Here is a 57,671-nt window from a genome sequence, read left to right on the forward strand (position 1 = left end):
TTGTTTGAAATGATTAAATTGGGTGGATTTACCCATATAACCATTTTTCTGAAATGGTATATTAGGTCCATGGTTCTTATTTTTATTACAACCTTCCACAATGACACCAATATTTAACCCCATTTGAAAGGAAGTTTTCATGACAGATAAATCCAAAGACCGTGTAAGTGAAGGAAAAAACTACCGCCAGAGTATGATGGATAAACTATCCGTTGAATCCAGCCAGGTGGAAAACTGCCGGCCGGAAGAGGGAAAAAAGATGTATGTTGATAAACTCGAAGCCCGTATCGAATCCTTGAAATCCATGCTGGACGATATGACGGAAAAAAGCCGACATATAGAAGGGGATCTCAGGACAAAATTTGACCGCGATAAAGAGGAAGTAAATTCCCGGATCCAGAGTCTGAAGGCCGGTCTTTCAGAAATCCGTGAGGCCGGCGGCACAGCCTGGAAAGAGATGAGTACCGGCATATCAAATGGGAGGCGGTTCCCTTTATGGAATTCATCTAAACGCGGACCCTGCCAAATTAAAGGCCGGGACCGCAAGCGTCCCTTTCCAACCATTTAGGGCCATGGGCCGAACCAACCTTAAAATCTTTACCGATATAAAATAGGCTGCCGGAATCCGGTGGCCTTCGGTATCTTCAACTTCAAAATTGCCCGCTCGTGCTTTTTATCCTAATCTTTTTGAACATACACAAAAACACCCCTTGATCATTGTTTCGGTCACGTATTGGCTAGGCGGATTCCAGTTCTGTCCTGTTCGAGAACGGATATGGAATCCGCCCCTGCAGTTTGGATCAAATAATGATTAAGGGCAAGGGCAAGGGCAAGGGCAAGAAAAAAGCAAGCAGGAAATTTTATTGGCTTCATATATAAATCGGAATTGCTATCGGCATCGGAATCGGGATCGAAAAAAGAGGGATTCGATGCCGATGCCGATTCCAAGAGGCCATCTTGGCCAAATTTAGAATTGCTGTAAAATAGTTGACAATAGAATAAAATACGCCTACTACACCGATAATGCGAATGTTAATATAACAATAACACCGTCCCGGTTTAATCTGCATGAAGCAACAGCAAGAAACAACATATTTTGAGGATTAAAAATTTTTTCCAACGCCGAAGTTGGGCAAATTAACAAAACATTAATCATCGAGTGAAAGGTTTCAACTCATGACCGTTATAATTACAGCTGCCGTATTTATCATAGCGCTAGTTTTATTCAACCTGATCATCAGGCGGATGAAAGCGCCAAAAGTTTCATCGTCTTTTTATAAAGAACAGTCCTCCCCGCCCCCTGAAAAAAAAGATCCGGGTGCTGATTTCAAGGAAATTCTTGATACCCTGATCAAGCTGAATCTTTTGATCCGGACCGATCGTGATTTTTCCATGGATCTGATTTTAAAAATAGAATCCATTATTGACGATCTTAAAGCACTTATTCCGGATATGATTACCCGTTATCCGGGGGAGACCTTGACCTATGAACTTAAAAAAATCGGGGCGACCCACCTGTTTAAAACCGTTAAAGAGTATCTCGACCTCTCCTCTAACAGCCGGCAGACCCAAAGGCCGGCGTTTGAGAAAACCATTGAAAGTCTTCATGACGTATGCAAAAGATCCCGACAGATTGTGGACAATAACGAAATTGCAGAATTTAAAACCATGGCCCATTTTCTTGAGGGTAAATTTTCATAAAGGAGAAAACCTATGTCCAATTTGGCTCAGGAACTTGCCAATGTGGCCGGCCAGGCCAAAGCACCTGTATTAGCAGAAGTTACACAAGCATCAGGGCAGGGTGCGCTTACTCCTGTCCAGGCCCCCACTCAGCTGGTGCCGGTTCAGCCCGGGCACCTTGCTGTTGAAGATATCAAGGCCCTTGAAGATAAGGCCGAGGCCTTTGTGGCAAAGGTTAAAACAGACCCGTCGGACTGGCAGCTCGGCAACTTTGTATTTTCCCTGGGCCGGGAAATCATGGAAAAAACCCAGACTCAGGTCTCCCTTTACGATCGGAAGATGGGCTCGGTACTGAAAAATGTGGCTGTTGAGGATAGTTCGCCTGTGGCAAAAAATATCCTGGCCATTAAAACCGAGCTGGACAAGGTCAACCCCACTGTGGTGGCAAGAACGGAAATACCTCTGCCTAAAAAGGTGATGGGGCTTTTCACCCGCACCGTAAACCGCCTGCCTAAAGGAGATGAGATCCTGCGCATCATTGCCGAACGTAAGGAAACCGTGAACTCCACCATTGACGGCATCCGGGACCACCTGCGCAACGAGGCGGACCAGGTGGCTTTTGACGCGGCGGAACTGTCCCAGATCTGTGACGCTTTAAAAGAGATCCAGCCGGCCCTTCAGGAACACATTTACCTGGGGCAGTTGATCTGGCAAAAACTCACGACCCACCTTGATACAGTGGACGATCCCCGGGTCAAAGAAGCCCTGACCACCCTGACATCGGATTTGGCCATGGCTGTTGTGGACCTGCAGACCATTGACAACTCCAATCTTCAGACCCGGTTCGGCGGAGAGATGATGGTAAGAAATTCACATCTGGTCCAGCGCCTGGTTCAACGCACGGACATGATCCTGGCCACGGCCGTGAAAAACGCCCTGGCCGTGCGGGTGGCGGCGGAACAGCAGATGGATGCCTTGAAACACCTGGATATGGTCCAGCAGGCAGCGGCCGAGACCATGACGGATACGGCCAAGGTTATTGGCGATGCTGCGGTCAAGGGCGCAAAGATGAGCCAGAGCATGACCGTGAATATTGAAGCCCTGGAAGAGGCATGTAACACCTATGAGCAGGCATTTGAGGCCTATACGGCCATTTCAAAGGAGACCATCAGCATTGCGTCCCAAAGCGCCAATGCCCTGGGCGTTATGAACGACCGCTTCAGAGCCAGAACAGATGCATTAACGTCAAGGCGTCAGGAGAATTAAATTATGATATCCGTTTCCGAACAAAAATCCTTTGATCAGCGCTTTTCCCTGATCCGCACCCTGGCTCCGGACAAGGTGTTGTCCCGGGAGGAACAGACCCGTCTGACGATCATGGATGCCGGGGTGGGTGACTTTTTTAGCTGTTTTGGCAGCACCTATTTCATCCAGGAGATCAACACATACCAGGAGGCCAGCGAGGATTATTCAAAGCTGATGGACTACTTTGTTACCGAATTGACCTGCCTGTGCCTGGAGACCGGCGCGGTGGGCCATTTTGAATGGGAAATTGATGATGAATTAGAGGTAAGTATCACCCTGGACCAGACCAAATTCAAACGGCTGACCGATGATCAAGGCGAGCCCATTGATGAAGATGATCTGGATCAGATCGTGGCGGATGAGGACCGTATTGTCTATGCCGGGGAAACCTTTGAATATGACGATGACTGGGCTGCTGTGTACCGGCGTGACGGTAAGGAAGAGCAGGTTTACATGTATGAATTTGTCAATGATCGCGCGTCTATGTTTCTCACCATTGAGGAGTGGCAGGACGGGGATAAAGAGGAATATCGGATTTATATTTCCAAACCTGTGACCCCGGCGGAAGTAACTTTGATTTCCAGAGGGGAAGGCGAACCATGAATGGCCTTATCCTGTGTGTTAAAACAGAACCAATATTCACACGCGTGGTTCTTGTTTTGTTGGCGTTGATTTTTCTGACCGGTTGCGGCCAGGGACTTTCCGATGCAACCAAAACCCAGGCCAAAGCAGTAAAGCAGAACCTGAAAGTCACCCGGGATTTCATCGAATCCCAGAAAAAAAAATATGACCATCTGTCGGCGTCCCCTGAGTTTTCTGCCATGGCTGAGTATGCGTCCAAGGAAAAATGGGACACGGCATTTGCCAATGCCGGCGCCACCCTGGCCCGGGCCCGCCAGGTGTATGATAAGGGGTTAGACGTCACCCTCAAACAGGACAACCCCGAAGGCGAAGCCCAGGCACTGGTCCAGATCAAGCAGGTCAATGCGGTAATCCGGGAAGCTAAAAATCAGGCAACCGCGCCCTTTAAACGTGTCCGCAGGATCAAGGCCGCCATGACCGGGGTCCAGGCCATGCAGAATTCGGCCCTGGCCGCGGCAGATACCATCCTGTCAACGGTGCAAGGTCTGGAACAGGGGCCTGTGGCCAAGGCAAAGGAAAAATTTCCCGGCTCAGAAGACAAAATCACGGCCCGGTTTGCCCCGTTTTCCAAAATGGCGGATGAGACAAAGACCAATGCGGATATTGTAAAAGCCCAGTATACTGCCCATACCGCAGGGAATGCCGACTATGCCGCCTTTGTCACGGCAGCAGATGCCATTGAGCAGGCAAAAAAGACCCTTGCCAAGGAGGGATCAATGTTTGAAAAGGATATCGACCAGTTATACCGAAGTTATACCAAGATCCTTGAAGACATGAAGGTCGAGTCTCTTGGAAGTACCCAATTCAAGTATTTTCATAAATACCTGAAGGAAGAGAACGGGGAAACCTCGGAAACCGGCTGGGAAGTGGTGAATGCCTCTTTTTATGAACAAAACCTGGAAAATTTGGGCATGGCGATTTTGTCCAAACCCTATGGTGAGTTTGAACCCGATTTCCAGGCCGCCCCGCCCGGCATGGCCTATGTCGGCAATCCTGAATACGGGGAATGGAAACAGGATGAAAGCGGTAACCGTTTCTGGTCCTGGTATGGCAAGTATGCCTTTTTTTCTCACCTGTTCTTTTTTCCACCCCATTATTATTCCTATGGATCATGGAACCGGTGGAACAGGGATTACAGATATAAAAAACCCTATTATGGTCAGACCCAGACAGGACGCACTTTTGGCTCCCGGGGGACCCGCATGAAACAGTCGCCGCGGTACCAGAACAGCACCTTTTCAAAAACCGGCGGATTTAAAACCGCGTCAGCCTCGGTAAGGGGGCGTGCTTCAGGGCTTCGGGGGGGCGGTCCCAAATCAAGAGGGAAATAAGGAGAACAAGTTATGGACTATACAGAAACCTTAATCAGTATGGGGCAGGGGGTGTGCTATGCCCTGGTGAGCATTTTATTTATTTTTATAGCCAAAAAGCTGGATGACTGGCGGACCCGGGACTTTGATGACGATCGCCATATTGATGACGGCAATCTGGCCGTGGGGTTAAGACGGGCAGGGCTTTATCTTGGCATTGCCATCGGCATGACCGGCGCGCTGTCAGGGGAATCTGCAGGGTTCCGGACCGATATGCGCTATCTTTTGATTGATGGTGTCCTTGTTACAGGCTGTCTTTTCATTTCCCGGTTCATCAACGATTTTGTCATGATGGGCCATATCAACAACGACCGGGAGTGCATAAAAGTATTTACCCTTGGAGACGGGCGCACCACGACAGGCAATACCGCCCTTGGTATCGTGGAGGCCGGTATGTATATTGCCACCGGCTTTATTCTCAACGGCAGCATGTCCGGCGGCGGGGGCGGTTTTTACCAGTCCCTGGGATCCGCCCTGGTCTTTTTTGTTCTGGGGCAGATGGTACTCCTGGTTTTTGGCCTGGTTTATGAAATGATCTCCTCTTTTCACGTCCGGGATGAAATCAAGCAGAACAATCCGGCGGCAGGCATTGGTCTGGCCGGTATTCTGGTGGCCCTGGGCATTATTCTTAAAAGCAGTCTTTCGGGTCCTTTTACCGGGTGGATAAATGATATTGTCGGATTTTTTGTTTATACGTTATTGGGTATGATTCTGCTGCTTGGATTCAGTGTTCTTGTGGACCGGTTTCTTTTGCCTACCACAAATATTGCAACGGAGATCAAAGCGGATAAAAATGTTGCCGCCCTGGTGGTGGTCCAGGCGACCATCATTGCCGTGGCGCTGATCATTGCCCATGCCGTCTGATTTATCGGGAAGCGCGCGGGCATCCGGGCGCTCCCGGCTCAACACGGCCTCGGCCCTGCTGTGCCTGTGCATGTTTGCATCCGGGGCCTGCGGCATCATCCTTGAATATATCCAGGCAAGCCTGGCCGCCATGATCCTGGGCAATGCCTTTGAACAGTGGGCCATGGTGATCGGCCTGATGATGTTCTGGATGGGATTCGGCAGCCTGATCCAGGCCGGAATTTCCAAGGAACGCCTGGTACATGCCTTTATCGGCATTGAAATTGCCCTTGCCCTTGCAGGGGGGTATTCACCCACACTGACCTATCTGTCCTACGGATATACCAGCCACTACAGCCTGGTACTCTATTTCTTCGTATCCGTGATCGGCATTCTCATCGGCCTTGAAATTCCGGTGATCATACGGATCAACAACGATTTTTCAAAGGAGTTGTCCACCAACCTGGGCAATATCCTGTCCGCCGATTATATCGGCTCTTTGGCCGGGGCGCTGGTCTATGTATTCATCCTGCTGCGCTTTTTCCCGATTACGGAAGCGGCTTTTTTAACCGCCGGCATGAATTTTTTTCTTGCCCTGATTACCTTTATCTATTTTACCCGCAAACAAATCATCCGGCGCAATATCCCATTGCTTGTGATCATGACAACCACCTGTGCCGCCGTGATTGTCGGGTTTATGAACAATCGCAACTGGCAGATCACCAACGAACAATCCCTGTATGACGATCCCATCGTATATTCTAAAACCAGCCGGTACCAGCATATCGTTATTACCCATTTTAAACCCCTGGACGAAGTCCGGCTTTTTCTAAACGGGAATCTGCAATTATGCAGTACGGACGAGGCCCGGTACCATGAGTCCCTGGTGCATCCGGCCATGGCCCTTGCGCCGAGCCGCAGCCGGGTATTGATCCTGGGCGGCGGTGACGGCTGCGCATTAAGGGAAGTGTTAAAATACCCGGATGTTGACCGGGTCACCCTGGTGGACCTGGACCCGGCCATGACAACGCTTGCCGCCACCCATCCGCTGTTGTCCCGGCTCAATAAGCATGCCTTTGATAACGCCCGGGTAAACATCCTGACAGGCTCTGGAATTTTTCCGGGGATGTTTCGTCAAATCTATCAAGCCTCGCCGGACAGAAAAAGAAAATCGGCCGATTCATCGCATATGGCCGACCCACGGCATGTGGCCGAGGTCCGGGTTATGAACCTGGATGCAGACAAGTTTCTGGAACAGGCAAAGGGATTTTGGGATGTCATTATCGTGGACCTGCCGGATCCGTCCACACCGGAACTGACCAAACTCTACGCAAGGGAATTTTATCTCAAACTCCGACACAGGCTGGCAAAAAACGGCATTGCCGCGGTCCAGTCCACGTCGCCATACCTTGCCCGGGAAAGTTATCTTTGCATTGGCCGGACATTGGCCGCCGCCGGTTTTTCCATCCTGCCATACCATGAAAACGTGCCTTCATTCGGGGACTGGGGCTGGTTTTTATGCACCGGTTACGATTGGGGCAAAGGTGTTTTGCAACAGCGGATTGCAGCGCTTGAATTTACCGTACCCACCCGGTTTATAACCCCTGAGGTGTTCAGGCGCGCGCTTGTATTTGGTAAAGGCATGAACCAAAGCCGTTACACCGAAATCAACACCCTTCTTTTTCCTGTGCTGTTATCCTACTACAATCACGAATCCTGGCTTTTGGAATAGTGTTTGGACAAACGTTGGCCGCTGTCAATTTTACATGCGATTCCCATGACCCGGCTGTGTCGAAGACTTGCCAAATATTTGGAAATCCATTACATTTAACTCAATTTAAGGAGATGTACCACAGCGTTTTTGAAAACACCGGCACCGGCACCATTATCATTGATTCGGATATGTTAATTCTTTATGTGAATGCCAAATTCATGGATCTGGTGGGACTTGAGCGTAACGAAATGGAGAACCGAAGGAGAGATTTTGACTCTTGAACAAATCGTTCAAGCGTTTTTTCTCTTTTACTGAAGATTGAGACCTTAGGGCCATGGAATGTTTAAAATTCCATGGCCCTTATATCTTTGATGATTGCTGAAAATGTTTTTATAATTGTAAATTTTTTCAGCATGATAACCGGTTTTATGAAAGAGAAACTTGTCCCGGCCGAACTTTTTGTATAGAATGCCACACGAATATTCAAACATGAAAGGCGAAAAACGGCTTGTGGCCGTTATAAGGATAACTGATTGATGAAAATGTGGCCCTTGCTGTTCAAGTCGCCTAAGCACCTTGGTTTCTGGATGCTGACGGACACGGTATATGTTTTTTTTCTGTCTTTCTTTTTAAATACAAGTATCCCCTTAAGCTTTACTAAATTTATTTTTATCCATTTTCTGGCCATTGGTGTTGGTGCCATGGTAATGTTCACCGGCTTAGGTGCCGGTATTCTCTGGATACCGGTTTTGACCTTTCTGGAAATCAGGCCCTCCGAAGCTGTTGCCATTTCAATATTTACCCAGATCGCCGGCAAAGGTACCGGCTCACTGACTTATCTTTTTAATGGCATGGTAGACTTAAAAACAGCTGTCGCCTTTATTCCCATGGCATTGACTGGTGTGAGCCTGGGCTTTTTATCCAGTTTTTACATGAGGGGATACGAACAACTTCTGCTATATATTTTTGTTCTTATTGCCGCCTATCTTCTAATTCGAACCATTCTGTCTCTCAGGAGCCCGATTCCTATTATTACGGCGTCATCTGTTATTCCCCCGCCCATTATCTCTGCCGGAAGCTATCCCGTGGTAATTTTGTCTTCTTTTTTCACAGGACTGTTAAGCATCGGCAACTCTGACTGGCTTATTCCACATATGGCACTTAAACTCAAAATGCCGATTTCACGGGCTGTGGCCACCGGTCTGCTCATCATGTTTGTGACCATCCTGTTTTACCTTGTTCTGACCTGCATCAGTGTCTGGCAAGGCTCTGCATCCTGGCCGCATGGTACTTATCTGTTATTTGCAACCTGCAGCGGGGTGATCGTGGGCGGGCAGATCGGCACCCGCCTGATTTGCATCCCATGGTTTGAACGATACCAAAAACATACCTTTATTGTGTTGCTGGGTGCTTCCATTATTCATTTACTGTGTTAAAAAATTATTATAAGTTAACAGCTAACCTATCGTTTTTATATCGTTTTGAACATATTATAAGGAGGCACGTTATGGCATACGAAACCATCATTGCGGAATCCCTTGACAGCCATGTGGCCGGTATTACCCTGAACCGCGCCGAGGCGATGAATACCTTTTCCAGTCAAATGGCAGAAGAACTGTATGATGCGCTTAAGAGCTTTGATACAGACCCTGATGTCAGGGTCGTTCTTATTAAAGGCGCGGGCAGGGCATTTTGCGCCGGTATTGATGTGAATGAGCTCAAAGGCAAAACAACGAATCAATATCGTGAATGGATTGAGAAAATGGAAGCCCCGCTGGTGCTGATGTCTAAAATGCAAACACCGGTGATCGCCCAGGTCCATGGCGCTGCGGCAGCCAACGGCATGGGGCTTGTGGCGGCATCGGATCTGGCCATTGCCGCCGATAACGTAAAAATGGGGCTGACCGCCATTAATGTGGGCTTAAACTGCGTGGGGCCGGTGATTCCGGTGGCGCGCTGTGTTGGACAAAAAAAAGCACTGGAACTGCTGCTTTACGGGGATCTGATCAAGGCAGACCAGGCATTGGATCTAGGGCTTATCAACCGGGTGGTATCCAGAGATGACTTGGATGAGGCCGCCCTTGCCTGGGCCCGGGATTTAGCAAAAAAGAGTCCAATGGCTGTAAAAATCGCCAAGTCAGCGTTTTATGCGTCCCGAGATATGCCCTATGACGCCCAGTTCACCTACATGAACGAAGCCTTTGCCAGATTATGCGATACCTGTGATGCCAAGGAAGGGGTGGCGGCTTTTTTTGAAAAGCGTCCACCGGTATGGCAGGAAAAATAAATCGAGACACAAAGATAAGAATATTTAATGATTCACTGGATTAAAGCCCTGCTTCGTGCCGGCTTCCAGAGCCGGGGGATGACCCTTGTTTTTGCATATATGGGGCTTTTGGCTGCCTCTACCGGGCTCATCTGCATTGCCGAACCATCCAACAGCGCCCTGAATCATCCGGGACAGGCCCTGTGGTGGAGCATCGTCACCTCAACCACGGTGGGGTACGGGGACATCTACCCCACCTCATCGTGGGGGAAAGTCATTGCTGCGATTCTTCCCATGTTTATGGGGATTGGTCTTGGGGCGGCCTTTATTACCCATATTGCGTCGGTTTTGATTGAAAGGAGAGACAAAAATATGCATGGGGAAACGCCATATAAAGGTTCAGGCCATATTTTGATTGTGGGTCACACCCAGGACACTGAATATCTTGTGGAACAGATCCGGGCAGACGAAACATACCAGGATAAGGATATTGTGATCCTGGCCAACCAGTCCCGACACCCGTTTCCGGAACAGCCCCATACCTATTTTGTCAAAGGGCGGCTGGATACTATTCCGGCCATGACCCGCGCAGGGGCAGTGAATGCAGAGCGAATTATCATTCATACGGGCAGTGATGAACTCTCTTTGTTTGCCTTGGTCAATGCCCTGAATATGAAAAATAAAATTTGTGAAATTACGGTAAGGTGCTTATCCACCCAAAGCCTTGAAACCTTTTCATCAGTGCCCGGGCAGTTTGAAACCGTCATGCAGATGACCGTGGAGATGATGGTCCAGGCCATGCAGGACAAGGTTCACCTGCCCCTTCAGATTTTGCTGAAAAATGACGAAGGCGAAGAGATCTATTATGTAAGAACCGCCCGGATAAAACAGGGTATGACCTGGTGGGCGCTTCATCTTTTTTTAATGGAAAAATACCGGTTTTTAAGTTTTGCGCTTCAGTTGCCGGACGGCAGCATAAAAATCAATCCCGCCCAGGATGAACCGGTGACTGAAGACTGCGGGATCTGGCTCATTGCCGCAACCCGCCCCCTGCATATCCAATGGCCGGTATAAGGTCCGAGATAATATAACCACGGAAGACACTGAAAACTAGAGCGCAAAGCGCTCAATATTTCCGTGTCCTTCCGTGTATTCCGTGGTTTAACGACTGCGGCGATACAGGAAAGGAAACAGAAGAACACCTGACGCCATGACGATGCTCCCGCAGGGAAACGCATAGGAAAGGTTGAAAAAGTCCATGGCCAGGCCGGCCATGACCGAACCGGTGAACATGCCAAGGGAATGGGCGGAAGTCAAAATGGCCATCACGGAGCCATGGGCCTGCCGCTGCTCACCTTTGATCACGGCAAGGGCTGTCAGCGCCGGCATGGAAATGCCCCCACCCAACCCAAAGATACAGACGCCTGTAAACAGATCTATAAATGAAGTGGCCCAGAACGGGTATAAAATACCTGCGGCAGACAACATGCCGCCGACAACCACCATGATTTTCCTGTTCCAGCGGTCCGCAGCGTAGCCCATAGGCATTTGCAAGGCACCGGACACAAATACCCCGGCGCTTACAAGCAATCCGATTTTTCCGCCGGCCAGGCCAAAAGTTTTGCCGGCATACAGGGGCATAAAACACCAGACAATGCCGATGCAGGCCGTATAGGCATACCTGAAAACGACCAGACCAGCCAGTTCCCGGTCTCGAATCACCACGGCCAGGGAGGCGGGAGAGCGTTTTTTGATGTGGATCTGCTCTTGGGATAAAGGCGGCAGAAAGATAAGGCAAAGGAGTGCGCCCAGGGCAGAGAGTACGGACATACAGTAAAATGCCACGTTCAAAGACCAGGTTTGCTGTATCACCCCCCCCATTAGGGGCCCCAAAGACAGACTTAAAAACATGGATAGACTGAACAGCCCCATGGCATATCCCTCGGCGCCTTTATGACGGATTTCCCCTACATAGGCCTGGACCACGGGCATGATCATGGCAGAGCCGGCACCCTGAATAAAACGGATGGCGATAAGCCCCTCTATATTGGTGGTCCGGACAAAAGCAATGGCCACCAGCATATAAGTCAAAAGTCCTGCCAGGATAAAGGGTTTACGCCCTTTTTTATCCGAAAGGCTGCCAAACCAGGGCAGAAAAAATGCCCGGGAAATGGAAAAGGCCCCGAAGATCATGGCCACGTAAATGCCTGCGGCCCCAAGATCATGGGCATAGATGGGCAACAGGGGGACCACAATGCCCACCCCGCTAACTGTAATAAAAATAATAAAAAAAAGGGTGATAAATATCTTTTTATGGTCCGAAGGGATGACCCGGCCTCCACGGTGCAAAATCCGGGCTGCAGCCTGGAATACGGGGTCGCGTAGGCCCAAAAAAAAATCCATATTAGTTAGAAAGTCAGCGCCTCAGGCGCTAGCTAGGCCAGGCATTCCCGGACCTGATCAATGAACCGGCTGGGAGTGGCAAAATCGCCTTTGCGGTAGTTGACGTGGCTTAGGTACAAAAACCGCTCAGCCCGGGTCATGGCCACATACATGAGCCGGCGTTCCTCGGACAAGGCCGCATCCCCCTCGTCAATGGAGCGCCAGTGGGGAAACAGTCCCTCTTCACATCCGACGATGAACACCACGTCAAACTCCAGTCCCTTGGCCGAATGAATGGTAAGCAGGCCGACCCCGTTTTCATCCTGGTCGTCCTCGTCTTTGTCCTCCCTTATCAGGGCGGCCTCTTCTAAATATTCCAGCATGGTATCCTTGGTACGGGCCGTGTGGATCAACTGTTCGATATTCTCTTTTTTGGAAACGAATTCCCCATCGGTTTTTGTTTTAGTTTTCAGGAAGTCTATATACCCGGTGCGGTCAATCACAGTTTCCATGGCCATGGCCGGCGCCATGTCATGGATGGTGTCCAGGATATCCAGAACCTCAGACATATTTTCATGGACCTTTTTGGTTACAAGCCGGTCCCGGACCATGATCCGGGCGGCGCCCTGAAGACTGCCGCCCTGGGCACGCAGGCCGGCTATTTTTTTAATCATGGCCGGCCCGATCCCCCGTTTGGGCGTATTGATAATCCGTTCAAAGGAGAGATCATCATTGGGGAAATATGAGGCACTCAAATAGGAGTTGATGTCCAGCACTTCCATACGTTCAAAAAATCCCTGGGCACCCATGAGACGGTAAGGGATGCGAAATTTTCGGAAAATTTTTTCAAAGGGCAGAGAGCAGAATTTGGTCCGGTAGACCACGGCCATCCTGTTAAAGGGAACGCCCTGTCCCTGTTTGTGAAGATTAAAGATCCGTTTGGCAGCCCATTCGGCTTCATGGGCATCGGACATGAATTCATAGATCTCCAGCACACCGCCTTTTTTTTGTGAAAAACAGCGTTTTTCCATTTTGTCGGGGTTGTGGTCAATGAGATCGTTGGCGGCCTGGACAATCTCGTCGGCAGATCTGTAATTTTCCTCCAGCCTGAAAATTTTTGCATCTTCATATTTTTGTGCAAACCGTAAAAAGTGATTCACGTTGGACCCCCGGAATCCATATACGGCCTGCCAGTCATCCCCAACACAGAACAGGTTGCGGTGCTCGCCTAATAGAAGGGAGGTTAACTCTTCCTGCAGGTTGTTGGTGTCCTGGTACTCATCTACCAGGATATAAGAAAAAAGATTCCGGTAAAAATTGCGGACATCTTCATTGTCCCGGAGCAGATCCCGGGTTTTAAGCAGGATATTGTCAAAATCAACACAGTTCATTTCCGCCAGGCGTTCTTCAAACTGGGCAAGAATATCGGCCATGCGAATGTTGAAAAAACCGGGTTTGCGGTCAAAATATTTGGCCGGATCACCGTCGTTTTTGGCCCGTGAAATGGATGAAAGAATCCGGCGGGCGTATTTTTTGTCAATATTGTTTTTTACGCACAGCTCTTTGATCAGCTTGTCCTGCTGATATACGGTGAACACCTGCAGCGGCGGGGTATAGCCCATGATCCGACAATGTTGTTTCAAGATCATCAGGCAGGCGGAATGATAGGTTCTTACCCATTCAAAGCGTATCTGGTGAAGACCGGTCATCTCCATTAGCCGGGTCTTCATTTCCTGGGCGGCTTTATTGGTAAAGGTGATGGCCAGAATACGCTCCGGGGCATGTCCCGTGGCAATGAGGTGGGAAAATTTAGCGGTCAGCGTTCTTGTTTTACCGGAACCGGCTCCCGCAACCACGAGGGCCGGGGAGCCGGTATGATCAACAGCGTCCTGCTGGGGCTGGGATAGTTGCATAAAAATTAATTATGTGTCCTCAATGATTTTTTTCAAATCGGTTTCAATTTCGGTTTTAATCTCTTCCAGGCGGGACGCAGTCAGGGCCTCAAAGCGAAGCACCAGGGCCGGCTGGGTATTGGATGCCCGCACAAGGCCCCATCCGTCCGCATAGATGGCCCGCATCCCGTCAATGTCAATGACCTCTTGCCGGGCTTTATACAATGCCGTTATTTTTTCTACAACCTTGAACTTGACCGCGTCCGGGCAGTCAACCCGAATCTCCGGCGTAGTAAAGGTTTTGGGCAGGTCTTTAATTAATTCATCCACACCAAGGCCGGTGCTGTCCATGATTTCCAGAAGCCGGCAGGATGCATACAGGGCATCGTCATATCCGTAGTAGCGGTCCTTGAAAAACATGTGCCCACTCATTTCCCCTGCCAGGGCCGCATCCTCTTCCTTCATTTTCTTTTTGATCAGGGAGTGGCCTGTGCGCCACATGATTGCGTTGCCCCCCATTTTTTCGATTTGATCATACATGACCATGGAGCACTTGACCTCGGAGATAAAGGTGGCGCCGGGATGGCGGGACAAAATCTCTTTGGCATAAATCACCATGAGTTGATCCCCGTAAATGAGGTTGCCGAATTTGTCCACCACGCCGATACGGTCGGCGTCCCCGTCATAGCCGATGCCAAGGTCCAGATTATTTTTCTTCACCAGGTCAATGAGATCCGTCATATTTTTTTTCTGGGTGGGGTCCGCCTCGTGGTTGGGAAAGGTGCCGTCCATGTCGCAGTAAATATCATGGACTTCGCAGCCCAGTCCCTGCAGCACCGGTAAAGCGGTTATACCGCCGGTGCCGTTGCCTGCATCAATGCCGACCCGGATTGTCTTTTTCAGTGTGATGTTCTCCTGGATCATGGCAATATATGGCGAAATGACATCCGCCTTTGTTAACGTGCCCTGGCCCTGGGTATAGGCGTTCTCTTCGATAATCTTGCGGATGTCCTGTAATCCATGGCTATGGATCGAATCCAACCCGCTCATCAGCTTGAATCCGTTGTATTCCGGCGGATTGTGGCTGGCCGTAATGATGGCCCCGCCTTCAAGATTGAGTTGGTGTATGGAAAAATAGAGAACCGGGGTAGGGCAGACACCGATGTCCACGACATCGCATCCTGCGGACAGTACGCCGTCAATAAATGCCTTTGAATACGCTTCAGACGTGATGCGGCAGTCCCGGCCAACAGATACTTTTTTGCGGCCCTGTCCCATAAGCAATGATCCATATGCCTTTCCCACGGCATTGGCGTCCTGTTCAGAAATCTCTTCCCCTGTAATACCGCGGATGTCATATTCCCTGAATATTCCAGGATGCATAGTTACCTCCTTACTTTATAGAAAATTTGAAAAAAGCGCTAGAATTCCGGCCAGCCAGCAATAGGGTGCAAACAGATGAAATTTTCCAATATTCACCAGTTTTAATAAGAGTTTTAATGCTACCAGCCCAACGATGAATGACGCGATTGTACCATAAATGGTAGCAGGGTCAATGTAGCTCTGGGATTCGATCATATCTTTTAAGCTGATTATCTGTGCGCCGAGAATGGCGGGGATGGATAAAAGAAATGAGAACCGGGCAGATGTCATTCTGTCCAAACCGGTGAAAAGTCCGGTGGCAATGGTGGCGCCGGACCGTGATATGCCGGGAATAACGGCAAGACCCTGGAAAATACCGATGATAACAGCCTTGAACGGGGTTAAAGGTTGCCCTTTTTTAATCCGGTAGCAATGCCTGGACAACCACAGAAGCGTTCCTGTTACGATAAGCATGGCACCGACCAGTAAAGCGGAGGTAAACAAAATGTGCTCAAATTGTTTCAGCACCAGTCCGATAATTGCCGTGGGCACTGAACCAATAGTAATGGCGGCAGCCAGGGCAAGGTTTGTTTCATGTCCTGAAGTATCCCGGGTGCCGGCGTAGTACACCAGGCTTTTTAAAATTTCCCGAATATCTTTAAAATATACAATAAACACTGCGCCCAGGGTTCCCATATGTACCGATGCGTCAAAAACAAGACCATATTCAGTAATGTCGAAATAGATCTGGCCCAGGACCAGGTGACCGGAACTGCTTACCGGCAGGAACTCTGTAAGTCCCTGAAGGATACCTAAGATTATACCTTGATAGATCTCCATATTATTATCCAGACTTGAGTGTTGTCGTGAAAATTTGAACGTTATGGACCAAGCGAGGGAGATATATAATTGTTTGTCTAAAATTGCAAGGTTTCAAGCGTTTTTTCATTTCCCTATATTATAAAAGAACAGTTGATTTCGTTTGTTTTCTTTTGTAAACTATTTAATATTCTTTGTATGAAACTCATTAATTTTAACAAGTAAGTTAATACTAATTCTAAAAAAAGGAGATCAGATGAAAGAGAAACGTTTCGTGCAAGCCTTTTTGGCTATTACCGCTGTCTTTTTCCTGTTTGGTTGCGCGGCTCAGAAACCTGCCGGGCTTCCCCCGTTTTTCGCTAAACATTTTCATGGGTCCATGTATCAGTCCACAGTAGATAACTTTGTTATTCTTCTGGATGCCTCCAGCTCCATGAATGACGACTGCATGGGTAACCCCAAATTCATGGTCGGCAAAGCGATTGTCGAGCATATGAACATGACCATTCCTGAGCTCGGACAGACTGCGGGGTTGAGGAGCTTTGGACATGCCGATGCCATATCCAAAAATGAAACCGAACTGTTTTACGGTATGACGCGTTACAACTCTGCGGCCCTGGATAAAAAAATCGGTGAGATTTCAAAAGCCGGCGGCTACAGCCCTCTTGGTTCAGCCATTGCCGCCATGGGGACTGATCTTGAAGGCCTTTCCGGAAAAACCGCCGTTATTATCATTTCCGACGGCTTGGACATGGCAGGGGACACCGCACAGGCTCAGGCTGTTAAAGAACAGTATGGCGATGCCCTCTGCTTTTATCCCATTCAGGTTGGTAATGATGAGGAAGGTACTGCATTCCTTTCTGAGATTGCAGGCATTGGCGGTTGCACAAATCTGATGAACGCCAAGGACGTTCTGTGTCCTGGCGGAATGTCAGCTTTTGTTGAACGTGTATTTCTGCAAAAGGTCGTTGCGCCGCCTCCAGCCCCTGCGCCAGAGCCTGCTCCTACTCCCATAGACAGCGACGGTGACGGCATACTTGATCCCGATGACCAGTGTCCCGGAACGCCTGCCGGTGCAAAAGTAAATGCAGTTGGCTGCTGGGTTCTTGATAACGTATTGTTTGATTTTGACAAAGATACGATCAAGCCCGAAGCGTTTTCACAGCTTGATGACATTTGTGAAATTCTGAAAAAAAATCCTGCAATGAGTGTTGAACTCCAGGGCCATACCGATAATATCGGTTCTAAGAAATACAACATGGATCTGTCCCAGAGACGTGCGAATTCCGTGGCTAAATACCTAGCAGACAAAGGTATTGCCCGCAACCGTCTGGCCACCACAGGCTTTGGTTTTGACAAGCCGGTTGCCCTGAACAGCACAGATTTTGGCCGTTCCCTGAATAGAAGGGTTGAAATTCATCCCTACTAAAACCTAAAGGCTCAGCAGTTAGGTCCATGATTTGATTATGGCCTTAAACGCAATACATAAACAAAAAACCCCTGCCTGACATTGAGTCGGCAGGGATTTTTTTGTTTGGTCTAAACTGTAGGGGCCGATTCGATATCCGCCCCCGAACAATGATCAAGGCCAAATTTAAGAATATAACGTTTGTTTTGAGATAAACATATTTCCCTGGCCGGCTTCAAATTCTTCCAGCGCCTTGATGGACAAGGTCGCGAAAGGAATCGCTTCCAGTCGCCGCAACCCGATTTCATCGCCGGTCAGTTCACAGTATCCGAAACTGCCGTCGTCAATACGCGCTAACGCACGATCCACCTGCACGATCATATCCGAATGGCGCTCAAAACTTTTTACCTCAAGCGTCAGATCCATATATGCGTTGCTCCGGTCAAGGAGATCGGCCTGGGCTGCTTCAAGGGTTTTAATTTTTTTTATGGAGTTTGAAATTTTGTTGCGCAGCTCGTCCTTTCGCTGCATCAATTTGCACTTAAAATAAGCGAGTTGCCCGTCACTCATATAGGGCTCGTTGTCCAAAGGATAATACTTGTCTGAAGATAGTTGCAAAACCTGTGTCATTTTCTGTATTTGCCTCCATGACAAAAGAATTTAGGAAAGATACACTCGATGATCAAGATACAGGAAATGATTACCAGGCAAGGGTTACAAAGTGATTATAACGCTGTTAGATTTCTATTTTTTGCGTTTAAACAGAGCGGAATAATTCTTCTCCGGTTTGTTCCACCCCATATCCCCCTAGCGCCATGACCCGCTGTTTAAATTCGGCCGACTGAATGGTACAAATAAGGGCCTGGACTTTTGGCAGATGATAATAAATTTCAGGGATGACCAGATCATAGGATTCAGTGACAACAGGCAGAAAATCCAACTTCAGGGCCAGGGCTGCAGCCTTGATACCGAGTCCGGCCCCGGCCCGGCCGGATAATACGGCCACCGCCACGGACATATGGGTATATTCCTCATTTTCATAGCCTGAAACATCTGCCGCAGACAGACCATTTTCCTTTAAACTGAAATCAAATAAAATCCGGGTACCGGAGCCTGGCTGACGGTTGATAAAAGTCACATTTTTTTCAGCAATATCCGAAAGCCTTTTGACCTTGTCCGGATTGCCTTTGGGCAGAATCAGTCCCTGTTGACGCATCACGAGATTGACCAGGCGCACCGGCACATCAGGCAGGTATTTTTTTATGTATGAAATATTGTAGGTGCCGTCATCGGGGTCCAGCAGGTGGCAGCCAGCCATGTGGCAGCCCCTTTTTTTAATGGTCATCAGGCCGCCCATACTGCCCACATGGCTGGAGGAGATTCCCATACCCGGATGTTCAAGCCGGATTTGATCTGACAGCAGGTCAAGGGTATTGTCATGGGAACCTGTGATCACCACCGTATTTTCAATGGCATCCAGGGGCCGAAGCAGATGGGCCTGCACTTTTTTACCGGCTTCGATGCCTTCCACATGCTGGGGAATTCGTATGATGCCGTCGGCTTCGGTCAGGGTGGTGATACTGCCTGCCCCCCGGGGCAGTTGCGAAGACATGAGTCGGCCGTCCACGGCACCGATTTTTACCCTTAAAAACTCCTCCCGGCCCAATTTGGAGGCGACCTTCCTGACCGGAGAGACCGCCACGACCTCCTGTTTTAGAGGGGGCAGATGCTGCATGGCCAGCAGCAACGGCCCTGCAAACATTTCAAAGGCAACAATGGCGGAGACCGGATAGCCGGGAATGCCGAAAACCGGGGTATCTCCAATCCCGCCGAACATCAGGGGTTTACCCGGCATCATCGTCACCCCGTGGACGTAGATCCGTCCTAAATTTTCGATTACCGGTTTTGAGTAATCCTTGGAACCGGCAGAGGAACCGCCCAGGATCATGACCATGTCATACCCCTGGTCCACGCCATCGGACACGGCCGCCTGAATGGTTTGAAGATCATCTTCAAGCATGGGATTGACCGTGGCATCTGCGCCGTGGTCGGCGCACAGCGCCGTCAATACAGTGGCGTTGGATTCCACCACATCACCGGGCTTCATGGTTTCCGGCGTCACATCCTGCCAGCGTTTAAGTTCCGATCCCGTTGGAATAATCAGCACCCCGGGCCTTTTTCTCACCGACACCTTGAACACCCCGCCGGACAGCAGTGCGCCCATGGCATAGGCATTTATTTTGTGGTCCCTGGGAAACAGCAACTGGGTGGCCACGATATCCTCACCCATTTTGCGGACATATTGCCAGGGAAACGCCGGAGCCTCGATTCCAATGGTGTTTTCATCCAGAATATTAAGGTGTTCAATCATGATGACGGCATTGGTCCCGTCGGGAAGCACCTGCCCGGTATTCACCCAGAAAGCGGTTTTTCCAATGGTCAAAGACTTTGGCGCCTCATCATTTGCCCCAAAGGTGGATTCGGCATCTACCGCCACACCATCCATGGCGGCCGCATGAAAATTGGGCGACGATATGACTGCCACAGCCGGTGCCGCCAAAACCCTGTTTTGGGCCTGCACCACATCCAGGGTCTGCACACCTGTTTCCAGATGACCGAATTTTTCAAACAGGCAATCCTGGGCCTGTTGGATTCCCACCATATTTAAATAGACATTGCGTTTTGTTTCCATACGGCTCTTTCTATTTTAAAAGAATGATATCCACTATGCTGCTTTTCTCCAGGCCTTCTACATGCTCACCAATTTCAAGCAGCCCGTCCGCCTGGACCATAGTCCGGATTAAGCCTGACTTGCCAAGAATGGGGCGGGCCACAAGGCCTTGATTATCCTCTTCCAAAACCACCCGCACAAAATCTCGCCTGCCCTGGGAAGATGCCAGGTTCCGGGATAACCGGGCCGATGTTTTTACCGGGGCAACCGGCCGGGACAAGCCCCTTAGGCGGTGGAGAAACGCCGTCACAACGACCTGGAATACCACCATGGCTGAAACCACCTGGCCGGGCAGCCCCCACACCGGGATGTGGCCGGATTTGGCAAGGATGGTGGGCTTGCCCGGGCTTACGGAAATACCGTGGACCAGAATCTCCGTATCCACCAGGTCTGACAACACCTCAACCGTATAATCCCTTGTGCCCACGGAAGACCCGCCTGAAAGCAGCACCATGTCCGTGTGGGCCAGCGCTTTTTTACAAATTGATTTCAACGCCTTGGGATCATCTTTTACGATACCGTACCGCACAGGCTCTCCGCCTGCCTGGGTCACCAGGGCAGACAACGAATAGGAATTAATATCGCGTACCCTGCCGGGGTCAGGTATTTTATCCACCGGGATCACTTCATCCCCGGTGGAGATGATGCCCACCCTGGGCACCTGATATGCCCGGATTCGGGTGTGCCCCAGCCCTGCCGCCAGACCGATCTCCTGGGGCCGCATCAGGCGGCCTTTTTCAATTACGGTCTGACCTGTTGCAAAATCCTCGGTCTCATCCATAACATGCTGCAGCGGGGCCACGGATCTATAGACTTCAATGGACTGTTCGTCCACCGCTTCGGTGTATTCCACCATGACAACCGCGTCTGCGCCGGCAGGCAGCATGCCGCCGGTGCAGATTCGGGCCGCCTCACCCGGTGCCAGTTCAAAGTCCGGAATATCCCCCATGCCAATGGCGCCCTTGAGGATCAGCCATGCCGGACCGGATTCCGAGGCCCCAAAGGTGGATGCGGCGCTCACCGCATATCCATCCATACAGGCGCGCCTGAATCCGGGCAGGTTTTCCCCGGCAATCAGATCCGTTGCAAGGACCCTTGAAAAGGCATCCCGGATGTGCAACGCCTCTATGCCCACAGGGGAAAAACGCTGCGTCATCCCCAGAACCTCGTCCAGGGACTTTACCTTGAAAAAACCGGTCATTTTAAAACATCTTTTAAACGCGCCATGGCCTTGGCTACATTTTCAGGGCTGTTAAAGGCGGAAATTCTTATGGATTGTGCCCCGCACCGGCCAAAGCCCCCGCCGGGGGTACAGACCACGCCTGCCTTGTCCAGCAGCAGGTCAAAGAATTCCCAGGAATCCCGGCCATTGCCGTCGATCCAGATGTATGGCGAATTATCCCCCCCCACATGGTCAAATCCAAGGTCTGTCATGGTCCGGCGTATCACCCCGGCATTGGCCAGGTAATAGTCGATATTTGCTTTAACCTGGGCCTGGCCTTCCGGGCTGTAAACCGCCTCGGCCGCCTTTTGTACCGGATAGGAGACACCGTTGAATTTGGTGGACTGCCGGCGGTTCCACATGTCATGCAAGGAAACCTTGGCGCCGTCGGCCGTATAGATCATGCATGCCTTGGGCACCACTGTAAATCCGCAGCGGGTGCCTGTGAAACCGGCTGTCTTGGAAAAGCTTCTGAATTCCACGGCCACCTCTTTGGCCCCGGGGATTTCATAAATGCTTCGGGGAAGATTCTCATCCCGGATAAAGGCTTCATAGGCGGCATCAAACAGGATCAGGGCTTTATTGTCCCGGGCATAATCCACCCAGGCGGCAAGCTGTTCCTTGGTAGCAGTGGACCCTGTGGGATTGTTGGGGAAACACAGATAGATCAGATCCACGGGCGAAGCGGGCAGATCCGGCATAAATCCGTTTTCTTTCAGGCAATCCATGTAAACAATGCCCTGGTACCGTCCGTCCTTGAATTCACCGGTTCTTCCGGCCATGACATTGGTATCCAGGTACACCGGATACACCGGGTCCGGAATGGCAATGGTAATATCATTGGCGAACAGCTCCTGGAAATTGCCTGTATCGCATTTGGCGCCATCGGACACAAAAATCTCATCCGCATCAATATCCGCCCCTCTGGACTGGAAATCGCCGGCGGCAATGGCCTGTCTTAAAAACAGATATCCCTGCTCAGGGCCATATCCTCTGAATGAGGCATCATCGGACATTTCATCCACACCCGTTTTAAATGCCTGAACAACCGCAGGGGGCAGCGGCAGGGTAACATCGCCGATGCCAAGGCGGATCACCTCCTTGTCGGGATTGTTGTCCTGGTATGTTTGAACCCGTGTGGCAATGTCTGCAAATAAATATGAGGCATTCAGTTTGTTGTAATTTTCATTGGCTGTAATCACGCGTAAATTCCTTATTTCGTTATTGGCGTTTCCAGTTAGCCGGTTGTTTGCCGGACAAAAATTATGTTTATTTAAAATAATATCTGGTTTTAGTCAAAACAGGCGCTGATGTCAATTTTCAAAACAGGGTCGGCGCATGTAGCCAGCTGATTGATTGTTGATTTTTTTTGTAAGGAAATATATATCATTCTAAAATAATTTTTTGATGAATCATGTAATGAAATCGGACGAATATTAAGTGTCACCAAAGGCTTTAACCGAAAAATCATATGGGATTGGTTCCAACGTTGGCCGCTGTAGGGTCAGACATAAAAATTGAAAGGTGTAATCATGCCGGATTTGAATATATCTGAAGATGCTGCAGGGAAAGTGGTACGTTTAAACGGTGAAGCAAGTGCTGTTTCTTCAACGGGCCAGACTCGTGCGCTGTCCTTGGGAAGTGAGATTTTCCAGGGGGAGACCATTCTTACGGCCCAGGACAGTCACCTGGAAATCGACTTCAAGGATAACACTTCCATGTCCCAGGGGGCAAACAGCCGGTCCGTTATTTCTCAGTATGTCTATGATCCGGAGAATGCCTCAACATCCAATCTCTTGTTTGAGATGACAAAGGGCGTATTCAGAACCGTTACCGGTGAAATTGTCAAGCAAAACCCGGATAACTTCAAGCTTAAATCCCCATTGGTTCTCATCGGTATCCGGGGGACGACCGTTAATATGGATATCCGTGACGGATTTGAATCCATTGGTGCTGAAAATCTTGGTGAGGGCAAGGCCATGGTGATCCAGGATTATGAAGGGAATACCCGATTCATAACAAAATCGTTGACAATTTTGGACGTGATCAAAGGTCAGCCCCTGTCGCTCCATAGAAATATGACCTGGGAAGAGGTAAATCGATATCGTCAGCAGGCGCCCAATTCCATTGACGCTGATCCGGATTACCAGGAAAACATGGAAGAACGACTGGAAGAAAATGAGGATCAACCTGAAGATGTAGAGAAGAACACCGGAGACGCCGTCGGTGAAGAAAGCGGAGAAGAAGGTGTGGTGGCGGGCGAGGCCGATGGGGAACCGGAGGAAGGAAACGATCCTTCTTCTGAAATTGCCGTTGACTCCGGGGGCATAGATTCCATGTCCTGGGCAACGGAAGAGCTGGTTGTATCCGAAGATTTAGGAGAAGAAATTGCCAGAAACACAGAACCTGTATTTTTAGATTCAGCTTTTGAGGCTGAAGTGCCGACCGGGGATTTTGATCCGGCGTTATTTGAAGAGGATGATGAAGAGCGTGAGCCGGAGCCTGAACCGGAAGCTGAACTGGAACCGGAAGCTGAACCGGAACCGGAACCGGAACCGGAACCTGAGCCTGAGCCTGAGCCGGAACCTGAGCCTGAGCCGGAATCTGATTCGAGAATACTGGGAACAGATGCAGATGATTTTCTTATGGGGACCACCCAAGAAGATACCATATTGGGTGAAGCCGGAAGTGATACGCTGAAGGGTCTGGGCAGTGATGATTCTCTGGACGGTGGTTCAGAAAATGATGACATGTTCGGGGATGAAGGAGATGATCAACTGAATGGGTCTGATGGCGATGACAACCTGGACGGCGGTACCGGCAGTGATTCTTTGTACGGTGAGGCCGGGAACGACATCCTGATAGGAGGCGACGACAATGACGCCCTGGAAGGTGGCGCTGAAAACGATACGCTGACCGGTGGTGCCGGAAACGATTCACTGTCCGGGGATGACGGAGATGACCAACTGTATGGGTCGGATGGCGATGACAGCCTGGACGGCGGTACCGGCAGTGATTCTTTGTACGGTGAGGCCGGAAACGACATCCTGATAGGAGGAGACGACAATGACGCCCTGGAGGGTGGCGCTGAAAACGATACGCTGACCGGTGGTGCCGGAAACGATACACTGTCCGGGGATGAAGGAGATGACCAACTGTATGGATCAGACGGCAATGACAGCCTGGACGGCGGCACCGGCAGTGACGCTTTATACGGAGAAGCAGGAGACGACACGTTGTTGGGAGGAGACGGTAACGATACCCTGGAAGGTGGGGGCGGAAGTAGTGTTTTGTACGGAGAAGCCGGAAACGACAACCTGTACGTGACCAGTAGTGCAGGAGACGACCTTATCCACCTGATGTACGGCGGTACTGGAGACGACACCCTGCAAGGCGCTGAGGGCGATGATGCGCTGTTCGGCGGGGAAGGGGACGACGACATAAATGGCGGTGCTGGTACCGGGGATGATACCCTCCAGGGCGGACAGGGAAACGACACCCTGGACGGCGGGGATATGCAGGCGACCGATACAGGGAATAGGGTCGATTACAGTGACTCTGATCCCGGCACAGCCATTGATCTGCGCATTGATTATGATGCGCATACCGGCTCTTTTGACGGCTCCTGGACCATTGACGGTTGGGGAGATACGGATACATTAATCAATATCACCGGCGTGATCGCCTCATCCGGTGATGATTCTATTCATATTGATATTGCTAATGCCGTGGGTAACGACAACGATCCCTCCTGGTATATCTGGGGCCTTGGGGGAGATGACACCATCACGGGCACCCAGGGAGAACAGATAAGTGTCTTGTACAGCAAAGACCCTGCCGGGGTGAATGTGGACCTGGAGAGTGGGACAGCCGTCGATGGATGGGGAAATACAGATACCCTTATCGAAATTTACGGGGTAAAAGGCTCTAATTATAACGATACCCTGTTGGGGTATGAGGCCGGGAATGAAGGATTTTTAGGTTCCCTAGGAAATGACAGCATTGATGGGAATAGTTCAGCAGGCTGGACTTTGGTGGACTATTCGATGCTGGGCCTGAATGATGATGATGACGGAATAAGCGGTATTCAGGTCGATCTGTCCCAGAACATGGCATGGGGTCTGGACCCTTCAGGCATCCCCATATTTGAGGATACCCTTGTGGATGTTGATGAGGTCTTGGGCACAGATTTAAACGATTCACTTATTGGTGATGCCAATGCCAACTACTTTGCCGGGGCCGGCGGTGACGATGATATTACCGGCGGAGACGGGAATGACACAATCTGGGGCGAGAACGGCAACGATACGCTGTACGGCGGCACCGGCAACGATAAACTGGTCGGTGGTGACGGAAAAAATATTCTATTCGGTGATGTAGGAGATGACGAGCTGTATGGCGGGGATGAGGGTGACACCCTGAACGGTGGTTTCGGCAGCGACTTTCTGTTAGGTGGTATCGAAAACGATGCGTTGTTCGGTGATGCCGACGACGATGAGTTGTGGGGCAGAGAGGGAGATGACACCCTGACCGGCGGGGCCGGCAGTGACACGATGCGCGGCGAGGCCGGAAATGATGCGCTGTTTGGTGAGGCGGGTGCCGACGACCTATGGGGTGGGGATGGGGATGACACCCTGGACGGTAGCACTGAAAGTGATGACCTGCATGGCGGCAGCGGAAACGACTCTCTGGCAGGCGGAGACGCAGATGACTTCCTGGACGGCGAAGATGACAATGATTCTCTGCTGGGTGATGCCGGGTCCGACGAATTGTGGGGTGGAGATGGGGATGACACTCTGGACGGGGGCAATGAGAACGATGAATTGTACGGCGATGCCGGAAACGACTTCGTACAGGGTGCAGACGGCAATGATTTCATGGACGGCGGTGCTGATAACGATGTATTAATCGGCGGTGCAGGAAACGATGAGCTGTTCGGAGATACCGGAAACGATCAGCTATATGGGTCAGAAGGTGATGACAACTTGAACGGTGGTATTGATAACGATACGCTGCATGGTGACACCGGACATGACACACTGTATGGCGGGGATGGGGCGGATATCCTGAACGGCGGCACTGAAAATGACTCTCTGTGGGGTGGGGAAGGTCATGACACCCTGGAGGGCGGATCTGAAGAAGATGAACTGCACGGGAATTCCGGAGACGATGAACTTAAGGGAGAGAGTGGCAACGATATCTTGTATGGGGATGACGGAGACGATGAGCTTATAGGGGGCAGTGGCGACGATACCCTGTACGGCAATGCCGGACACGATGAGATTGAGGGCGGCAGTGGCGACGACAGGTTTATTTTAACCGACATTAACGCTGACGATATCCTGTTGGATTTCCAGGTCAATGGCAGCCTGGGAAATGATATACTGGTGTTTAACGAAGGCCAAATGAATATCACCTCATATGGTACGGGGTCCGAAATCTACACCCATACGTATGAACCGGTGGATGTTATTGATCCTGCGCTTTATAATGTTGTCGGAATTACCTATTCCGATAATACGGCAGGGGTATGGGATGAGGCTGAAGTATCCACTGTAATTGACGGGATTGTAGACTCTGGGAAAATGAATGGTATTCATGATGCCACCTATTTTATTCTGAATAACGGCGGCAATGACCAGAACAGCGGTGAAAGTCGGGTCTATTACTGGGAAGGGGACATTGACCTTGGTGGTGACGTTGATGCCGAAGAACTCACTCTTCTTGCCACCATGGTTGATGTCACTAAGGAAGACATTTCAAATATGAATGACGATAACTTTGATATCATCACCGTTTAGGAATTGCTCTTAAATAACTTGCCCATTTTTCTATATCCGGAAGCGCGGACGTTCCGCCTGCAGTAACGATGCAGGCGGGACGCCTGCGCTCCCAGGTTAAACTATTTCGGTCTCATTCCTTAGTGCTAACCGAACCGCCGACCATGGGCCGGAGCTGCACTCAATTGTTGGACAAGTTCCATCTGTCGGGCCAGGGTCAGTCGAAGATCGTATTTTTCCAGGACGGTCTGTCTGGCCTTTTGCTTAATGCTTTCCATGAAAGAGGGATATTCCAGGCAGGCACATACTTTTTGGGCAATATCGGCCGGGGAGAAGAAATCGGTCAATATCCCGTTATATCCGTCCCGGATTACCTCCCTTACCGGCGGTGTGTCCGATGCCGCCACCAGGCAACCGGTGGCCATGGCTTCCAGCATGGACCAGGAGAGGACAAAGGGAACGGTCAGATAGACATGGACCTGTGAGGCCTGCAAAAGTCTGCGGTACTCTCCGTAAGGAAGAGGATCCAGGAAATGAACCCTGGACGGATCCAGTGTCACCCTCTTTTCCATGATTGTTTTGAAGGTTCTTCCTTTGGGGGGCCGGGGGCCGTAGCAGACCCGGTCCTCTCCCACCAGGACGATATGGGCCCTGGGCCGTTTGTCGAGAATGTCCGGTATCGCCTCCACAAACTGGGGAAAGCCCCGGTAGGGCTCAAAGCCCCGGGTGGTATAGGTCACCAGTTCAATATCCCGGTCCCCCGGTCCGGTTGGCGGCAGGTTCAGTCCGGGCAGGTTCAGCTTCTGGTTCTTGTTTTCAGCAGGTTTGAATACATCCGTGTCAATGCCGTCATGGACCACCATCAGCTTATGGTGAAACGCTTTGGGAAACTGGGCTTTCTGCCAAAGGGTGGGACAAAGGCCCATGTCGCAGGCAGCAAGATCCGATAAAATGGACATGCTCCTGTTTCTAAAGTCCATCCTGGATTTGGCGGATGGCGGGGATTTTCTGCCGAATGTTGCATTGGGTTTTTCGGCATCGTAGTACCATTCAAAATATCCAAGAAACGGGGTGTGGGGAAAAATATCCTTGAGGTAAAGAGTGGCCCCCCATCCTGAGTGACCGATCATCAGGTCGGGTTTAAATCCCTTTTTTTTCAAGCCCATGAGAAGGGCTGCCACGGCCTGGCCTCTTTTATGCCGCATCCGGGCATCCGCCTCGCCCGGATCCATGTTCTGTCCCGGATCTGTGCTGTCAGGTTCCCTGAATATCAGCTTCTCAACGCCCGGTATCTTCCATTCCGGCCTGGGATTTGCCGTCAAAAAGATCACCCGGTTCCCCTGTGTTCCGCCAAGATGCTTTGCCAGGTGTCTGAACTGGGCCGGAAAATTGGGGTGTACAAATATAATATTCATTAGGCGGGGTTATCTTTCCTGGAGGGAAAAACTCAGGGTGTTGACAAAAGGGTCCAGAAGGTACGCCAGGACACTTCGTTGTCCGATATGAATATATGCCATGAGGATCATGCCTGGATAGAGACGGTATTTTTCAGTCCCGGCCTCAAAGTAGTTTTTGTCCGACTGAATCAGAACCACATAAAAGGTTCTGCCCCGGTTATCCGTAAAAGAGTCCGGACTGATGGTGGTGACCTTGCCTGCCAACTTTTTAAATTTTCCTGCATCCTTGTCCGGCAGCCGGAGCTGAACATCCTGGCCGGTTCGAATATATCCGATATCCGATATATTCAAGTGGGCCTCAATGATCAGCCGTTCCTGTGAGGGGACAATATCCACCAGAGTATCTCCCGGCTGTATTACACCGCCCCGGGTAACCCGGTGCAGCCGCTTGACCACCCCGTTGATGGGGGAGCGGATAATGGTCCTGTCCAGGCTGTCTTTGTATTTTTTGAGCCGGGCTGAAAATTCCTTGAGTTCCTGGTGGGTTTGTTTAAGTTTTTCAGCGGTCTCCTCCCTGAAGAGATGAACGGCTTCATTGAGCTTTTCTTTGGTTTCGTTCAGGGCATGACGTGACTCTTTCAGGGCTGATTTGTCCTTAAGAATCAGGCCCTGGATCTCTTTTTTCCGGTTTAAGATGCCCAGGTGTTTGATTCTGGTGGTCAGGTTGTCTTTGAGCAGGTCCTCACTCAGGGCCAGCTCTTCTTCCAGCAGCGGTAGACGTTCAAGCTTGTTGGCCAGTTGGGCCTGGATGGATTTAATCCGCTGCTCCCGCTGGCTGATAATGGTCTTTAATTTACTGCATTTGCTTTCAAAGCTTTTTTTGCCGGCATAAAACAGCTCCAGGGCTTCCCGGACCAGGTCCGGATGGGTCTGTTCCATATTTTGAGGAATGACAGGCTGGTCCAGGTCCTGGCGCAAGGCCTCAAATCTTGCCGCATCCAGGGTCAGACTTTCCACCCTGGCATTGATCTCTTCCAGGCTGGCGCCGCTTCTGAGCTGCTCAAGCGCCATCAGAGGCTGGCCCACGGAAACGGCCTGGCCTTCGGCCACCTTGATGGCCCGGATAATGCCCCCCTCAAAATGCTGGACATGCTTGATTTTTCCCGTGGGCACCACCTCGCCTGTGGCCAGGGAAACAATGTCCAGACGACCCTGATGGCCCCAGACGATGAACAGGATGCACATGAGTGCCAGCAGTAAAAAAAATAGATGGGTGGTTCGGGGCAGATCGTCTGAATCACGCATGATCAGGTACTTTCTTTATTTCCCTATTCCCCTGCACCATGGGAGAATATTTGATTTCCGGTACCGGGGTGCTGTCCATATCCAGGACCATGGTGGCACCTTTGATGATCTTGGGATCGTTGGTGAAAATCACCATGGTTCTTTGGGTTTTTGCCATATCATTCATCAGCCGGTATATGGCGGCTTTTCCGGTTTCATCCAGGCTTTCGGTAGGGGCGTCCAGCACCACGAGGCGTCCACCGCCGGCCAGGGCCCTGGCCAGGGCTATTCGTTTCCGGATCCCGAAAGGAAAATTTTTTTCATTGTCGGACAAAGGCGTTGCAAGTCCGGCCGGGGTTTTATCCAGAAAATCCTTGAGTCCGGCCCGTATAACCAGGGCGTTGAGCTGATCCAATGAAAGTTCCGGATTCATCAGGGTGATATTTTCCTGGATGGACCCCTCTATAAATACCGGTTCCTGGGGCAGATAGATGATCTGGCGCCGCCACCAGGCCGGTGGGAACTGCCTGATATTTACATGGTCCACAAGGATGGCCCCCCGGCCCGGTTTTTCCAGGCCCATCAGCAGTCTGGCCAGGGTCGATTTGCCCGAACCGTTTTTTCCGCACACCACCATCACCTGCCCCGGCTCAAGGGTCAGGGTCAGGGACTCAAATACAGGGGTGTTTGTTCCCCTGTATGAAAATCCCAGATCCTTGAATGCGATATGACCCTTAAAAGGTGAAAACTGCCTGTCATCATCCGCTTCCAGCTCCAGGGGAAACGCCTTTAATGCCGTAAGTTCCTTAAATGCCCGGTTTGCCTTTGACAGGGAAAACATGGCCTGAACCAGTTTGGATGCGTTTTGAAAGGCCCTGGCGGACAGGATATTAGTACCGATCAGGGCACCCACAGTAAGGTTGCCCTGAACCACCAGCACGGCGCCCACAGCATATATCAACAGGCTTGAGAGGCTGTTGCAGGCCATGGTCACAGACTGGCCCAGCTCCCTGGCCGCCGACATCCGGTTCTGGAGCCGGTTGATTTTTTTTGTTTCCGGCACCCACTTCTGCCATAGAAAAGAACCGGCACAAAAAGCCCGTACTGTTTCCAGGCCATTGATCCCGGACAGGTTCAACCGCTTTTGCTCTGATCGGGCAGTTAAGAGGGCCGACGCCAGTCCGGCTGACCTGCGGGTCGTCAGCCATCCGAATATCAGGGCCAGGGCGATACCCATACAGGCCGCGGCTGCAAGTACCGGGTGCAGCAGATAAATGACACCGATAAATACAAGGGAAAAAGGGGCGTCAAGAACAGCAGTCAGGGTATGGGCATCATAGGCCTGGTGTATGGTATCCACATGATTTAACCCCTGGGAAAGCCTGGATTTTGTTTCCGCTTCCTGGTCGCCGGCCCTGAATACAAGGGTGATCATATCCTGGGCAAGCCTGTGGTTGGGCACCTGGTTGACGGCAACCGCCATGCGGGTGCGCAGCATTCTTAAGCCCAGCTGCAGAAAAATAGCAATGAGCATGCCCGATGTCAGGGTGATCAAGGTTCCGTTAAAGCCGTAGCTGACATACCGGTTTAAAATCTGAATCACATACAGAGGCATGGCCAGGGTCAGCAGGCTGGTCAAAAAGGTGGCCGCCAGGATTTCCAGGGCAAGCAGCGGCCGGTGGAACAATCGCTTGAGCAGTTCTATCATATTTTTCAGATCAGGCCGACAGGGTTTGTGTGGGCGTCGTCAGGGTTAAGGGGTAAAAATATCAATGTTCATGGCGCCCATGGCATAAATCAGGTTAAATGCGGCGATTTTCATATCCTCTTGTGCAGCAATGGCCTCGCCCCGGGCATTAATGTAATTCACCTCCCCGGACAGGACATCCAGCAGAGGGCGGACCCCCATTGTTCTCTCTTTTTTAGCCAATTCCAGAAAATTTTTAAGGATATCCGTCTGCTGGTCTAACAGTTCTTTTCTCTGTCTGAGGGTGGCCAGCTGGTTCCAGCTGTTTCTGACCTGTTCCCTGACCTGTTTTTTAATATGTTCAAGTCTGCTTGATGCGCCATCCCGTATGGCCAGAGCACTTTTGACAGCGGCCGTGTCACTGCCGCCGTTGAATAAATTGTATTGGAATTCAATACCCGTGGAATAATCCTTTCGTTCCCCCTGACTGCCGTTGTCATTATCGGCATGGATGGCTTCGGCGAAAAGATTGAGGGTGGGATAAAACGTGGACTTTGAAATCTGCACGGCCTCACGTCCCATCTCAAGGTCCAGGCGGCTGATTTGTATTTCCGGAAAGGCTTTGTTTGCCTGGGCCAGGGAATCATCCAATGTACCCGGAATCAACGCCCCCGGAAAGGCAATTTTTTGAAATGTATTGACATCCGCGTTCGTGGGAAAATGATAAAACAGGGCTTGAAAACGGTTTTGGGCAATTTCAAGTTCCCCCTGGGCTTTTACTCTCAGGGCCATGGCACCGGCCAAGTGGGATTTTGCCTGGAGAACGTTTGAGCTTAACCCTGCCCCCTTTTCCACAAGGGTTTTTTCAATGCCGGTCAGTTCCTTGATCCGGGCTTCTGAATATTGGGCGGTTTTTATCCGTTCCCTGGCCTTGACAATATTTATATAAGCGGCAATGCCGTCCCGCATCAGCCTTTGGCGGGTCAGTTCAAGCGTTGCTTTAGACTGCTCAAGGAATAAGCGGTCTTTTTTTATTGTCCCGGTGGTCTTGCCGAAATCCGTGATCAACTGGGTGCCCCGCAGGGTCACCTGGTGTCTGAATTCGTCGGTATCATCATGGTATTCTTTATCAATTTTTTCAAATCCCGTATCTCCATACAGGTTCAGGGAAGGATAATAAAGCCCCCTGCTTTGCCGCACCAGCCCTTGGGCCTGTTTTACCCCCTGCCGGTATGTTCGTATTTCTTCATGGTTTGTCAATAGATTAGACATAAGTATCTCAGGACTGGGATTAAAAATCTCGGAATCTGCCCATAGCCGGGGTGAGCATAAAAAAACTGCACCGCCCATGACCAGCATTACTGCAAAAAGCGTTTTTTTCATCTGCTGTTCCTTTTTAATGGAATTTTTCGACGGCAGGCAATGCTCCCCTGGAACGCCGTTGTCTGTATTATGCTAAGTTAGTTATGAACAATCCACCACGAAATAAACATCAAGGATTTGACTTTGTCAAGAATTAAACGTAACTAAATATCAAGGGAGAAAAAAGAAGGAAAAGTAGCAATGAAAAAAAATGCCAAAGGCCTTGCCAGGGGACAGTGGCTGGTTTTCCTGGCCGGAATTGTCCTGACACTGGCCTTGGCCGGCGTATATGTCTTTAAGCCGGTTTACCTGGAATTCATGGAATTAAAACTTTACGATGTATTTGTTCATCAGACATACACGCCCCTGGATAAAAGTCCGGTTGTCATTGTGGATATTGACGAATACAGCCTTGAAAATGTCGGGCAGTGGCCCTGGCCCAGATATCGGTTGGCCCTGCTCCTTAAAAAACTGCAGATGGCCGGCGCCTTGGCCGTGGGCAATGATATCCTGTTTGGAGAAAAAGATCATACCTCCCCTGCCGTATTAAAAGCAGCTTTAAAAAAAGATCTTAAGGTAGACCTGGAATTTACCGGCCTGCCTAATCAGCTCATGGATAATGATACCCTGCTGGCAAATGTATTGGAAACCGGCCCCTTTGTTCTGGGATATTCCTTTTATTTCAGAGAAGACAGGGGAGGAAGCCGTCCAGGAAAGGTGCCTCCCTTGAACTTTACCCAGGTCAGCGCTCCTGGGGCAGGACCGGCACATGCCTCATTAATCAGCGCTATCCGTGCCATTCCACCACTTTCCGTACTTATGGACAAAGGAACCGGGGCCGGATTTATGAACGCCCTGACTGATGTAGACGGCGTAGTCCGAAGGGTACCCTTGGTGATATCCTGGCAGGACAAACTCTATCCACACCTGTCCCTGGCCACCATTCTCAAAGCCTTTGAGGGCAGAATTCCCGATCCTGTTATTCAAGTGGGCAGCGGGGGGGTCGAATCCCTTGTGATCGGAAACCTTATGGTTCCCCTGGAAGCCGACGGGGCGATGCTGATCAACTATAAAGGTCCATCTTATCAGTTTCCCTATGTGTCGGCCGGCAGGGTGCTGGAAGACAAAGTGAGTCCGGACACATTCAAAAATAAAATTGTTCTTATCGGATCCTCGGCTGCAGGCCTTATGGATCAAAGGACATCCCCCCTGGATGATGTTTTTCCCGGAATTGAGGTCAACGCCACCATTATACACAATATTCTTACCCAGTCCTCTGTAAGCCGCCCTGACTGGGTGCCCGGACTGGAGCTTGCAGGTATACTGGTATGGGGGGTTTTAACCAGCATCATCGGATCGACAGAAGGGAGGCTGATTTTACCCATTACCGGGCTTTTGGCCGGACTTGCGTGGTACGCAAGCATCTGGGGCCTTGAATCCCGTCAGATATGGATATCTCCGTTTTTCTCATTATTGGTGATGGGTTGCAATTTTTCCTTTCTTAATTTATTTCGATTCTGGTTGTCGGAACGTAAGCGGCGGTTTTACAGGTCTGCATTCAGCCGGTATGTATCTAAAACTGTTGTCGATGAAATTGCCCGTTCTCCCGAAAAGCTCAGCCTTGAAGGACAGGAAAAAGAGATATCAATCATGTTTTCTGATATCAGGGGGTTTACCAGCCTGTCCGAGAAATTGTCTCCCACACGGATCACCAATCTCCTCCACGATTACTTTACACCGGTGACCCGGGGCATCATCAAAAATAAAGGTACGTTGGATAAATTCATCGGTGATGCCGTGATGTGTTTTTGGAATGCTCCCCTGGATGTAAAAAATCATCAGGATCTGGCAGTTAAAACCGGGCTTGAAATGCTGGAATCAGTCAAGGAACTCAATAAGGAGTTCATTAAAAAATACGGAATTGAAATCGCCATCGGCATCGGTATCCATACAGGCCAGTGCAGGGTGGGGAATATGGGATCTGTAGATCTGTTCGACTACACCATTATTGGGGACAACGTAAACCTGGCTTCCCGCCTGGAAGGGCTGACCAAGTTTTATGGTGTTGGTCTGGTTGTCAGTGAATCGGTAAAAAAAAACACAGGCCGGTCCTGGATTTTCCAGGAACTTGACCGGGTAAGGGTCAAAGGCAAAAATGAACCCGTGGGTATTTATACGGTCCTGGCTCCCGACTCCGGACATAAGGAACAACTGGCACAAGAGCTAAAAGAGTATAACAGGGGACTTTCTTTATATAAAAAAAGAAAGTTTGATCAAGCCTTGGGGATTTTTTCTTCTCTTGGGGCGGCGCACTCCGGAAAAAAGATTTATTCTCTCTACATGGACCGCTGCCGACATTATCTGGAAGAGTCCCCGGAGGAAGACTGGGATGGTGTTTTTACCCATATGAGCAAGTGACCTCACAGGGTTTTAATATATTCTTCCGTTTTCATCAGCTACAAATTCCTTTTCATTCGGATATGACCTGGTAAACAGCAATTTGTTTTTGTTTCCCCTTGACCGAAGTTTTTGCAATTTCCCTTGTTTTAAATTGATCTTTTACTTCCCGGTATGTTGATCCGCTGATCAAGATATCGGTGCCCAGTTTTTTTGTCAGGCTTTCCAGTCTTGCGGCCGTATTGACGCCGTCTCCGATGACAGTATATTCCATGCGTTTTTCCGAGCCGATATTTCCGGATACCACATTGCCGGTACATATACCGATACCGATACGGATGGGCGCTTCTCCTTTGGCTTCCCTGCCCCGGTTAAACTCGGCAAGGGCATAGCGCATCTGCAGGGCTGTCCTTACCGCCCTTACGGCATCATCATTCTTTGCAAAAGGAATACCAAATACGGACATCAGACCGTCACCGATATATTTATCAAGCACCCCATTGTTGGCAAAAACAATATCCACATCCACCATGATGTCTCCAAGTCTGCTGAGATCTATAGCTTTATTACGCCTTTGTGCCTGTATCTCCAAATATCTTTCCAGCTGCTTTGGGGAACAGTTCACATAGTGTCCAAATTGTTTCAGACAACGGTCCATTATATTCCCGTTTGAATCAAAAGTTCATACATTCGATATCAATCTGCTCGGGGTTCATCTCCTTTTCAGCATATTCAAGAAACCGCCTGTTTTTGATAAAAAGTTCCAGTATATCTGAATCAATATGATTGTCTTTTTTCATGAATTCTAAAATTTTAAGACTTTGGGACAAGGGCATGGGGGTTTTATAGGGCCGGTCCTTGGCTGTCAGGGCTTCAAAAATATCGGCAATGGCAATAATCCGCGATTGAAGGGGAAGGGTGTCGCTGTCAAGTCCCTGCGGGTAACCACTGCCGTCAAGCTTTTCATGATGGGAGGCCGCATATTCAGCTACATGGGCGAGGTTTTCGGGAAACGGCAGCTGGCTGATGATATCAAAGGTCATTTTTGCATGATTTTCGATTTGTTTTCGTTCGCTTTCCGTCAGCGTGCCTTTTCTGATGCAGAGGTTACGGATTTCATTTTTAGTCAGGAACGGATGTTCTTCTCCATTGAGCATATATGTTTTTCTGCCGATATCTTTTATCCGTTCAATGTTTTCATCGGACATATGATCCTTTGCATCATTGCAGTATTCTATAAATTCAAAATCATTTTGTATTTCTAATATTTTTTTATCCCGCGCCATCTCAAGCTGCTCAAACATACCGGGGCTGCGCCTGCGGGATACGGCAAATTTTACCATTTCTTCTGCATATTTGTTTTTAACCCCCTCTTTTATTAATTCAAACCGGGTTTTGACAAGATCAATACGATCGAAGATCGTCTCCAGTTTAGTGGATTTATCCATCACAAATTCAGGGGTGGTAATTTTGCCCACATCATGCATCCAGGCCGCCATATGAAGTTCTTCCAATTGCGCCTCACTCAGGCAAACATCTTTAAATGCCTCGGATTTGGATGCATTAATATCTTCAGCCATCATCCTTGTCAGCTCAACGACCCGCCTGATATGTCCGCCCGTATATGCCGATTTTTCATCAATGGCCGTTGCAATGCTTTTGATAAAGGCATGTAACAGTGCCTTGAGTTCACTGATTAGCTGTGTGTTGGTCAAAGCAACGGCAGCCTGGGACGCCAGGGAAGATACAATGCCCAGGATTTCTTCTGAAAAAGGTATTATTTCACCTGTTTCTTCATCCCGTGCGTTAATCAACTGAAGCACACCGATGATCCGGTCTTCATGGTTTTTCATTGGGATCACCAGCATGGACCGGGTCTGGAATCCTGTGATCCGATCATATTTCATTGTCCCTTTAAAACTCAGGTCACGGTATTCTACCTTATCGGCCAGATTATAAATATCCGGCAGATTGACGATGGATTTGTTCAGGGCGGCATGGGAGGAAACATTTGAATGATTGGGTTGATTATTTATATATAAAGGCACATCGGGCAGTTGAATTGGGGGTTGGCCCTGATCTTCCATTCCGATATTGATCCGATCGTTTTGACAGACTTCAAATTTAAGGCTTTGTTTTTCTCTATCAAGAATATACAGAGTTCCTGCCTCAGCCCGGCAAAACCGACGTGCCTCATTCAGAATCATCTCGAACAGTCTATTCATGTCCTTTTCAACGGACAAGGCCATCCCGACTTCGGATAACTTTTTAATATTTTCTATTTGCTCCTGAGCATAAGTCTTCACGTCGGTTACAATCGAGTGTACTAATTTGCCCAAACGTATATTTTCGGAGAATTTATTAAAAAATTCCTTGTCCATGCGGTGCCCTAAAAAAAAATTGAGAAAAAACAGACACGAACAAAAATCAGCAGGACTGTATCAAAATAATAAACGGATGACAATCTTTATCATTGAAAAGTCGGCCTTGATCATTGTTTCGGCCAATACGTGGAAGGTAGGTTGGGTTGAGGAACGAAACCCAACAAATACAAAATGTTGGGTTTCACTTCGTTCAACCCAACCTACACGGTGATCCAAATGATGATCAAAGCCGAAAAGTCCGCACTGCATTGTAGGCCCCAGATTTGACAATTCTAATTGGGTATCTTATACGTTGTGCCGATTCCTAAGGAAACATGATTGGATATAGAGTGAGTTATGATGAGCAAACGACTAAATCACCATTTTTTCTGCCTAATTGGGATTTTATTTTGCAGTACAACGGCCTTGGCTGGGTCTCCTATGCCGTCAACCGGAACGCAAAGGGGATTGAATATCATACACCGCCCTCAAAATCCCCCCCTTGAACTGCCGGAAAATAAAGATAACGCGCCTCTGCCTGATGATATTCTTCCCGTGGTTCCGGCACCACCCTTTGGGGAAAATGGTGATGTCCCGGATCTGTCATCAGCCCCCCGTGTTTTTGTGCGTCAGATTAAACTGATTGGCAATACCATCTTCAGTGATACGGATTTAAAATTTTTACTCAAAAATTATGAGCATCGCTATCTGCTTTTTGCAGAACTTCAGGAACTGCGCCATAAATTGACACGTTATTATGTCAACAAAGGATACCTGAACTCCGGAGCGATAATTCCGGATCAAAAGATAACCGGCGGGGTCGTTGAAATTCATATCATTGAGGGCTGCCTGACAACGATCAACATAACGGGAAATACCCGGCTGCGTTCCGGTTATATTCGCAAACGTATTCTTCTGGGTGCAGATCCCCCGTTTAATATCAGCCGGCTAAAACAACAGTTCAACCTGCTGCATCAAAATCGTCTGATCCAGCGTATTAACGGGGAATTCGGCCCGGGTATTCATCTTGGACAAGGCCGTCTCAATGTAAAGGTGGAAGAAGCGCCCCCTTATGAACTGGGGATGAAATACAGTAACAGTGAATCGCCAAGCGTGGGGTCACAACACCTGGAATTGTATGGGGCCCACCACAATCTGTCCGGGTGGGGAGACACCCTGGGAGTTTCCTATGGGGTAAGTGAAGGGGCTGATAATTACTCTGCGTACTATACGCTTCCGGTTACTGCGCAGGATACCAGCATATCTCTGTATTATGATAAAAATAATGCAAATATCATTGAAGCCCCTTTTGACAGCATTGATATTGAGAGCAACGCAGAAACCTGGGGATTGCGCATCAGGCACCCGTTTTATCAAATGGTTAACCAGGAAGTGGCGTTGTCACTGGCTGTTGAGACACGGCACAGCGAAACCTTTTTGCTGGGAGAACCGTTTTCCTTTTCCCCGGGTGTCGAAGATGGCGAATGTGATGTAACAGTGTTACGTTTTTCCCAGGAATGGTCTTTGCGAAGACCCACACAGGTGTTTGCGGCACGGTCGGTATTCAGCTTAGGGATTCATGCCATGGGCGCCACATCCCACGATTCAGATCCCGACGGACAATTTTTTGCCTGGCTGGGGCAGTTTCAGTGGGCCAGACGCCTGAAAGTGCCTGAAAAAAGCCAGGTTATTTTTCGAACCAATATTCAATTGTCTGCCGATCCCCTTCTGCCCCTGGAAAAATTTTCCCTGGGCGGGTTAAACAGCGTCAGGGGGTACCGCGAAAATGAACTGGTCCGGGATAACGGGGCTTTTACCTCCCTTGAATTTCGTATTCCTGTGTTCCGCATGCCGCTTTCCTTTACCGGAAAGACCCGTGAAGACGGATGGGTTCAACTGGCCCCCTTTGTGGATTGGGGATGGTCCGGCAATACCGATACCACAACCCCTGACCCTGAAACGATTTCCAGTGCAGGCATCGGCATTCGGTGGGATCCGGGGTCTGCACTCCATGCGGAAGTTTACTGGGCCAAGGCCCTGCGGGAGATGGATTATCCTGATTATGATCTTCAAAACGATGGTATTCATTTTCTGCTGACCTGGCGTTTTCTATAAAACTTGTGAGGAGATAATATATAAAGATGACCTTTATCTATCGTATATGTCTTGTTTTTTTTATTATTTTATGGGTTCCATGGATTTTTATTGTACAATTTCAGAATGCCTGTGCAAAGATTGTAACAGACGGCACCATAGGATCGGCTATGTCACTTTCCGGGCCGGATTATGCCGTTTCCAGTGATCTGGGTCAGCAGGTCGGCGGCAATCTGTTTCACAGCTTTAAGACCTTTAATATCAACACCGGGGAAAGCGCAACATTCAGCGGGCCGGCCGGCATTCAAAACATCATATCCCGGGTGACCGGCGGCAGCGCATCCTCTATTGATGGTATACTCAAATCCGGCATCAGCGGCGCGGACTTTTTTTTCCTGAACCCGGCCGGGGTTATGTTCGGACCCAATGCCTCCTTGGAGATCAGTGGATCATTTCGTGTGAGTACGGCTGATTACCTTCGATTCTCTGACAACGGCCGGTTTGATGCGTCCGACCCCCAAAACAGTGTACTGACGTCTGCGCAGCCGGAGGCATTTGGATTCCTGGGGAAGAATCCCGCCACAGCGATCAGTGTCGAGGGGGAGTTGTGGGCGCCCAAAGGCGAAACCTTATCCGTGGTGGCCGGTGATATTACAATCACCGGCGGTATTCTTGCCGCCAAAGGAGGGCGGATCAATGCAGCTGCAGTGAATAGCGCCGGAGAAGTGGATATTGATCGTATGGATATAAGTGGTTTTAAGCAGCTGGGCGATATTGAGATGAAAGAGAATGCCAATATCTATACCAGTGATTCCGGCGATGCCGCTGGTTTGGGCGGAGGAGATATCTATATCCGGGGCAATCATTTTGAGATCAATAATTCCCATGTCCGGTCGGAAACCTTTGGCGATAAGGACGGCGGGGTCATTGATATTGAATTGCGCGGAGCGCTGACCATTACCGATGCTGGCACTGTCTCTGGTGCGACTGGCGGAGACGGCAAGGGGTCTGACATCAATATCGATGTTACGGACTTGGAAATTTCCAATGGCGGAACCATCGATACCCAGGTTTATGGTTCCGGCAGCGGCGGAAACCTGAGTATCAACGCCCAGAATTCCGTGATGATATCCGGTCAGGGGAATTATGGTACGGATATCGACACCAGAGTGACATCTTCAGCAAGCGGCAGTGGCAGCAATCTTATGATTTCGGCAGAGACGTTGATTCTTGAGGAAGGGGGGATGGTTCAAGCGGAGACCCATGGCAGCGGAACAGGCTCCCGGGTTGATCTTAATGTAGGCAGTCTGGAATTAACGGATGGGGGGGCGATCTGCGTTGGCAGCATATCATCAGGACAGGGCGGCGATCTGAACATTCATGCGCAGGACTCCATCAATATTTCCGGAACCATGGTCCTGGGGGAAAATGAATCTGCAACCGGCAGCTGTATTTTTGCGTATGCACCGAACGCGGCAGGCCTTGATGCCGGTCAGATTGATATCGTTTCCACCACCCTCAACCTGGCCGACGCTGGAAAAATTTTTTCAATTGCCATGGGGGACGGACAGGCCGCAGATATCAGCATCCAGGCCGGTGACTCGGTAACCATTGCCGGGTTTCAATCCGATTTTTCCAGTTCAATCGAAAGCCTGACAATAGGAAACGGTGATGCCGGCAATATTAAAATCAACACCGGAACCCTAACCCTTACAGATACCGGGGGAATTGCGGCAAGCAGCGACGGTCGTGGAGACGCCGGCGATATTGATCTCAATGTATCCAGCCTGCTCCTCCAGGATGGTGGAATGATCCATGCGTCAGCAAATGATCAGGGGAATGGCGGGAATATTACGGTGTCTGCGTTGGAGTTCATTGACATTTCAGGATCCGTTGAAGCAGGACCCGGGCAATTCTATAATGCCTTGATTAGTGCAATGACTTGGGAAAATGGTAATGCCGGAACCATTTCATTATCCGCACCGCGGATTACACTTGCAGACGAAGGAAAGATTGAGGCGTTTTCCTTTGGCAGCGGGAATGCCGGAGACATTGATATTGCCTGTTCCACCCTGACCCTTGAAGGAAATGAGACTTATATTAATGCCGATATCACCGGCAGTGGTCATGGGGGCGATATTACAGTCAAAACGGATCAATTGATCATTACCGGCGGTGCCGGAATTTCCGCCGATGTGTTCGGTGTTGATCCGGACATCATTGAAGAGACGAACACAACATGGAATATAGACCTTTCAACCGGTACGGGTGAAACAACCGGGCAGGGGGGCAGTGTGAACATTACGGCAACAGATGCCATCGTTATTTCCGGAACCGATAATGGCGGAGATATTTCCAGTTTTCTGTCCGTCAGTACAGGCAGCAGCGGCAATGGGGGAAATTTAGTCTTATCTTCCCCGAACGTGAGGATCAGTGACGGGGGATGGATTCAGGCGACGACGACAAATGACGGAAACGGCGGTAATATCCAGATGGATGTGGAAACATTGACATTGGCCAAGGGCGGCCAGGTCAACGCCACAACCTCCGGCACCGGCAGTGGCGGAGATATCAACATTTTAGCATCAAAACAGATTGCCGTTTCGGGAAATTACAATGAAGAGCAGTTGAGTGGTATTCAAAGCAGAACAAAGGATAGCGGAGATGCCGGAAAAATTTTTATTGCCACACCCATGTTAACCATGGCACATGGCGGGGAAATCAATACCTCAAGCCTTGACGGCACCGGCAGTGGCGGCAGTATCCGCATTGACGCCTCTCTGGTAGATATGCAGCCCCATGCCGCCATCCGTGCCCAAAGCACAGGCACCGGCCAGGCCGGGAGTATCACCATCCAAACCGATGACGCTATTTCACTGTACGGCAGCCGCATTACCACGGAAAGCCTGGATGCCGATGGCGGAAATATTACCCTGAACACCGTCAATCATTTGTACCTGCTTGACAGCCGGATTACCACATCGGTTCAAGGCGGGTTGGGCAACGGCGGCAACATTGAGATTGATCCTTGCTTTGTTATACTGAACCACAGCCGGATCATTGCCAATGCCTTTGAAGGCAAGGGCGGCAATATCCATATTGTTTCGGATTATTTTTTAGCCGATCCGGAAAGCACGGTGATGGCATCTTCTCAGCTTGGTATTGACGGAACCGTTCAGATTGATTCACCGGATACGGATATTTCCGGCGGGCTGGCCGGCCTGAAAATCCCTGATCTGGATGTTACAGCGCTTTTGCACAGTTCCTGCGCCTTGAAAACTATGGATACATCCAGCAGTTTGGTTGTCACAGGCCGGGGGGGACGGCGTTCAGCGCCCGATGATTTCATGTCCAACGTTTATTTTGATTTTGATGATGCGTCTGAAGACATGCCGGCAAAATAGACAAGGAGCTTTAAATATGCTCAAAAGATGTAGTGCAAGCCATAAAAATTTTATATGCCTGATTTTGCAATTTATTTTTTTTACCTTGGCGGCCGTCGAAGCGCCGGCGGACGGCCTTGCAGGATGTGATTCTGCAAGCGCATTGTCCTTGCAGGCCCTTTCTGCGGATGACCTTATGAAAAAGGCAAATACCGCATTTGGACGGGGTGATTTTGTCGCTGCCATTGATCAATGGGATGCTGCCGAGAAATTATACCAGGCGGATCAAAACATAAAAAAAATAATTGATATCAGCTGTCGCACGGCTGAGGCGTATCGTGTTATGGGCCATCATCAGCTTGCCGAGGAGAACCTCCGGTCGGCATTGACCCCGGCGCAAAACCAACAAAACCCGTTGTGGGCTGCCCGGGTTCATCTGGGCCTGGGACAGTTGTACCTCTCCCAGGGGAGAACCGAACCTGCCGGGGCGCATCTGAGAAACGCATTGATGTCGGCAAAGGACGCGAAAAATCGCCAGTTAACGGCAAGTGTACTCACGGCCATGGGAAACATGCTCACGGTGCAACAGGATTATGATGGTGCAGTGGATGCTTATAAAAAAAGCGATGACCTGTTTCAGCAGATAAACCGTCCGGTGTCACAGCTCAAGAATATGATCAACATGGCTAAAATTCATTATATACAAAAGAATTACCAAAACGCCCTGACCCTGCTCAAAGATGCAAAAAATAGCGCCGAACACCTGCCGGACAGCCATGATAAAGCGTTTTGCCTGATCGCCATTGCAAAACAGATGGTCAAACTTCAGGCATTTCATACCGTTTTGGACCATCGCCGGGAAGAGATCATCCTTATGGCCCATGACACCTTGAATACAGCCAAACAAGTTGCCATGAACCTGGATGATATGACGGCCTTGTCCCATGCCCTGGGATATATGGGGCACTTGTATGAAAAAAGCCGTCGATATAACGAGGCCCTGCAGTTAACACGACAGGCCCTGTTTGCAGCCCAGAAAGCCGATATAAAACAGGTTCTATATCAATGGCAATGGCAGACCGGGCGGCTTCTCAAGGCACAGGGACATATGGACCGGGCCATTGAGGCGTACCGGCGCACCATCAATACCCTTGACATCATCCGGGACGACATTTCCGTTCATTGCAACCAAAACCGGCAGCTCTCTTTCCGGGAAGTGGTGGGGCCTGTCTATTTTGAGCTGGCAGACCTCCTGCTCCGGCGAAGCGCCTTAAACCGAGGTTCAAAGCAGTCCAAAGACGATCTTCGGGAAGCCAGGGACACCATTGAGCAGCTCAAAGCGGTTGAACTTCAGGACTATTTCCAGGATGAATGTATCACGTCCCTTGAAAGTACCGAATTCAATCTGGATAAACACTTTAAACAGACGGCAATCTTTTATCCGATCCTGCTTCCGGACCGAATGGAAATACTGGTTACGCTCCCCGATGGTCTCAGGCAGGAGACCATACCCATTGATGCCAATACCATTGCAAAGCAGATCAAGGGGTTCAGGCAGCAACTGGAATCTCCCTTATCCGGGGATTATATGGCATCTGCAAAGCAGCTTTACCGCCGGCTGATTCATCCCCTGGAAAAACAGCTGGCCGAACAGCACATCACAACATTGGTTTTCATACCGGACGGGGCATTGCGGACCATTCCCATGGCAGCACTTCATGATGGTGAGAAATTTCTTGTTGAAAAATATGCCGTGGCCGTCACGCCGGGGCTGACCTTTACCGCCCTGACCCGTCCGGCTCCTGAAAAAAACAGCCGCCTGATGCTCAGTGGTTTGACCGAAGGCGTGCAGGGGTTTCCCGCCCTGCCCAATGTCGATTTTGAACTGGATGCACTCCAAACTCTTTATCCCTGTGATGTGTTTAAAAATCAAACCTTTACCTTGTCGAACGTTCAAGACATATTTAGAAAAAAGCCTTATTCCGTTGTTCATATCGCGTCTCACGGACAATTTAACCGGGATCATAATAAAACATTTTTACTGACCTATGATAACAGGTTGACCATGGATATGCTTGAAGATCTGATGAGAATTCGCAAGCTGAAAAAAGAACCGGTGGAACTGTTAACCCTGAGCGCCTGCCAGACCGCTGTGGGGGACGACCGGGCCGCCCTGGGATTGGCCGGTATCGCCATCCGATCCGGCGCACTAAGCGCCCTGGCCAGCCTTTGGTTCATTGATGACAGGGCCACATCGCTTCTGGTTACGGAATTTTATAAAAAATTTCAAACGCCGTCTTTTTCCAAGGCCCGCGCCCTGCAGATTGCCCAGAACCGGCTGATCCATGACTCCCGTTATAGCCATCCATTCTACTGGGCCCCTTTTTTATTGATCGGCAACTGGTTATAGAATAATTAAAGAATATGTTTTTTCAGGGAAAAAAATAAAATTATGGAGAAATTCATGAATGTTTCTTGTAAAATCAGCACTATATTGATGGCGTCCTTTATTTTAACAGCTGTCGGTTTCACACATAGTCTGTCTGAGGAAAGAAGGGTCAGGGCAAAAATCGGCATACAGATTAAATCTGATGACAACATTAAACGTGCAAAATCAATGGACCGGGTTCGCACATCTGATTTTTTGCGTATTTATGTACTACCGGAAGAACCGTTTCATGTTTATGTCGTTCATACGGATTATACCACGGCAACCCTGTTAAACACGGCAAAAGACAACTCCCCCAAGGTCACTCATTTGACCATTCCTTCCCGTAAAGATTTTTATCAAGTGGATGGCAAAAGTCCTATTGAAGGGTTTAGTATTGTCTGCAGCCCGGATGAACTCATTGAAATGTCGGAGTTATTCGGATCCGGATCAATTTCTCATCATAAATGGGCGGCCTATGAAACGGCCTTACGACAAAAAAGCAAGATTGATTTGAGCCAGCGCATTGAAAAACCATTTGCCATTGCCGGTAATGTCAGGGGCAATAAATCCTTTGCCGGTAATGACAGGGGCAATAAATCTGATACGGATGTGTTCATTCAGGCGTTACCTATCTTTTCCGGAAACCATATTCTAGTCAGAACATATGAATTTCGGGTTAAAAAATAAAAAAGATTTAAAATTCATAACAGTTTTAGGCCTCTTCCTTTTATGGACGGTTTCAGCCTTTTGGTTTTTGGGACGGGGGAATGTATGGAGCCGTTATAATTTTCAGATGCTTGATTCTTTTTACCGGTATGCGGTTCAATCAGGGCATGGCCCGCCATTATCCCCGAAAATTGCCTATGTTCTCATCACCAATGACAGTTATGATTATGTCGACAAAAACATTCTGGATCGCGCCTATATGGCAAAGGTGAATGATGTTTTGAACAAACTGGGGGTGGCGGCGTTGGCGTATGATATCATCTTTGCCCGCCCGGGAAAGGCAGACGCCGACCAGTGTCTGGTAAAAAGTATACAGGATCTTGGAAATGTATATCTGCCCATTGGTCTTGACTGTTCAAATCAGAAGAGATCTTTTAAATGGGAAACAGGTTCCGCATATGAACGATTTCGCTTTGATTATCTTTTCAAACCCATAGAAAAAGGGGAATCCCATCCCTTTTATGCGGTCAGGGCCTTGATGCAGGCAGACAAATTTTCCAGGGCGGCTTTTAACTCAGGACACATCAGCGCGATGAGTGATCCTGACGGCGTATTTCGACATAATGCAATGCTCCTGAGAGTGGATGATTCCTATTTTCCAACCCTGTCGTTGTCCATGTTTCTGGATTATGCCGGGATATCCTTTGATGAGATCACCGTTCATTGGGGTGAAAAAATTGTTATTCCGGCAACAAAACACAATTTTCTTGAAACGGATATCATTATACCGATAGATAACCAAGGGCGGACCTTTATTCCATATGCACAGGATTGGCATAATGGATTCAAAAAAATGGGGATACACACCCTGTTGCAATATTATGACGATAAAAATTTAAGGGGAAATTTGACGGATTTTTTTGAAGGAAAATTTGTTTTTATCGGAGATGTTTCCAGCGGTATTTCCGATCTGGGGCAAACCCCGCTTGAACACAGCGCATCGCTGATTGAGATGCATACGGCATTGCTGAACGGCCTGTTGACCCATTCTTTTTATGCCGGGTGGTCATTTGAAAAAACCCTTGGTTTCATATTGGCAATGGGTACAATATTGGTGTTGTCGGCTTTCTTGAAACCTCCCTGGATATTTTATGGTACCGGCTGTCTTGTTTTCGCAGCCGTCATCGGCATTGCATGGTTTGACATTATTCAATTTTCGCTTGTGCCGGTGTTTACTATTTTCAGTAGTACGGGGTTTATTTTTCTGGGGTTGATTATTGGGTCGGAAATTATTGTTTCCAAGGACCGGGCATTTATAAAAAGTGCTTTTTCCAGATATGTTCCTGAGAAAGTTGTTCTCAAAATGCTTTCAAATCCGGAATTACTGAACTGGGGCGGAGAAGAACGTATTATTACGGTGCTTTTTGCCGATCTTGAAAATTTTACGGCCATTTCAGAAAAAATGAAACCAGCCGATCTGGTCACGTTACTCAACGATTATCTTACCGAAATGACCGATATTGTTCTGGCACAAGGCGGTATTATAGATAAATATCAAGGCGACTCCATCATGGCAGAATTCGGTGCGCCTTTTGATTATGCGGATCATGCAGACAGGGCTGTGAAAGCCGGATTGGCAATGCAACAGCGCCTGAAAACCCTGCGTTCCATATGGCGATCAAAAGGGCTTCCGGAACTGCGTTGCCGGGTGGGAATCAATACCGGGCCCATGATTATAGGAAATCTGGGATCACGTCAAATCTTTGATTATACCGTCATCGGTGATGCCGTTAATCTGGCATCTCGGTTGGAAGGTGCCAATAAATATTATAATACATATCTAATGATTTCCGAATTCACCCATGCCGCGCTTACACCGGGAATGTTTCTGACACGTATTTTGGATAGCATTAAAGTAAAGGGGAAAAAAGAGGCTGTAAACGTTTTTGAGGTGTATGGGACCTGTTCTGAAAATAGTAATATGGATCATGAATCGTATTATCAAATTTATAATCACGCGTTTGAGACCTATCTGGTTCAAGAGTTTGCTTGCGCGCGGGACCTCTTTTTAAGGGCATTATCACTGCGGCCGGACGATCCGGCGTCTAAAAATATGATTACCCGGATTGATTCGATTGTTTTAAAAAATAAGATGCCGATAAACTGGGATGGGTCAATTGCCTTGACAGAAAAATGATAAAAAAATAAAACAGCAAAAATCGCAAACAAAGAATCAAATGTTACGCTTGAACCGGGAAAGGTGGTGTCATTGTGGGAATCGGTGTTAAACTGAATGTAAATATATTAATTTTGCTGCTTATCGGTTTTTGTTGCTTATTAATCATGGTGAATCGAGAAGTCAGCCGAAATGAAGGTCACCTTATTAGCAGCATCGTGGAGAATGTCGAAGACAATGGGAAGAAAAATATCGACTCGCTTTCCAAAAATTTTCAACGCATTGAAAAAAAGTTCAATACGCTGACCCGTACTACCAAGGATATTGTTACAAATTTATACATTTCTTCCTATGGTGCCCTGACAAAGTCCATTGCCAATCAGATATTTCCCCTGGTGATTAATTTTCAAATGGAAGAGGCCCGGCAGAGCATCCGTACACTGATGGAAGAAAACCCTGCAATTTCCTGGATAGAATTTTCAACGTCTGAAACGCCGTCCCAAGATGACGTCATTAATATGGGAGTCCGCCTGACCGGTGACATGCAAAAAGTGTTTTCGCATACGATTCGGGATGACTTTAATTACATGGGCCTGTCCCTGCAGGTGAATCTGGAAAGTATGGAAGCGGTTTCCAGAATCGAAAGCATGCTGCAGGAAATTAATGCGGAAAATAAAAAAGTGATTTCCGGAATCATCGGGCAGCAGAAAAAGGAGGTCTCAGAAATCAAAATGTTTTCTTCCGAGCTGTCAAAAGCAGCCCAGCGGGCATTGAATTTGAAATTGATTTTCATCATGTCTTTTACATTTGTTGTCATCGGCATTTCCATGTCATTTGTCGCCAGGTCAATTGTTCGACCGATTCTTACCAGTATCGCGTTTGCACGACAGATCGCCAAAGGCAATTTTTCCAGGACCATTGATACAAACAGAAAAGATGAGGTCGGGGGCCTTATTCAATCCTTAAATGAAATGATCGGCGGTCTGGGGCGGATTTTTACCGGATTAAAAGGCGAGGCCGGATTGTTGTCGGAATCTTCCCAGGCTCTGTCCTCCGTGTCAGTTAATTTGTCCTCCGTTTCAAAAGAGACAAATACCAATGCAAAAGCGCTTTTCAATGCTGCCCGGACCATGAACCTAAACATCAGGGATGTTGAATCCGCTGTCCGGGAAGCGGCCTCAAATATAGAACGCATTGTCAATTCCACCACGGATATGGAGTCAGTCATCGTATCATCGGTCAAATCATCTGAAGATATGAGAGATATCAGCCTTCGTGCATCGAACCGGGGTAAAGCGGTTCTGGAAACCACAACGGCCTTAGGTAAGAGCGCAAGCCGTATTACCAGAATAACGGAAAGCATCACCGAGATTTCAGAAAGTACCAATCTTCTTGCCCTTAATGCAACCATAGAAGCGGCCAGGGCGGGCGAAGCCGGTAAAGGATTTGCCGTGGTAGCCAATGAAATCAAGGATCTGGCCCGGCAGACGGCAGAGGCAACCATGGAAATAAAACAGCATATAGACGGCATCCAGGCATCTGCCGGTCAAGCACTTGAAGAGATCACAGGGATCACTCAGCTCATTGCCGAGGTGGATGAGCGCGCAGTGAGTGTGGCGGGTGCCATGGAGGCACAGTCTGGTAAAACCCGGGATATTGCTGACAGTATTTCCTCGGTTTCCGTCGGCATCAGGGAGATCACGAACAGCATTGCAGATAATGCCGACCTCTCAGAACGGATCACCGAGGATAGCCGAAACCTGACCCAAGCATCGGAAGTGACCTCCGGGGAGAGCTTGAATGTGAAAGAAAAAAGTGATGAATTGAATATCATCGCTGCAAAGTTATTTGAAACCGTAGGACAATTTCAATTAGGCCCATGAATGAAAAAAAAAGTCAAAGGCTTTCAGACGGGCGACATCGTCAAGGCGGTTGTCACTTCCGGCAAAAAGGTTGGAACGTACACCGGGCGCGTCGCTGTCAGAAAAAGCGGATCATTTAACATTAAAACAGTGGACAAAACAGTACAGGGCATTAGCTGGAAATATTGCAGGCTGCTTCATGCATCTGATGGTTATTCCTACAATACGACGTGCTAAGGTCCGGTGCATGGCTACTAAATTATTATAAGGAGGGCGGCAATTCCTTGCCGCATTTTATGAATTATGAAAAAAAAATGTACAGCGTTATTGATTGCTTTGGTTCTTTTTGCGCCGGGTGTTCTTTTTGCAAAAACACCGTGTAAACTGGTGGTATATTGCGGGGTCACAATGCTCAAACCCATGGTGGCGCTTTCAAATGAGTTTCAAAATCAGACTGGGTGTAAAGTACAGTTTGTCAAGGGGGGCTCCGGCAAATTGCTTCAGCTGCTGCTGAAAAATAAAAATGGAGACCTCTATCTGCCTGGTTCAGATTCCTATGTTAAAAAAATGGAAACCGAGCATCCGGGTTTGGTGACGGCCAAGGCACCGGTGGGATACAACCAGGCGGCCATCTTTGTAAAAAAAGAGAATCCCAAAGGGGTACCGGCAGACCTTTCTGCTTTGGCAAATGACCGTTTCAGATCCATTATCGGATCTGCCGAGCGGGGGAGCATCGGCAAAGAAACAAAAAAAATACTCACAAAATTCGGCAATTATGACTTGGTTAAAGAAAAGGCGATTGTCACCTCCCATTCTCAGAGTCTGGTAAATGCCATCAAGGCCGACAAGGCCGATGTCAGTATTAACTGGTATGCCGTATCCACCTGGAAAGAAAATTCTAAGGATGTCGAGGCGCTCAGGCTCAGTGAGGATTTTGCCGCCAAAAAGAAACTTGTGCTGACGGTTTTAAGTGATTCAACCCACCCTGATCAGGCAAAGGCATTCCTGGACCTTGTGGCTTCGGAAAAAGGCCATGCCGTCTTTAAGCAATACGGACTGGCGGATTAAACAGGAAATCCCCGTTATAACAGCGATATACGACATAACGTCAGGCTTATTCGGTTTTCGGCCGACCATCCTTTATTCCCAATATCATGCAAGAATTTTGCATAACAGCAAAGTTTTTGCATTTTTGTATTTTAAAAACAGCAAAGTTTTTGCATAATTGTGTTTTGTGGAATATAAACGCGACTCTATGAATAAAGCCTAATTTTTCCTATATTTATTTGATGTCGTCGGTATTCCTGCATGGTCTGCCCGGTCACCGTCCCCCTTCATTAGGAAAATAAAGATTGACAGTCTTATTAAGTGCCCTTAATATTTGAGTTTTGAGATTTTGACCCGCAGTCTTTTGACTGCTTAAAAATAAAGACCATAAGGAGTTAAAAAAATATGTGTCGTCTGTTTGCACTCACCAGCAAGGAGCCTCAGTCGCCTATGCTGGCCATCAAAGCCCTTGACGTAATGAAGGAAGGGCATGACGGCTCCGGCGTGGGGCTTTTGCTCCAGGACCTTGGTGGCACCTTTGAAGAGATGAAAGATGCCCCGATTCTATCCGGGATCTTTACTGAAGAAGGCATCCGCCGTCTGGACCTTTTTATGATGGACCTTGGTTTCCTGACCAAGCATAAAGTCTCTTTAAAACCACCGAAAACCCGGGTAGAAGGTATTCCCAGACGACAAATTTATCTGATCCGGGCTTATGAACTGCCCGACGGCTGGGACGACCTGTCCCAGGAGGAGCTGGCCACAAGGCTTCTGGATGTAAGGCTTAAGATACGGGAGATGGGTGAAGAGAAAAACGACATGATCGTATTCTCCTTCTGGCCGGACACCATCATGATCAAGGAGATCGGAGATCCCATGAAGCTGGGGGAATACCTGGGCCTTGACAGAAAAGAACTTGAAGCACGGGTTATCATGGCCCAGGGACGCCAGAACACCAATTACGCCATCAACCTGTATGCCTGTCATCCGTTTTTTATCAAGGGGTACTGCACCATGACCAATGGTGAAAACACGGCGTTTATCCCGATCAAGGATTTTCTTTCCTCAAGAGATATCCCCGGCTATACCGGATATCAGTCCGATTCCGAGGTCTTTGCTCACATCCTTCATTTTTCCATGGAAGAGCTGGGCTTAGGTATTGACGGTTATAAGCATGTGATTACGCCGCTTCAGCGCGATGCCCTTGAAAAGCACCCCAATTTTGAATTCCTGGATCATTTAAAAAAGACCTGCCGGCCCTTAATTATTGACGGCCCTAATATGGTCATCGGCACCCTGCCGGATCACACCATGTTCATGGTTCAGGACCGCAAGAAACTGCGGCCCGGTGTGGTGGGCGGCAAGCCGGGTATGTTTGCTTTTTCATCCGAGATCTGCGGATTGGACGCCGTCATCCCTGACCGGGATAAAACCACGGACTTTCAACCCATGCACCTTGATACAGTCACTGTAAGCCCTGAGCGTCAGGAGGTAAATATATGTCGTCAAACAGAAGCCTTGAACCTTCCTCTTTAAGTTTGAATGATCTGCCCTGGCAGATCGAATATAATAATGACCGATGTACCCTGTGCGGTCAGTGTACGGCCGTGTGTCCGGTCCAGGCCATCGCCCTGCATCCGTTTCAGAAACGGATCGTCAAAACGTCTGTGAGCAAAAATGCCGAACACAGTAATGCGTATGATACCTTTTACGGTATTCGTCAGGACACCCGGGTTGAAAATGCCTGCATCGGCTGTGCCATGTGTACCATGGTGTGTCCCAATGATGCCATCCGGCCCAGGAAAAATCCGGGCCTGGACAGGATGAAATTCCACATCAACCAGCATGGCATTCCCCGGCGCAGGGGCGGCCGGCGAAACGATTCGGGATCGATACTCGACAGAATCAAGTTCACCCGAATTTCCATGCTCACGGACCCGGCCCTGGATGCCGGGCGCCATGAATTTGAGATGCGTACCCTTCTGGGCCGGGTGCTTCCCCCCAGGGAAAATATGAAACAACTGCGGGAAAAGGGCTGGATTCCACCGGTCAGGGAAATTTATCCTTTGATCATCGGCGGCATGTCCTTTGGCGCACTCTCCCCGACCATGTGGGAAGGCTTGCAGATGGGGGTTGCCTACCTGAACGAAGAGATGGGCATGCCCGTTCGCATCTGTACCGGTGAGGGGGGGTGTCCGCCGCGGTTGCTGCGCTCCCGGTTCCTTAAATATGTCATCCTGCAGATTGCATCGGGTTATTTTGGCTGGGATGAAATCATCCACGCCATCCCGCACATGAAAGAAGACCCCTGTGCCATTGAAATCAAATACGGTCAGGGCGCAAAACCAGGGGACGGCGGTCTTTTGATGTGGCATAAAGTCAACAAGCTGATTGCGGCCATCCGGGGCGTGCCCCAGGGCGTCAGTCTGCCCAGCCCCCCGACCCATCAGACCCAGTACTCCATTGAAGAGTCCGTGGCCAAGATGATTCTGTCCATGTCCATGGCATGGGGGTTCAGGGTGCCGGTATATCCAAAAATTTCCGCCTCATCCACCTCCTTGGCGGTGATGAACAACCTGACCCGTAACGAATATGCGGCAGGGCTCGCCATTGACGGCGAAGATGGCGGCACCGGCGCGGCATACGCCGTTTCCATGGACCACATGGGCCACCCCATCGCCAGCTGTGTCCGGGACAACTACCTGAATCTGACCGCCATCGGTAAACAGAATGAAGTCCCCATCTTTGCCGGGGGCGGTGTTGGTAAAAACGGCAACATTGCCGCCAATGCGGCAGCCCTGATCATGCTGGGGGCCTCCGGGATTCAGATTGGCAAATATGTGATGCAGGCCGCCGCCGGGTGCGTGGGTACCGAAGAAGACCGGTGCAACGTATGCAACCTGGGCATCTGCCCCAAGGGCATCACGTCCCAGGATCCCAGGCTTTACCGCCGCCTTGACCCGGAAGATGTGGCCCAGCGCATAGTGGACATTTATGTTTCCTTTGACACGCAACTCAAAAAAATCGTAGCACCCCTGGGGCGCTCCACCTCCCTGCCCATCGGCATGTCCGATGCGCTGGGGATTGATGATAAAAATATTGCTGACCGCCTCAGTATCAAGTACGTGGTGTAAAGGAGGACGGGATATGATGAAAAGCGACTACATTTTTATAGCAGGTAAAAGAGACGAAAAACGGATCTCCTCACGGGTACTTGAAGATCTTATTCACCAGCACGTCAAGCGGGGCAACAGAAAGCTTGAAGTCCAGGCCTTTGGCCAGCACGGCATTGGCGGACGACTCTGGGAGTCGTACCCTGACAGGATGGATATCCGTATTATTGGGCATTCCGGCCAGCGCACAGGCTCCCTTGGCACACCCAATACAAAAATAGAGATCATGGGGCCGGCCTCGGATGATATTGGCTGGCTCAATGCCGGTGCTGAAATCATTGTGCATGGATCCGCCTCCAACGGGGCCATGAACGGGGCTGCCCAGGGTAAGGTTTATGTGGGCGGGGCCATTGGTGCCCGGGGTATGACCATGACCAAGCGCAATCCCAGATTTGAGCCGCCTGAATTGTGGGTCCTGGGGACGGCAGGGGATTACTTTGGTGAGTTCATGGCAGGCGGCATTGCCGTTATCTGCGGTTTAAACGCGGCTAATCCGGAACAGGTTCTCGGTTACAAACCCCTGGTAGGCATGGTGGGGGGGAAGGTATTTTTTCGTGGTGATGCCAAAAGTTATTCCGACAAAGATGCCAAGGAAGTGGACATTGATGATCAGGAATGGGAATGGCTGACCCAGGGCCTTAAAACCTTTCTTAAAAAAATCCAACAGCCTAAATTGATTAATGAACTGGCTGTGCGACGAGACTGGCGGCTGTTTGAAGCCAAAAATCCCCAGGAAAAGGCCGAAGGGCCGGAGCGGAAATCCATGTCCTGGTTCCGGGAGCAGGTCTGGGATATGGAGCTTGGTCGCGGCGGTCTGATCGGAGATCTCCAGGAAACGGAAAAGGGTACTGTGCCGGTCATTACCAAGGGTGAGTACAGACGATACATTCCGGTCTGGGAACACGGTAAATATATTTCGCCCTGCCAGTCAGCCTGTCCTACGGGAATTCCGGTCCAGCAGCGCTGGGCCATGATCCGGACCGATAACATTGACGAAGCCATCTCCATGGGCCTTGAGTATTCTCCATTTCCGGCGACCGTATGCGGTCACCTGTGCCCCAGTCCGTGTATGGCGTCCTGTACCCGGAATCTGTCCTATATGAGTCCCATTAATGTACGTCTTCTAGGCCAGGCCGCCCAGAATATCAAACCGCCAAAGCCGGCCAAAACATCCGGGAAAAAAGTGGCCGTCATCGGCGGCGGCCCGGGTGGTCTTTCCGTGGCCTGGCAACTTACCATGAAAGGCCATACCGCTACGGTATTTGAAGCCGGACAGACCATTGCCGGAAAAATTTCCGCCGTGATTCCCGAATCCCGAATCCCTGCCGACACCCTGAATGCCGAAATAGAGCGAATAAAGTCTTATATAAAGGATATAAGACTGGGAGAAAAAGTTGATGCGGAAAAGTTCAACGAGATAAAAAAGAGTCATGACTATGTTGTGGTGGCCGCCGGGGGCAATAAACCCAGATCCCTTCCGATCAAAGGTGCCGAGCGGGCTCTTTTTGCCAATGATTTTCTTGAGAAGGCCAAGGCCAACAGGATAAAACCGGGCAAAAAGGTTGTAATTATCGGTGCCGGTAATGTGGGGTGTGATGTGGCCACCGAAGCCCACCGGCTGGGTGCTGTTGATATCACCCTGATTGATGTCCAGAAACCGGCTGCATTCGGCAAGGAGAGAGAGGATGCCGAAAAATGCGGTGCGCAATTCCGCTGGCCGGTATTCACCAAAGAGATTAACTCCCAGGGGGTCAAACTTGAAAGTGGTGAATTGCTGCCGGCGAATACGGTGGTGATTTCCATCGGAGACGTGCCGGATCTCTCCTTCCTTGGTGAGGGGCTTGAGCTTGAAAGAGGGTTTGTCAAGGTGGACGAAACCGGCCGGTCCTCGGATGAAAAGGTTTTTGCCATCGGGGATGCCGTGGGGCCGGGGCTTATCACCAATGCCATCGGCGCAGGCCGGCGGACCGCCATCGCCATTGATCAGCTGCTCAAAGGCCAGGCACCGGATGTGGGCCGTCTTGCTCCCATGATTGATACCCGGCGTGTAAACCTGACCTATTATAACCCCAGACATGATGCCGACACCTTAGAATCGTGCAGTGAAGACTGCGCCTCCTGCGGAAATTGCAAGGATTGCGGCATCTGCGTGGCCGTCTGCCCTGAAGGGGCCATCAGCCGCCAGGAAAAGGCAACCGGATTTGAATATGTGGTGGATGAATCCAAATGCATTGGATGCGGATTCTGCAAAGGGGCATGCCCTTGCGGTGTCTGGGAGCTGATCCCCAATACACCCCTGGCGTAAAAATATACGGGTTTGATTCTATTGTTAGGCCATTTTTCCTAGGGCAATCCCTCTGTGGTTGCCCTTTTGTTAGGGCAGGCACGGTGGATTGCCCCTACAACGCCCGACATTAGAACCAACCCCTATTTTGATTTTACACATTTAGGAGAGACGAAATTGCCAATAAAACGCATAATTGTTTTACTTAGTTTAATTTTGGGAATGTGTATTTATTCAGCCTGCGATCAGCTTCCCAACCCGTTTAGATCTGTAAAAAAAGTTGGAATGGCTCTGGATACAGGCGGTGATAAGGATCATGGGTATAATGAATGCAGTCTGCGCGGTGCCCAAAAGGCGGCTGAAACCAGCGGGCTTGACTTTGAATATATGGTCAGTGCCACAAGAAAAGACTATGACAAAAACATAAAAGCACTCATTGATGCCGATGCAGACCTTATCTTTACCATTGGTTCCACTCAAGCGGATGCCACGGCTAAAGCTGCCAGGCGCTATCCGGACCATCATTTTGTCATAATGGATTATGCCTTTTCGCCCGGCATAAGCTGCCCTGATACCGTATCTGACTGTTATACGCAAGAGGGTGGACTGGCCAATGTTACCAGTATTGTTTTTAAGGAAGACCAACCCG

General features: G+C 49.4%; 40 protein-coding genes (1 of these 40 only partly in view). 26 read left to right on the forward strand and 14 right to left on the reverse strand.

The annotated features are described in order from the left end of the window. Window positions 1-139: 139 nt before the first annotated feature. The 11 genes from HXW94_RS00220 (at window position 140) to HXW94_RS00270 (ending at window position 10,894) form a co-directional block, all read left to right on the forward strand. Window positions 140-568, forward strand: a complete 429-nt coding sequence (locus HXW94_RS00220; RefSeq protein ID WP_178364890.1) for a sll1863 family stress response protein — start codon at window positions 140-142, stop codon at window positions 566-568. 608 nt (window positions 569-1,176) lie between these two features. Beyond that, the gene (locus tag HXW94_RS00225; RefSeq protein WP_178364891.1) at window positions 1,177-1,701 is read left to right on the forward strand and encodes a hypothetical protein; all 525 of its coding nucleotides are present in this window, start codon (window positions 1,177-1,179) and stop codon (window positions 1,699-1,701) included. 12 nt (window positions 1,702-1,713) lie between these two features. Next, on the forward strand, window positions 1,714-2,946 hold the full coding sequence (locus HXW94_RS00230; protein WP_178364892.1) for a toxic anion resistance protein: 1,233 nt from the start codon (window positions 1,714-1,716) through the stop codon (window positions 2,944-2,946). A gap of 3 nt (window positions 2,947-2,949) precedes the next feature. After that, window positions 2,950-3,588: a DUF4178 domain-containing protein gene (locus tag HXW94_RS00235; protein WP_178364893.1), complete on the forward strand. Its 639-nt coding sequence runs from the start codon at window positions 2,950-2,952 to the stop codon at window positions 3,586-3,588. Continuing rightward, complete coding sequence (locus HXW94_RS00240; protein WP_178364894.1) at window positions 3,585-4,958, forward strand: hypothetical protein; 1,374 nt, start codon at window positions 3,585-3,587, stop codon at window positions 4,956-4,958. The genes HXW94_RS00235 and HXW94_RS00240 overlap by 4 nt, the downstream gene beginning before the upstream one ends. 12 nt (window positions 4,959-4,970) lie before the next feature. Continuing rightward, window positions 4,971-5,861 carry a DUF350 domain-containing protein gene (locus HXW94_RS00245; protein ID WP_178364895.1) on the forward strand — a complete coding sequence of 297 codons (891 nt, stop codon included), beginning with the start codon at window positions 4,971-4,973 and terminating at the stop codon, window positions 5,859-5,861. After that, window positions 5,851-7,572, forward strand: coding sequence for a polyamine aminopropyltransferase (locus tag HXW94_RS00250; RefSeq protein ID WP_178364896.1), 1,722 nt, complete (start codon window positions 5,851-5,853; stop codon window positions 7,570-7,572). Before HXW94_RS00245 ends, HXW94_RS00250 begins: the two co-directional genes overlap by 11 nt. Window positions 7,573-7,586: 14 nt before the next feature. Further along, window positions 7,587-7,835 (forward strand): PAS domain-containing protein, encoded by a 249-nt coding sequence (locus HXW94_RS19360; RefSeq protein WP_246293659.1) that lies wholly within the window; start codon window positions 7,587-7,589, stop codon window positions 7,833-7,835. A 255-nt stretch (window positions 7,836-8,090) separates the two neighbouring features. Next, the gene (locus HXW94_RS00260) at window positions 8,091-8,990 is read left to right on the forward strand and encodes a sulfite exporter TauE/SafE family protein (protein ID WP_178364897.1); all 900 of its coding nucleotides are present in this window, start codon (window positions 8,091-8,093) and stop codon (window positions 8,988-8,990) included. Window positions 8,991-9,061: 71 nt separating this feature from the next. After that, window positions 9,062-9,841 (forward strand): enoyl-CoA hydratase/isomerase family protein, encoded by a 780-nt coding sequence (locus tag HXW94_RS00265; protein ID WP_178364898.1) that lies wholly within the window; start codon window positions 9,062-9,064, stop codon window positions 9,839-9,841. A 27-nt stretch (window positions 9,842-9,868) separates the two neighbouring features. Continuing rightward, a complete protein-coding gene (locus HXW94_RS00270; protein WP_178364899.1) occupies window positions 9,869-10,894 on the forward strand; it encodes a potassium channel family protein in 1,026 nt (341 codons plus the stop codon). Window positions 10,895-10,981: 87 nt separating this feature from the next. Here the strand turns inward: HXW94_RS00270 and HXW94_RS00275 are convergent, their stop codons facing one another. The 4 genes from HXW94_RS00275 to HXW94_RS00290 are packed head-to-tail and all read right to left on the reverse strand — an operon-like array spanning window position 10,982 to window position 16,296. Continuing rightward, window positions 10,982-12,211 carry an MFS transporter gene (locus tag HXW94_RS00275; RefSeq protein WP_246293660.1) on the reverse strand — a complete coding sequence of 410 codons (1,230 nt, stop codon included), beginning with the start codon at window positions 12,209-12,211 and terminating at the stop codon, window positions 10,982-10,984. Between the two features lie 44 nt (window positions 12,212-12,255). Next, window positions 12,256-14,115, reverse strand: a complete 1,860-nt coding sequence (locus HXW94_RS00280) for an ATP-dependent helicase (protein ID WP_178364901.1) — start codon at window positions 14,113-14,115, stop codon at window positions 12,256-12,258. A gap of 9 nt (window positions 14,116-14,124) precedes the next feature. After that, the gene (locus HXW94_RS00285; protein WP_178364902.1) at window positions 14,125-15,477 is read right to left on the reverse strand and encodes a phosphomannomutase/phosphoglucomutase; all 1,353 of its coding nucleotides are present in this window, start codon (window positions 15,475-15,477) and stop codon (window positions 14,125-14,127) included. Between the two features lie 15 nt (window positions 15,478-15,492). Further along, window positions 15,493-16,296 carry an undecaprenyl-diphosphate phosphatase gene (locus tag HXW94_RS00290; protein WP_178364903.1) on the reverse strand — a complete coding sequence of 268 codons (804 nt, stop codon included), beginning with the start codon at window positions 16,294-16,296 and terminating at the stop codon, window positions 15,493-15,495. Window positions 16,297-16,531: 235 nt separating this feature from the next. On the opposite strand from HXW94_RS00290, the gene HXW94_RS00295 reads away from it, so the two are divergent. Next, window positions 16,532-17,704 carry an OmpA family protein gene (locus HXW94_RS00295; RefSeq protein WP_178364904.1) on the forward strand — a complete coding sequence of 391 codons (1,173 nt, stop codon included), beginning with the start codon at window positions 16,532-16,534 and terminating at the stop codon, window positions 17,702-17,704. 165 nt (window positions 17,705-17,869) lie between these two features. Here HXW94_RS00295 and HXW94_RS00300 read toward each other — a convergent pair whose 3' ends face one another. From HXW94_RS00300 to HXW94_RS00315, 4 genes are all read right to left on the reverse strand, one after another. Further along, window positions 17,870-18,313, reverse strand: a complete 444-nt coding sequence (locus tag HXW94_RS00300; RefSeq protein ID WP_178364905.1) for a TraR/DksA family transcriptional regulator — start codon at window positions 18,311-18,313, stop codon at window positions 17,870-17,872. Window positions 18,314-18,440: 127 nt separating this feature from the next. Then, window positions 18,441-20,375: a molybdopterin biosynthesis protein gene (locus tag HXW94_RS00305; protein ID WP_178364906.1), complete on the reverse strand. Its 1,935-nt coding sequence runs from the start codon at window positions 20,373-20,375 to the stop codon at window positions 18,441-18,443. Window positions 20,376-20,385: 10 nt separating this feature from the next. Then, window positions 20,386-21,615 carry a molybdopterin molybdotransferase MoeA gene (locus HXW94_RS00310; protein ID WP_178364907.1) on the reverse strand — a complete coding sequence of 410 codons (1,230 nt, stop codon included), beginning with the start codon at window positions 21,613-21,615 and terminating at the stop codon, window positions 20,386-20,388. Then, the gene (locus tag HXW94_RS00315; protein ID WP_178364908.1) at window positions 21,612-22,838 is read right to left on the reverse strand and encodes an LL-diaminopimelate aminotransferase; all 1,227 of its coding nucleotides are present in this window, start codon (window positions 22,836-22,838) and stop codon (window positions 21,612-21,614) included. Before HXW94_RS00315 ends, HXW94_RS00310 begins: the two co-directional genes overlap by 4 nt. A 330-nt stretch (window positions 22,839-23,168) precedes the next feature. Between HXW94_RS00315 and HXW94_RS00320 the strand changes: the two genes are divergently transcribed. Beyond that, window positions 23,169-27,437 carry a FecR domain-containing protein gene (locus tag HXW94_RS00320; RefSeq protein ID WP_178364909.1) on the forward strand — a complete coding sequence of 1,423 codons (4,269 nt, stop codon included), beginning with the start codon at window positions 23,169-23,171 and terminating at the stop codon, window positions 27,435-27,437. A gap of 125 nt (window positions 27,438-27,562) precedes the next feature. Here HXW94_RS00320 and HXW94_RS00325 read toward each other — a convergent pair whose 3' ends face one another. Genes HXW94_RS00325 through HXW94_RS00340 form a run of 4 tightly spaced genes read right to left on the reverse strand, consistent with a single transcriptional unit; the run spans window position 27,563 to window position 33,167 of the window. Next, complete coding sequence (locus tag HXW94_RS00325) at window positions 27,563-28,831, reverse strand: glycosyltransferase (RefSeq protein WP_178364910.1); 1,269 nt, start codon at window positions 28,829-28,831, stop codon at window positions 27,563-27,565. A 9-nt stretch (window positions 28,832-28,840) separates the two neighbouring features. Continuing rightward, window positions 28,841-30,118 (reverse strand): HlyD family type I secretion periplasmic adaptor subunit, encoded by a 1,278-nt coding sequence (locus HXW94_RS00330; RefSeq protein ID WP_178364911.1) that lies wholly within the window; start codon window positions 30,116-30,118, stop codon window positions 28,841-28,843. After that, window positions 30,111-31,805 (reverse strand): peptidase domain-containing ABC transporter, encoded by a 1,695-nt coding sequence (locus HXW94_RS00335; protein WP_178364912.1) that lies wholly within the window; start codon window positions 31,803-31,805, stop codon window positions 30,111-30,113. Before HXW94_RS00335 ends, HXW94_RS00330 begins: the two co-directional genes overlap by 8 nt. 45 nt (window positions 31,806-31,850) lie before the next feature. Continuing rightward, window positions 31,851-33,167 (reverse strand): TolC family protein, encoded by a 1,317-nt coding sequence (locus HXW94_RS00340; RefSeq protein ID WP_178364913.1) that lies wholly within the window; start codon window positions 33,165-33,167, stop codon window positions 31,851-31,853. A gap of 180 nt (window positions 33,168-33,347) precedes the next feature. Between HXW94_RS00340 and HXW94_RS00345 the strand changes: the two genes are divergently transcribed. Then, the gene (locus HXW94_RS00345; RefSeq protein ID WP_178364914.1) at window positions 33,348-35,564 is read left to right on the forward strand and encodes a CHASE2 domain-containing protein; all 2,217 of its coding nucleotides are present in this window, start codon (window positions 33,348-33,350) and stop codon (window positions 35,562-35,564) included. Window positions 35,565-35,616: 52 nt separating this feature from the next. Here HXW94_RS00345 and HXW94_RS00350 read toward each other — a convergent pair whose 3' ends face one another. Then, window positions 35,617-36,168 carry an adenylate/guanylate cyclase domain-containing protein gene (locus HXW94_RS00350; RefSeq protein ID WP_178364915.1) on the reverse strand — a complete coding sequence of 184 codons (552 nt, stop codon included), beginning with the start codon at window positions 36,166-36,168 and terminating at the stop codon, window positions 35,617-35,619. Window positions 36,169-36,217: 49 nt separating this feature from the next. Beyond that, window positions 36,218-37,924 (reverse strand): HD-GYP domain-containing protein, encoded by a 1,707-nt coding sequence (locus tag HXW94_RS00355; protein ID WP_178364916.1) that lies wholly within the window; start codon window positions 37,922-37,924, stop codon window positions 36,218-36,220. 450 nt (window positions 37,925-38,374) lie between these two features. On the opposite strand from HXW94_RS00355, the gene HXW94_RS00360 reads away from it, so the two are divergent. From HXW94_RS00360 to HXW94_RS00415, 12 genes are all read left to right on the forward strand, one after another. Beyond that, on the forward strand, window positions 38,375-40,021 hold the full coding sequence (locus HXW94_RS00360; protein WP_178364917.1) for a ShlB/FhaC/HecB family hemolysin secretion/activation protein: 1,647 nt from the start codon (window positions 38,375-38,377) through the stop codon (window positions 40,019-40,021). A gap of 26 nt (window positions 40,022-40,047) precedes the next feature. Further along, entirely contained in the window at window positions 40,048-43,404 is a 3,357-nt protein-coding gene (locus HXW94_RS00365; protein ID WP_178364918.1) for a two-partner secretion domain-containing protein, read from the forward strand. Between the two features lie 16 nt (window positions 43,405-43,420). Next, the gene (locus HXW94_RS00370; RefSeq protein WP_178364919.1) at window positions 43,421-45,793 is read left to right on the forward strand and encodes a CHAT domain-containing protein; all 2,373 of its coding nucleotides are present in this window, start codon (window positions 43,421-43,423) and stop codon (window positions 45,791-45,793) included. A gap of 54 nt (window positions 45,794-45,847) precedes the next feature. Next, on the forward strand, window positions 45,848-46,501 hold the full coding sequence (locus HXW94_RS00375) for a hypothetical protein (protein ID WP_178364920.1): 654 nt from the start codon (window positions 45,848-45,850) through the stop codon (window positions 46,499-46,501). Then, window positions 46,479-48,677 carry a CHASE2 domain-containing protein gene (locus HXW94_RS00380; protein WP_178364921.1) on the forward strand — a complete coding sequence of 733 codons (2,199 nt, stop codon included), beginning with the start codon at window positions 46,479-46,481 and terminating at the stop codon, window positions 48,675-48,677. Before HXW94_RS00375 ends, HXW94_RS00380 begins: the two co-directional genes overlap by 23 nt. A gap of 197 nt (window positions 48,678-48,874) precedes the next feature. Beyond that, window positions 48,875-50,539 (forward strand): methyl-accepting chemotaxis protein, encoded by a 1,665-nt coding sequence (locus HXW94_RS20030; protein WP_218576505.1) that lies wholly within the window; start codon window positions 48,875-48,877, stop codon window positions 50,537-50,539. Continuing rightward, on the forward strand, window positions 50,540-50,755 hold the full coding sequence (locus tag HXW94_RS00390; RefSeq protein ID WP_218576506.1) for a hypothetical protein: 216 nt from the start codon (window positions 50,540-50,542) through the stop codon (window positions 50,753-50,755). 66 nt (window positions 50,756-50,821) lie between these two features. Beyond that, complete coding sequence (locus tag HXW94_RS00395) at window positions 50,822-51,586, forward strand: substrate-binding domain-containing protein (RefSeq protein ID WP_178364923.1); 765 nt, start codon at window positions 50,822-50,824, stop codon at window positions 51,584-51,586. Between the two features lie 384 nt (window positions 51,587-51,970). Beyond that, window positions 51,971-53,101, forward strand: coding sequence for a class II glutamine amidotransferase domain-containing protein (locus tag HXW94_RS00400; RefSeq protein WP_178364924.1), 1,131 nt, complete (start codon window positions 51,971-51,973; stop codon window positions 53,099-53,101). Continuing rightward, complete coding sequence (locus tag HXW94_RS00405; protein ID WP_178364925.1) at window positions 53,065-54,699, forward strand: glutamate synthase-related protein; 1,635 nt, start codon at window positions 53,065-53,067, stop codon at window positions 54,697-54,699. Before HXW94_RS00400 ends, HXW94_RS00405 begins: the two co-directional genes overlap by 37 nt. Window positions 54,700-54,712: 13 nt before the next feature. Continuing rightward, window positions 54,713-57,043 carry an FAD-dependent oxidoreductase gene (locus tag HXW94_RS00410; RefSeq protein WP_178364926.1) on the forward strand — a complete coding sequence of 777 codons (2,331 nt, stop codon included), beginning with the start codon at window positions 54,713-54,715 and terminating at the stop codon, window positions 57,041-57,043. Between the two features lie 264 nt (window positions 57,044-57,307). After that, window positions 57,308-57,671: the 5' end (the start) of a BMP family ABC transporter substrate-binding protein gene (locus HXW94_RS00415; RefSeq protein ID WP_178364927.1), read on the forward strand. The gene runs 578 nt beyond the window's last position; only the first 364 of its 942 coding nucleotides appear in the window; it begins with the start codon at window positions 57,308-57,310; the stop codon falls past the right edge of the window.

Origin of the sequence: Desulfobacter latus, from assembly GCF_013389365.1 — a bacterium.
Classification (GTDB): Bacteria; Desulfobacterota; Desulfobacteria; order Desulfobacterales; family Desulfobacteraceae; genus Desulfobacter; species Desulfobacter latus.

Excerpts from the sequence above, each read along its gene's own strand:
- HXW94_RS00220 (WP_178364890.1), top strand. The coding sequence starts at position 140 with ATGACAGATAAATCCAAAGACCGTGTAAGTGAAGGAAAAAACTACCGC.
- HXW94_RS00225 (WP_178364891.1), top strand. The coding sequence starts at position 1,177 with ATGACCGTTATAATTACAGCTGCCGTATTTATCATAGCGCTAGTTTTA.
- HXW94_RS00230 (WP_178364892.1), top strand. The coding sequence starts at position 1,714 with ATGTCCAATTTGGCTCAGGAACTTGCCAATGTGGCCGGCCAGGCCAAA.
- HXW94_RS00235 (WP_178364893.1), top strand. The coding sequence starts at position 2,950 with ATGATATCCGTTTCCGAACAAAAATCCTTTGATCAGCGCTTTTCCCTG.
- HXW94_RS00240 (WP_178364894.1), top strand. The coding sequence starts at position 3,585 with ATGAATGGCCTTATCCTGTGTGTTAAAACAGAACCAATATTCACACGC.
- HXW94_RS00245 (WP_178364895.1), top strand. The coding sequence starts at position 4,971 with ATGGACTATACAGAAACCTTAATCAGTATGGGGCAGGGGGTGTGCTAT.
- HXW94_RS00250 (WP_178364896.1), top strand. The coding sequence starts at position 5,851 with ATGCCGTCTGATTTATCGGGAAGCGCGCGGGCATCCGGGCGCTCCCGG.
- HXW94_RS00260 (WP_178364897.1), top strand. The coding sequence starts at position 8,091 with ATGAAAATGTGGCCCTTGCTGTTCAAGTCGCCTAAGCACCTTGGTTTC.
- HXW94_RS00265 (WP_178364898.1), top strand. The coding sequence starts at position 9,062 with ATGGCATACGAAACCATCATTGCGGAATCCCTTGACAGCCATGTGGCC.
- HXW94_RS00270 (WP_178364899.1), top strand. The coding sequence starts at position 9,869 with ATGATTCACTGGATTAAAGCCCTGCTTCGTGCCGGCTTCCAGAGCCGG.
- HXW94_RS00280 (WP_178364901.1), bottom strand. The coding sequence starts at position 14,115 with ATGCAACTATCCCAGCCCCAGCAGGACGCTGTTGATCATACCGGCTCC.
- HXW94_RS00285 (WP_178364902.1), bottom strand. The coding sequence starts at position 15,477 with ATGCATCCTGGAATATTCAGGGAATATGACATCCGCGGTATTACAGGG.
- HXW94_RS00290 (WP_178364903.1), bottom strand. The coding sequence starts at position 16,296 with ATGGAGATCTATCAAGGTATAATCTTAGGTATCCTTCAGGGACTTACA.
- HXW94_RS00295 (WP_178364904.1), top strand. The coding sequence starts at position 16,532 with ATGAAAGAGAAACGTTTCGTGCAAGCCTTTTTGGCTATTACCGCTGTC.
- HXW94_RS00300 (WP_178364905.1), bottom strand. The coding sequence starts at position 18,313 with ATGACACAGGTTTTGCAACTATCTTCAGACAAGTATTATCCTTTGGAC.
- HXW94_RS00305 (WP_178364906.1), bottom strand. The coding sequence starts at position 20,375 with ATGGAAACAAAACGCAATGTCTATTTAAATATGGTGGGAATCCAACAG.
- HXW94_RS00310 (WP_178364907.1), bottom strand. The coding sequence starts at position 21,615 with ATGACCGGTTTTTTCAAGGTAAAGTCCCTGGACGAGGTTCTGGGGATG.
- HXW94_RS00320 (WP_178364909.1), top strand. The coding sequence starts at position 23,169 with ATGCCGGATTTGAATATATCTGAAGATGCTGCAGGGAAAGTGGTACGT.
- HXW94_RS00325 (WP_178364910.1), bottom strand. The coding sequence starts at position 28,831 with ATGAATATTATATTTGTACACCCCAATTTTCCGGCCCAGTTCAGACAC.
- HXW94_RS00330 (WP_178364911.1), bottom strand. The coding sequence starts at position 30,118 with ATGCGTGATTCAGACGATCTGCCCCGAACCACCCATCTATTTTTTTTA.
- HXW94_RS00335 (WP_178364912.1), bottom strand. The coding sequence starts at position 31,805 with ATGATAGAACTGCTCAAGCGATTGTTCCACCGGCCGCTGCTTGCCCTG.
- HXW94_RS00340 (WP_178364913.1), bottom strand. The coding sequence starts at position 33,167 with ATGAAAAAAACGCTTTTTGCAGTAATGCTGGTCATGGGCGGTGCAGTT.
- HXW94_RS00345 (WP_178364914.1), top strand. The coding sequence starts at position 33,348 with ATGAAAAAAAATGCCAAAGGCCTTGCCAGGGGACAGTGGCTGGTTTTC.
- HXW94_RS00355 (WP_178364916.1), bottom strand. The coding sequence starts at position 37,924 with ATGGACAAGGAATTTTTTAATAAATTCTCCGAAAATATACGTTTGGGC.
- HXW94_RS00365 (WP_178364918.1), top strand. The coding sequence starts at position 40,048 with ATGACCTTTATCTATCGTATATGTCTTGTTTTTTTTATTATTTTATGG.
- HXW94_RS00370 (WP_178364919.1), top strand. The coding sequence starts at position 43,421 with ATGCTCAAAAGATGTAGTGCAAGCCATAAAAATTTTATATGCCTGATT.
- HXW94_RS00375 (WP_178364920.1), top strand. The coding sequence starts at position 45,848 with ATGAATGTTTCTTGTAAAATCAGCACTATATTGATGGCGTCCTTTATT.
- HXW94_RS00380 (WP_178364921.1), top strand. The coding sequence starts at position 46,479 with ATGAATTTCGGGTTAAAAAATAAAAAAGATTTAAAATTCATAACAGTT.
- HXW94_RS00390 (WP_218576506.1), top strand. The coding sequence starts at position 50,540 with ATGAAAAAAAAAGTCAAAGGCTTTCAGACGGGCGACATCGTCAAGGCG.
- HXW94_RS00395 (WP_178364923.1), top strand. The coding sequence starts at position 50,822 with ATGAAAAAAAAATGTACAGCGTTATTGATTGCTTTGGTTCTTTTTGCG.
- HXW94_RS00400 (WP_178364924.1), top strand. The coding sequence starts at position 51,971 with ATGTGTCGTCTGTTTGCACTCACCAGCAAGGAGCCTCAGTCGCCTATG.
- HXW94_RS00405 (WP_178364925.1), top strand. The coding sequence starts at position 53,065 with ATGTCGTCAAACAGAAGCCTTGAACCTTCCTCTTTAAGTTTGAATGAT.
- HXW94_RS00410 (WP_178364926.1), top strand. The coding sequence starts at position 54,713 with ATGATGAAAAGCGACTACATTTTTATAGCAGGTAAAAGAGACGAAAAA.